This window comes from Cellulomonas sp. plas2 (assembly GCF_057221735.1).
On sequence record NZ_CM170155.1, the window covers coordinates 281,949 to 339,619 of the forward strand.

The following is a 57,671-nucleotide window of genomic DNA, read 5'->3' on the forward strand; positions in this document are numbered from 1 at the left end:
TGCCGATGACCGACCCGTCGATCCCGGGCGCGGTCGCGGCGGTGTGGGACTCGGACGGCCCGACGATCGCCGTCAGCGGCATCACGTTCCTCGACGGCGAGCAGTGGGGCGCCTACGACGGGTTGCTGCTGCTCGGCGTGCAGAAGGGCACGGGGGTGCTGGCGCTGCGGCTCGACGAGGCCGGCGCGCTCGTCGAGCAGTTCCGGCTGCCCGAGCTCGAGGACGTGCTGGGCCGGGTGCGCACGCCGCAGCTGGGCACCGACGGCGCGCTGTACCTGACGACGGACAACGGGGAGGGGCAGGACAGGCTGCTGCGGGTGACGCCTGCCGGGTGAGGTGTCACGGCCGTCACCGCGGGCGGCCGTCGGCATCGACCACCCGGCGCGCGCGCAGCACCTCGCGGAACGTCGGTCGGCGACGGTTGGCCTCGAGCAGGTCCGTGACGACCGCGGCGTACTCGTCGAGCCGCCCGGATGCCGCGGCGGCCTCGCGCATCGCGAGCAGACGCTTCGCCGCCTCGGCGTACGCGGCCCGTCCGGTGGTGGTGAGGGTCCGCTCGACGAGGGCGCGGTACGCCGGGAGCGTGTCCTCCGGGTGGGTGCGCGCCCGCCGGGCCAGCAGGCGGTCCCAGGCGTCGGCTGCCGTGACCGCGGAGGGGTGGGCGGTCCCGAAGGCCCACGCCTCGTCGTCGCGGTCCTCGCCCAGCAGCAGGTTCACGTACTCCCAGTCCCGGTTCTCGGCCAGCAGCGCCTCCGCCGCCGGGCGCTCCCGGTCCCAGACGCCCAGCGGCTCGGCCACCGCGCGCAGGGCGGCGAACGACGTGCTGCTCGGCTGCACCGCCAGGTGCTCCCGCCGCAGGCGCAGGGCGTCCTCGGGGTCGTCGCGCTCGAGGGCGTCGTGGACCAGCCGGTCGACGAACGCCGCGTGCCGGTGGCTCGGCCGCATCGCGGCGGCTCGTCGGGCCCACTCCAGCGCCCGGTCCGGGTGGCCGGCCTCGTCGAGCTGCCGCACCAGACCCTCCAGCAGCAGCGGGTTGTCCGTCCGGTCGCCCAGCAGGGCGACGAGCGCGTCGGCGTCCCCGTCGAGGACCGCCAGGCGCTCGCGGGCGTGCCCGACGGCGAACTCCTCGACCCCGGTGGCAGCGCTCTGCTCGACGAGCGCGCGGTACACGGCGACGCCGTCCGGGCCGAGGGCGTCGCGGTACGGCACGACGTCGGCCTCGAACACGTCCTGCGTGCCGTCGAACCGGAAGCGGTGCAGCCAGGTCGCCAGCCGGCGCCGCTCGGCGGGCGGCAGCGGCTCGAGCAGGTGCCGCGCGGCGCCGGCGTGCGCGGCGAGGAGGCGCTCGACGAGGTCGCCGTGGATGCCGGCCGAGTCGTCGCTACGCAGCGTCGCGCGCACGGTCAGTGTGATGGCGCGCTCCAGCAGGGACAGCACCGCGGCGGACGGGTGGTCCTGCGCCACGTCCTCGAGCTCGGCGACGAGCGGGTGCGCCTCCGTGGCCCAGCGTTTGGCCGCGCGGTAGTCGTAGGACCGCGCGCGCGGGGTAAGCACGGCGGTGACGTCGTCGCGCAGGGCCGCGAGGTCGTCGGCGGTGAGGGGTCCGGGCTGGTGCACCGCCGGCGCGCGGTCGTCCGGGGCCTCGACCGAGATCTCGCCCAGGGGCTGCGCGTCGGCGTGCAGGACGACGGCGACGACGTGCTTGCACAGCGTCCCGTCGTGGCCGACCGGGCACGTGCAGCGCCAGGAGGCCGCGGTCACGCCGACCTCGTAGGCCTGCGCGCCCTCAACGCGACCGACGAGCTCGTCGCCGCGCCACCGCAGGTCACCGACCCGCCCCTGCCGCAGGTATGCCCGCCCGCGGGAGAGGGTGACGGGGTCGGTCAGCTCGGTCAGCGCGTCGGCGGCGATGATCACGGGGGTGATCCTGGCAGGGCACCCTGCGAGGGACCTCCTCGTGCCGTCCCGGTGGTCAGCTGCTCGATCCGTAGAGCCGCGCGACGTCCTGCGAGCTGCCCCAGCCCGCGCCGGCGCCGCCGAGCCGCGGCCAGCCTTCGGGGGAGTCCTGTCAGTCCTCCTGCCGGCCCCAGGGCAGCAGGTCGACGAGCGCGAAGGTGTGCGTGAGCTGCTCGGTGCCGCGGCCGTCGGTGTGCCAGGTGCGGTAGACCGCGTCGCCGTCGCGCAGGAAGACGTTGACGGCGTAGCCCTCGCCGGGCCCGGCGCCCACGTCGGCGCCGAACGGGCTGTCTGCGGTCGAGTACCAGGTCATGCGGTTGCCCACCTTGTCGCGGTAGGCCAGCGCCTCGTCGATCGCGCCCTGCGTGACGACGACGAAGCGCGCGTCCACCGGCTCGAGGAACTCCAGCCGCGTGAACTGCGACGTGAAGCCCGTGCAGCCGCTGCACTGCCACTCCGCGCCGGGCGACCACATGTGGTGGTAGGTGATGAGCTGGTGCCAGCCCTCGAAGACGTCGACGAGCCGGACCGGCCCCTCCTCGCCGACGAGCGTGTACTCGGGCAGGCGGACCATCGGCAGGCGTCGGCGCTGCGCGGCGATGGCGTCGAGCTCGCGGGTGGCGGCCTTCTCGCGGCGCCGCAGGTCGGCGAGGGCGGCCGCCCAGGTGGCGGCGTCGACCACCGGGGGTAGGGCGGTGGGATGTGCGGCGGTGGTCATCGCGTCCTCCTGGCGACGGTCGTCGGCGCGCCGGTACGTCGGGGCGTCGGCGCGCGTCGTTCAGAGGGGCAGACCGGCGGGTGGTGCGGGACTCATCGCGACGCCCGCCAACCGACGCGGGCTCATGGTGCCGGCGCGACCTCGACAGGTCCCGTGGTGGCCACAGGGGTCGGGGTGAGGTCCTCGGTGATCTGCGACGTCATTGCGCCGGTGAACACCTTCACCACGCCGACGATGATGGCGACCGTCGCGATGGTCAGTCCGAGCTGGAGGACTCCGGCGAGCAGGCGCCTGCGACGGGACGGGCGAGGGCTCCTCCGCGGAACGCAAGACGCCGGCGCCGACGACGGCCGACGCCTCGGCGCACGACCAGCAGACGGCGGCGCCGCGGACGTCCCGGTCTGCGCCGCCCGGACCGGCCGGTCGAGCTGCCCGCCGAGGTGCCGCCCGATGTCGGCGACCTCGTAGGGGTCGAGCCGCGGCCCGAGCGTCGCGAGGTGCGCGACGAGGTGGGCCCGGCCCACGACCGTCACCCCGGAGGCGAGCACGACCGGTTCCAGACCCTGCCCCTGCCCGGCCAGGCAGAGCACGCCGCGCGCGGCCGTCCGGTGCTGCGGCGCAAGCATCGCGGTGACGGCCGCGGTGGCGGCGGCGACGCCCTCCACGGCCTCGTCGCGCCGGTAGCCGTTCTGCCGCAGCTCGCCGTCGCGGACGGTGACGGTCCCGTTCCAGTTCTTCGCGTCGACGACGACGACGCCGCCGGGACCGAGCGCGACGTGGTCGAGGTTCGCCTGCGGCCGGCCGGGCCAGCGCACGTCGTGCAGGGCGGTCCACCCGCGGTCCGCCAGCCCGAGCAGCGTGTCGGCGACCTGCCGCTCCCCGTCCGCACCCGTCGTCCAGGCGTGCACAAGACCCTCGGCGCTGCGCAGCGCCCGGGCGGACTCCTCCGTCGGCGCGAGCGCGTGCTCGGCGCGCAGCCGCTCGAGCCGCCGCTGGTGCCGCGCCGCCTGCTCGTCGGCGCCGTCGCCTGCCTGCATGTCCGCCCCCCGGTCCGTGGCGTGCGAGCCTCGGCGCGGTCGTCGTCGACCGGTCGCGTCGCAGCGTGCGCCGGACGATACGGACGATCCGCACTCCCGTGGGCCGGTCCGTACACCCGTCGGGGTGACAGCGGCGGGCTTTCACCCGGCGGCCGGTCACCGGGCGGCGTGACTCGTCGCCAGAGCCCGGGACGACGGGCCGCGCGGCGTCAGGGACACTGGAGGGTCGTTGACGTCCCCCCGTCCCGAGGAGCTGCAGTGCCGAACGGAACCGTCCGCTGGTTCGACGTCGATCGAGGCTTCGGCTTCCTCGCGCCCGACGACGAGGGCGAGGACCTGTTCGTGCACGTCACGGAGGTCCTCGACCACGACGGCCCGGTGCCGCTGCGCGAGGGCCAGACGGTGGAGTACGAGGTCGGCGAGGGCCCGCGCGGCCCGCAGGCGCGGCAGGTGCGCGTCACCGGCGACTCTGCCGCCGACGCGACCTTCGGTGTGCTCGGCACCGTGTCCTGGTACGAGCCGACGAAGGGCTACGGCTTCGTGGCGCCGGACGGCGGCGGGCCGGAGATCTTCGTGCACAGCTCCGGCATCGTGACCGGCGGCATCATCACCGAGGGCCAGCGGGTGGCGTACCTCGTCGGCGAGGGGGAGAAGGGGCCGCAGGCCGAGCACCTGCTGCCGCTGGGTCCGGACGCCGGGCGTGCGACGCCGGCCGACGGCGCGGACGGGACCGTGGCGTGGTTCGACCCCGACAAGGGCTTCGGATTCATCGCCGCGGACGCGGGCGGTGACGTGTTCGTGCACGTGCGGGCGCTGACCGGCGGGCTGACGGGGCTCGACGAGGGCGACCGGGTCGCGTTCGACGTCGTCGAGGTCGAGCGGGGGCCGCAGGCGCGCGAGGTGCGGCTGGTGCGGGGGTCGGGTCCGGCGCCCGCGCCGCGCGGCGGGTCCACACGGTCGGGCGGCGGCGCGCCCGAGCGCCGCGACCGACCCGGCCGGCCCACGTCGTCGGGTGCGCCGGTGCGCGGGGGCGAGGGCGTCGTCGCCCGCTTCGACGCCGACCGTGGCTTCGGCTTCATCTCCCCCGACGCTGGCGGGGCGGACCTGTTCGTGCACGTGTCGGTGGTCCGAGGCGGTGAGCCGCTGGAGGAGGGCGACCGCGTCCGCTACCAGGTGCGCCAGAGCGACCGCGGCCCGCAGGCGGACCGGGTGGAGTTGATCTAGGGGACCGCACGACCTACCCGGCCGCACGCCCGGACTTTGCCGTCGACGGCGGACGTCACCTTCCGACGAAGCGCTCCCACCGCCAAGCCAAGAGGTCACGCGAGGGCCGGTCCTTGACGGCCCTAGGCAGGACCACTTGCCGTCCGTGCATCTCCTGGATTCCGTGACGCAGCATCGGTCCGTCCACTTCGTCGAGAACGTCGAGCCGCACCTGAACGCGGTAGTCAGGGTCCACGCCGATGATGTTCTGGTCAAACGCAGCGTGATGGATTTTGCACAGGGCAAGGCCGTTCGATGTCGTGGGAACCCCGCGCTCGTCCGAGTCCGGGACGATGTGTGCGGCGTCCAGGAGTGCCCCGTGCTTTAACTCACAGATGGCGCACCGCGTCTCGTAGGCCAGCAGGACGCGCGTCCGGAACGCGGGCTGGTGTAGCCGCTGCTTGGCGAGGCGCCGTGCGTAAGCACGGCGATCCGCGCTCAGTTCCTCCTTCGCCGGCATGTACCGGAATGATTCGTCGAACGCCATGATGAATTGGCGATTCTCGGGTTCGTCGTCGATGACATACACCGGCATGATGGGCGTCAGGATGTTGCGCACTTCCTTGCGGAAGAGAACAAGTGGTTGGCCGGTCTCGTAGGCGCGGCGCAGCTTAACGTTGTCACCGCTGAACTCGTCGCCCTTGCGGTATGCATAGTGCAGAAAGCCGTCGTCGGACTCCACGTCGTCGTAGGGCCCGTCTGCGGAGGATACGATCGACAGAGTGGAGGAAAAGTCGGCGGGATTCCTGATGCCTCGCGAGAAATCGATGATGGGCAGTCGCCGGCCATCGACGGAGTATCCGAGCAGCTCGTCGCGGTAGACGAAGCCCCCGTTCTGCTCGGCGCGGTCTCGCACCCACGCCATGATGCGCTCGCGCAGTGCTCTCTCGACGACGCTGTCCATGGGAGTAGCTCATCATGCAGCAGTGACTCGCTGGCGTCACCTCGCGGGTGAACCTCACGAGGGCCGGAGCGGAGGTGCCAGGGCGCTGCCTGCCTTCACCCGATGGGGGCATTCGCCCAAGTTTCACCTCCTCCGCACGCGGATCGGCGCTTCCATCCCCGCGGCTGCTCGGTAGCCTCGGCGGCTGGTGTCCGCGTACCCACGCGCGCTCGAGGCCCACCGTGCCCTGCCCGGGCGGGCGACGGCACCTCGGTTTCCTCAGGGGGCAGCAGCATGGCCGACGACGCGGGCAACGCCCACTTCCTCACGCTCATCTGGCCGCAGTTCGGCAAGTTGGCCAATGGCGGCGTCGAGGCCGTCACGCCGATCCTCGTCGTCATCATCTGGCTGGTGGCCCTCGGCGTCATGGGCTTCTCCTGGTGGCAGGTGCGGGTGTCGAAGCGCTGGGTGCGCGAGACGCGCGACCTCGTCGCCGACCTCTCGAAGGCGGACGTGCCGACGCAGCGCACGCAGATCCTGCAGCGTGCCAAGGAGTCGTCTGAGCCGGTGGCGCATGCCTGGCAGGAGTTCGACGAGACGCTGGTCGCCGAGGGCGGGCAGCTCTACAACACCGTCGACGCGGCCGAGTTCTTCAACGAGCACCGCTTCGCGTCGCGGCTCGTCGACAACCGGTTCCTGCATGCTGCCCCGACGGCACTGACGACCCTGGGCCTCCTCGGCACCTTCCTCGGCCTGACCGTGGGTCTCCGAGGCCTCGATCTCGGCTCCACTAGCGACCAGCTCCGTACCGGCATCCAGACCCTGGTCTACGGCGCAGCGCTCGGCTTCACCGCCTCGCTGTGGGGTGTCTTCATGAGCCTCGTGGTCAACGTCGTCGGACGGTGGCAGGAGCGTCACGTCGTACGCCGCATCCGGGAGCTGCAGGCTCGGGTTGACAGTCTGTTCCGGCTCCGCTCGCCCGAGCAGTCCCTCTCGGACATCGCCTCGCATACCGGGGAGTCGAAGGAGGCGCTGCAGGTCCTGCACGAGAAGGTCGGCTCCGCGCTGCAGGAGGCCGTGGCGCACGTCGGCGAGAACACCAGCCGTGCCGTCAGCAACGCCATCTCCAACTCGCTGGCCCCCGTCATGGCCGATCTGGCGGAGAAGGCTGCGAACCAGTCGGCGGACGTGTTCCGCACGATTTCTGGTGAGCTCACGGCCTCGTTCAACGAGATCGGGATGTCGCTGGCCAAAGAGCTCAAGGACTCGTCCTCGGCGATGAAGGCAACTATCGACTACATGGGCGAGCAGCTCGCCCGTCACGCCGAACAGCACATGGCGCTTCTCGACGCCCATCGTGAGGCGATGGCGGCGCAGCTGCAGATCGTGACAGATGGCACGTCCCGGCAGCTGCTCCTGCTCGACGAGTCGCTGCCCAAGGTCATTGCTGGGCTTGACCAAGCGGCAGATGTGGTGAGCACCGCGACGACAGGCATGGATTCGGCTGCTGCCAATCTCACGGAGGTCGCGGACCGGCTGGGTAGTACGAGCACGTCGATCGCCGGGATGCTCGTGGGCGCCACCGAGGCGGTCGAGCAGCTCGCGTCTCGAACGGCCGACGCTGCCGGTGCCATGACGGAGCAGCAGCGCACGGTGATGCACCTGACGGAGAAGGCCCTTTCGGCCGCCGAGCTCCTAGAGGGGGCGTCAGAAACGCTCAGCGGCGGACTGGGCGGGATGCGCTCTGCGCAAGAGGCGTTCCTCGCAGATCTGCGGCGTCAGTTGCACAGCCACTCGGAGGAGATGTCCGGCTGGCTCGTCGCCTACTCCGACCAGGTCAGCAAGGACACCGGCCGTCGGATGGACGAGTGGAACGTGCAGACGCGCGAGTTCAGCACGCAGATGCTCAACGCGACGTCCGCTCTCTCCGATGCGATTGATGAGCTCGGTGATCGTCGTCCCGACCAGCCCACGCGCGTGGCATGAGCCGGCGGATCCTGCGTCGGGGGCGGTCGACCGTCACCGAGGAGGAGACGGTCTGGATCTCGTTCTCCGACCTGATGACCGCGCTGCTCACCGTTTTCCTCCTCGCCGCCGTAGCCCTCGTCTTCTCCCTGCGTGAGGAGCAGGACGCGTTGGCGGAGGCGCGCGCGGAGGCCGATGCGGCGACGGCCCGGGTTCTGCAGTTCGACACGATGCTGGCGAGCCTCGGCACCGGTGAGCAGACACGATCCGACATGGTCACCGAGATCCGTGACGAGCTGCAGGCGCGCGGCATCCAGGTCGAGGTCGACCCGGCAAGCTCCGTGATCCGGATCCCGGTGGAGCTGCTCGGCTTCGACAGCGGGTCGTCCGACATCCGCCCCGAGCACCAAGCCAGCGCGCTCGTCATCGGGCAGGTGATCTCCGACGTCCTGCTGAGGGGCGACCGATACCAGCAGCTGGACACGGTCTTCGTCGAGGGGCACACGGATAACGTCCCCATCGGTAGCACCTTCGGAGGCAACTGGGGGCTCTCCGCCAACCGTGCCATCGCGCTGTGGCGGCTGTGGGAGGACCAGCTGCCGACGAAGCCGGGCGGCCTCGTCGGCCACACGGGAGAGCGGCTGTTCTCCGTCTCCGGCTACGCCGAGACGCGACCGGTCGTGGTCGACCAGGCGTCCGACGAGGGACGTGCGGCGAACCGCCGCATCGACATCCGCTTCACCGAGCACCGGCTGTCGGAGGAGGAGATTGCCGCGATCAGCGCGGCCTCCGGGGTGGCGCCGTGACTCTCGTCCTTCCGCCGCCTCGACCGCAGGAGGTCCGGTCCTCCTGGACCTCGGCGGACCTTGCCGGTTGGACTGAGAACCTCGAGCGTGCCACCGCGCTGGTTCGCGGCCCGGCGCAGGGCCAGGTCTTCGAGCAGCTCGTCGACGAGGCGCGCGTCCTCCTGTCGGCCCACAATCTGCCTGCCCTGGCAGCGCGGGTCGTCGACCGCCGGTTCATCCGGGCCATGGCCGTGGCATGGGCAGGAGATGCGGCGCTTACGCGCGCCACCCTGACGCCGGACGTGCTCGCGATCCTGGCGGGAGCGCACATCTCCCGCCTGGGCACCATCGCCCTCGCGCGCGTCCTCTTCGAGCACTTCGACCGGCTCGACGAATGGCGCATGGGACTGTTCTCCGAGGTGCGCAACCTCGTCCGGAGCGCGGTAGCGCAGCAGCCCGAACGAGCCAGTCGCGACGTCGTCGAGACGTTGCGCAGCCAGGACGGATTCGTGCTCGAGATCGGCGGCCCCCTGCAGCTCGCGCGCGGCCTGGTGGAGTACGGCGCCGACCTCTTCGACTGGTTCCGGGACATGCAGATGGCGCCGTTCTCCGACACCCGCTTCGGCTGGATCGCGCGGGACTGCTTCTACCTCGAATGCATCGCCGCGGCCGATCCCCAGGCCGGCGACCACACGTTCCTTGCTGCCGTCCGCTCGGAGGTCGTCGCGCGGCAGCGCACCGCGACGACGGAGGAGAACGGGCGCTACTTCGGCCACCAGGTCCTGCTAGCCCTGACGTCGAAGCCGGCGCTGCACCCGAGCGACAGCTGGCTACGCGCGATGCTGGACATCGGTGGCGACCCGCGGCTCCGGCAGGGCCAGCAGTGGCGGGACTGGTGGTCGCCTCTGCCGGAGGAGCACGTGGCTCGGGCGACGAGGTGGATGCAGGGCGTCGACCTGCGCGCGTTCCTCGACGGCGTCGCTGCCTATGCGGCGCAGACCGAGAACCAGCCCATGAGCCGGCTGGTCGCTCCCCGGCGCCGTCTCCTCCTGGGTCTGTACGAGCAGGGCCGGGTCCGTGACCTTCGCCTGCTCCTGGGCAACGACATCCGGCAGTCCATCAGCCGGTCCTCGCCCTTCGGCCTCGGTGACGTGGCGCAGCTTGCCGGCGGCACCCGAGCGGACACGGCGGTCATCTACCTCGACTGCGGCGACTTCTGGCTCGTCGAGGGTTCGCACAACTTCCAGCTGTACCTGTACGTCGACGGCCCGCCGCCGAAGATCGCGGACCGGAAGGTGCGCTTCTTTGACAACGGCATGTTGACCCAGACGATCCCGGGGCTGCACGCGGAGCAGTACGGCGACCAGGCGCATGAGGCGGTCTGGCACCGCGGACGGGAGTGGATCCGTCAGGCATTGGACTTCCTGCGTGCCCACGATGTTCGTCTCGACGAGCAGGGCCTCCTCTCGCGCGAGGACTTCGTGAACCTGCAACGACGACGAGCGGGCTGGTACTGACCGTGGGACTCCTCGACCGTCTCCGGGGTCGCACACCCATGACCCCGGACGACCCCTTCTCGGCGCCGCCCGTGTTCCGGGTGGACTACGGGGACCTGACGCGTTTCGTCGTCGACGGAGAGACCCTCGCGCTCATGCGCGCCGGGATGGCGCCGCGTTCGGCGCAGGAGCAGTTCTACGTCCTGGACCTGCTAGCGGAGGAGGGACGGGCGAGCCTCAGCGAGGACGGCTTCATCGTTCCGGCCGAGGAGCTGAGCCGGCTGGACGACGAGGATGCCCGCGTCCTCGGCTTGGCCGAGCCGTTCCGCGGGCAGGTACACACGACCGTGCGGCGCTGGACGGCGTCGCAGGACTTCGCCATCGAGCTCGAGGTCCAGACCGGTGAGCACCCGGAGCTACCGGAACGGCGCGGCCCGGTCCTCCGCGTGGCGGGCCGCCTGTACCGGGTGAGCGTTCCCTTGCTGCGGGCCTTGCGCGCCGTCGAGGCGCATGCGGCTCTCGACCGCGCGGCGCGCACCGAGACCGAGAACGTGCGCCTCGTCGCGCAGCTGCAGGCCGCCCAGCGCACCGCTGCGTCGGCCGACGATGCCGGCGACCGCGACGCCGGTCTGCACTTCTCACTCGGCGCGCTCGACAAGTTCCGGACGGTCGAGCCGGAGGCCGTCGGGCTCCTCGTCGAGCCGCAGGCAGACGGCTCTCTCGCGGTCGAGCCGCACCTGGGGCCCGACGTCGATGCCGATGTCTTGAGGACGCGGTGGCACCAGGTGGACCAGGTGCCTGAGCGGCACGAGGGCGGCGCGGTCATCCGTGCCGACGACACCCTCGTGCTCCTCGGTCCGCAGCAGCTCGCTGGGGTGCGCGAGGTGCGGGACCGTCCACACATCCCTTTCAGTGAGGTGCCCACGTTCCACCGCGCGCCCGGGGCGTACTACGACCCGGCACTTGTGGACGTCGACATCCGCTTCAGCGTCCGCGTCGCCGGCCTCGGCGTCATCGCCCCGATCACGTTCGACGAGGCGTCGACGAGCGGGATCGAGTGGTTCGAGGCGGCCACGGCCGTGCGGGAGGCGGAGGCCCTCGTCGAGATCGTGACGACGCCGGTTCAGCAGGGCCAGGTCGAGACGAAGGTGGCGGAGGCGTGGGACCGTGGCGAATCCGTCGTCGCCGTGGGCGAGCAGCTCGTCGACATTGCGGACCGCAGCCGCGTCGAGGAGGTCCTTCAGGCGTCCCGACGCCGGCTGGCCGACCTCGCGGACGAGCACGTCGAGCCTGAGCCCGAGCCTGCCGTGGCTGACGAGGCACCTTTAGGGCGACAGGTCCAGGTCGGCCTCCACATTCGCGACGCGGCGAACGTGTCGGACGTGCTACGCGATCGTGCTCGGGATGCCCGCCCTCGAGTCGCCGTCGACTACGGCCGTCTCCGCCGCGACCCCTTCCCCCACCAGCGGGTCGGCATCGAGTGGATGACCGGACTCCTGCAGGCGGCACTGCTCAGCGACCCCAACGACCCGGCCCGCGTCCAGGGTGCGCTGCTTGCGGACGACATGGGGCTGGGCAAGACGTTCATGACGCTGGCAGCCCTCGGCGAGGCGCAACGCTGGCAGCACGACGCCGGCGAGGAGCCCCTGCCGGTTCTCGCCGTGATGCCGGTCGCCCTGCTGGAGAACTGGCTGGCCGAGATCGCCACCGCGTTCGGCTCCGACCACGGGCCGTTCGACGACGTGGTCGTCCTGCAAGGCGAAGGACTCGCGGACTACAAGCGGCGCGGTGCAGCCCGGGAGACGGCGGCCTCCGTCGACGACCTCGACGAGCACGGCATGGTGCGGGCAGACCGACTCCACACGTCGCTCCGGGTCGGACCTGCGTGGGGCGCCGCACGCCTCGACCGACCCGGTGTGCTCGTCCTCACCACCTACGAGGCACTTCGCAGGTACCAGGTCTCGCTGAGCCAGGTCGAGTGGGGAGTGGTCGTCCTCGACGAGGCCCAGGCAACCAAGAACCCGGAGATCCTGGCGGCGCGCGCCGCGAAGGGCCTGCAGGCGCGCTTCAAGCTGCTGGCCACGGGCACACCGGTGGAGAACTCGCTCCGCGACTTCTGGTCGCTCGTCGACACCGCGCAGCCCGGGCTGCTCGGCTCCTGGGCGGAGTTCCAGGAGGAGTGGGCGACGCCCATGGCAGCGGCGTCCGGCGCCGAGCACGAGCGCCTGGGCAAGGCGCTGCGTGGCGCGGTCGGTGAATTCATGCTGCGCCGCATCAAGGAGGACCACCTCCCGAACCTGCCGCCCAAGCACGTGCACGAGTACCCGCAGCCGATGCCTCCGGCGCAGGTGCAGGCGTACGACGCGGTCCTCAGCGACCACCGAGCGCGGGCGGGAGGCAAGGGTGCGGCGCTGAAGACCTTGCACGAGCTTTCGGCTGTGTCGCTGCACCCCGGGCTGCTGCGTGGCGACCTCGACGGCGGTGCACGCCGACTCGACGAGTCGGCGCGCACCCTCGTCGCGGTGCGCGTCGTGCTCGACGCCGTCCGCGCGCAAGGGGAGAAGGCGATCATCTTCGCGAAGACGAAGGAGCTGCAGCGCGCCCTGGCGCTCTGGCTGAGGGACCTCTACGGCTTCCCCGTCAGCATCGTCAACGGCGATACCGCCGCCACCGGCCGGGGAGAGACGCGGATGGCAAAGATCCGGGCGTTCGAGGCGCAGGAGGGATTTAACGTCATCATCCTGTCCCCGCTGGCCGTCGGCGTCGGGCTGACGGTGGTGGGCGCCAACCACGCCATCCATCTCGAGCGGCACTGGAACCCGGCGAAGGAGGCGCAGGCCACGGACCGGGTGTACCGCATCGGTCAGAAGCGGGACGTGCACGTGCACTACCCCGTGGCGCTGCACCCCGACGTGGACTCCTTCGATGTCAATCTTGACCGTTTGCTGCGGAGCAAGACGGCATTGAAGGACGCCGTCGTGGTGCCGCAGGAGGTCGGTCAGGACGAGCTGGAGCGTGCTCTGGGCTTGTGAGCACAAATGGATGCGACGCATTGCAAATCTCTGGTGGAGCGCGAGGTAGCGTGCGGTACCACTCATCTCAGACGTCAGGGGTTCGGAGGCATGGCAGCAGTGACTGAGGCGGGCGCGCCGCCGGAGGCAAGCGACTCAGCGACGATCGCGCCGGGGTCGGTCGTCGTGGTCCGCGACGAGGAGTGGCTGGTCCGCACGACCGAGCAGACCGCCGACGGTCTCCTCGTCCGAGTCCAGGGCCTCAGCGAGCTGGTCCGAGACACCGAGGCGGCGTTCTTCGAGAGCCTCGACGGCATCAGCCCGCTCGATCCCGCCGCGGCGAAGGTGCGCGCGGACAGCAGCCCTCACTACCGGACCGCGCGCCTCTGGCTCGAGTCGACAATCCGCAAGACGGCGGTGCCACTCGCGGAGCAGTCCCTGACCGTCTCGACGCGCGCGCTGGCCGACGCCCTGAGCTACCAGCGGTCCGCTGTCCGCCAAGCGCTGGACCCGGCGAACCTGCGCCCGCGCATCCTGCTCGCCGACGCTGTCGGCCTCGGCAAGACGCTCGAAATCGGGATGATCCTGTCCGAGCTCGTCCGGCGGGGACGCGGCGACCGGATCCTCATCGTGACGCCGCGGCACGTCCTCGAGCAGATGCAGCACGAGATGTGGTCCCGCTTCGCGCTGCCGTTCGTACGCCTGGACTCGGCCGGCATCCAGCGGGTCCGCCAAAAACTGCCGGCCACCCGCAACCCGTTCACCTACTACCGGCGCGTCATCATTTCGATCGACACCCTGAAGTCGGACCGCTACGTCGCCCACCTCTCCAAGCAGCGCTGGGATGCGGTGGTGATCGATGAGTCGCATAACCTCTCCAACTCGGCGACGCAGAACAACCGCCTCGCCCGGGTACTGGCACGGAACGCGGACGCGCTGATCCTCGCCTCTGCGACACCGCACAACGGCCGCCGCGACTCTTTCGCCGAGCTCGTAAGGCTGCTCGACCCTTCGGCGGTCCGCCCCAACGGCGAGCTCGTCGAGGCGGAGGTCAAGCGCCTCGTCATCCGCCGCCACCGGCACAGCCCCGAGGTCGCTCAGGTCGTCGGCGCCGACTGGGCTGAACGGCAGGAGCCGTCGAACCTTCTCATCCCGGCGACGCCGGCTGAGGACGCGATCGCGCATGAGCTCGACGACGTCTGGCTGCACCCGAGCAGCGGCACCAGCCCCTACTCGGGCCAGAACGCCGCGCTGTTCCCGTGGACGCTCGCGAAGGCGTTCCTTTCCTCGCCTGCCGCCCTTCGGGACAGCATCAACGAGCGTCGCCGCCGCATCTCCGCCGCGCCCGGCCCTGCGACGACCCGCGAGGACGACGCCCTTGCTCGGCTGCTAGCGCTCACTGAGACGGCCCTCACCCAGCCGTCCGCGAAGTACCAGGCGCTCCTGGCCCACCTACGCGAGATCGGTGTTGGCAAGGGCTCGCCGGCGCGTGCCGTCGTCTTCGCGGAGCGCATAGCGACGCTTCACTGGCTGCAGCGACAGCTTCGCCGCGACCTCGGCGTACCGGCCGGCGCGGTCGAGATCATGCACGGCGGCCTGCCCGACGACGAGCAGCAGCGCATCGTCGACGCCTTCAAGCAGGCGAACGCCGACATCCGCGTGCTGGTGACGGGTGATGTCGCGTCGGAGGGCGTGAACCTTCACGCCCAGTGCCACGAACTCATCCACTTCGACATCCCGTGGTCGCTCATCCGCATCGAGCAGCGCAATGGTCGCATCGACCGCTACGGACAGAAGCACCCCCCGCGCATCACCACCCTGCTGCTCGACCCGACGAGCGACGGCTTCGCGGGGGACGTGCGCGTGCTAGCGAAGCTGATGGAGAAAGAGCACGAGGCCCACGGCGCCCTCGGGGACGTCGCCTCCCTCATGGGTCAGTACGACGTCAAGGGCGAGGAGGAGGAGATCCGCAAGGTCCTCGCCGGCCAGAAGCACCTCGACGACGTCGTCAAGACGGTCCAGGACGTCGCAGCCGGCGACGACCTCGCGGGCATGTTCGCCCGCCTCTTCGACGCTCCGGCCGCCGGTGCTGAGGTCGCGCCGCCGCCGGTCGGCGCGACAACCGCGGCGCCCACGACCGGCCTCTACCACGATGACATCGCCTACCTCGACGACGCTCTCCACGCCGCCTTTGTCGACCCGGCAGGCCCCCCGTCGAACGCCGGAGTCGCGTGGCGCCACCACGAGGCGTTTGGTACCGCGGAGCTGGTGCCCCCGCGCGATCTCCTGCAGCGTCTGGAGGTCCTGCCGCAGTCCTACCTTGCTGACCGGCGCATCGGCGAGAAGCTCCAGCTTGCGACCAACCCCGAGCGGGGCAAGGCGCGGCTCGCGGCCGCACTGTCCGACGACAGCGACTCCAGCTGGCCCGACGCCCACTACCTCGCCCCACTGCACCCCGTCCTCGAGTGGGCCTCGGACCGGGCGCTCGCCCAGCTCGGCCGCAACGAGGTGTTCGCCGTCCGTGGGGGTGTGGACTCCCCGACGGTGCTGCTTCTGGGCACGCTGACGAACCGGCGCGGACAAGTCGTCGCGGCGTCCTGGCTGACTGCCGAGTTCCCGTCGCCCGACAACACAACCTTCGTCCTGATGGAGCCCTACGAGTCCGCTGCAGCGGCACTCGAGGCGCTTGACCTCGTCGCGCCGACGGCCAACCCCGGGCCGGTGGCGGGCGCCGACACCCTGGAGCGGCTGATCCCCGCAGCCGTGCAGAAGGCGCGGGCCCAGATGCGCTCCCTCTTCGCTGCGGCCGAGACCGACGTCGCGCGTCGGGTCGAGGAGTGGTCGAACCGACTGGACCGCTGGACCACCGAGGCCGACCGGGAAGCCCAGCGCGGCACGCTGAAGCTCAGCCGGGTCGGCGTGGAGCAGGAGAAGGAGCTGGTCGCCGCGATGGCACCTGACCGACAGCTGGTGCGGCCGCTACTGGTCGTCGTCCCCGCCTCGACACCGGTGGCGCAGCCGTGAACCCCTCGGACGCAATCGTTGTCGGCGAAGCGTGGATCTCCGAGCACTATTTCACCACCGACGCCAAGTCCCAATCGTTCCAGGCCAAGGTGCTCGAGCGCCGCAAGGCGTGGGACGCCGAGGAGGTCGAGGGTCGCCCCACGGTCCGATCCCGCTTCGCGTCCGCGCGGCAGCAGCTCGAGATCGACCTCGCTGCGCTCAGCGAGATCACCGATCCCGTCGCGGCCACCGCGGCCGCGGACGACGTCCACGAGCGACTGGTCACCCTCCTCGGGCTGTGCGACCACGGCCTCGAGGTCACACGTGACGGGCGCGTGCTTTCCGTCTCCGCCCCGGGCATCACCAAGGGTGCGCCGCTGGCGGTGGTCCTGGGCTCGGCAGTCGGCGCGGTCGAGGAGCTGCTCGCGAAGGACGGTCGAACCCTTCCCGTGCCGGTCGAGCTCAACGAGGTGGGGTACACCTCGACCGCCCGGCTCGTCTCGGCGCTGTTCGTGCAGGACGAGGCGCCCGACCTGGTGCTGGTCCTCGCCGGCCGCTGGGCCCTGCTCGCCGAGCGCGAGCGGTGGGCCGAAGGCCGCTACCTGGCAGTCGACATCCAGCTGGTGGCGGAGCGAAATGACGCCAAGCGCGGGGGAGAGATCGACCGCGCGCTCACATGCCTCGCGGCCGAGTCCATCGCCCCGGACGCCGACGGCGCGCTGTGGTGGCACAGCGTGCTCGAGGAGTCGGTCAAGCACACGGTCGGCGTCTCGCAGGACCTGCGTGACGGCGTCCGGCTCTCCATCGAGGTCATCGCCAACGAGGTCGTCGCTCGGCGCAGGGACAAGGGCCTGGATGCGCTCCCCACCGAGGAGGCGCAGCCGCTCGCCAAGCAGTCCCTACGGTTCCTCTACCGGATCCTCTTCCTCCTGTACGCCGAGGCGTCGCCCGAGCTCGATGTCCTCCCGATCGGTGACCCCGAGTACGCGCAGGGGTACAGCCTCGACCGGCTGCGCGAACTTGTGCAGGTCGTGCTCGCCTCGCCTAGGGCTCAGAGCGGGACGCATCTCTACGACTCGCTCGGTGTGCTGTTCCGCCTGGTCGACGGCGGGCACTCGCCCCGCGAGGGCGCCGGCGCGGACTCTGTCTCCGGCGATGGCCTTATCTTCAACCCGCTCCGTGCGGACCTCTTCAAGCCGGAGGCTACCGCGCACATCGACGCCGTCGGGCTCGGCAACGCGGCCGTGCAGCGGGTGCTCAACCGCTTGCTTCTGAGCAAGGAGTCCCGCGGCAGGGACCGTGGTTTCATCTCATACGCCGAGCTGGGCATCAATCAGCTGGGCGCGGTGTACGAGGGGCTGATGTCCTACACCGGATTCTTCGCCGAGACGGACCTGTACGAGGTGGCCAAGGGTGGCGATGCGAGCAAGGGCTCGTGGGTCATTCCCGTTGAGCGCGCGGCCGGCATCAGCCCGAATGACTTTGTGCGCGATCCGGACGCGGCGACGGATGAGGCGAAGCCCGTTGTGCACAAGCGCGGCTCGTTCGTGTTTCGGCTCGCCGGCCGGGAGCGCCAACAGTCGGCTTCCTACTACACGCCGGAAGTCCTCACGCGCTTCACAGTCGGGCAAGCACTCGAGGAGCTGCTCGACCAGGACGGCACGACGACGCCCGCCGCGGACATCCTCGAACTGACGGTCTGCGAACCGGCCCTGGGGTCCGGGGCGTTCGCAATCGAGGCCGTGCGCCAACTGGCCGAGCACTACTTGCAACGTCGGCAGAAGGAACTCGGCCAGCGGATTGATCCCGATGAGTACCCGCGCCGGCTGCAGGAGGTCAAGGCGTACTTGGCGCTCCACAACGTCTACGGGGTCGACCTTAACGCGACGGCGGTGGAGCTCGCCGAAATTTCCCTTTGGCTCGACACGATGGTGCAGGGTCTCGACGCACCGTGGTTTGGCCTCCACCTGCGGCGAGGGAACTCCCTCATCGGGGCCAGACGGGCGGTTTTCCGCCGGGACCAGGTGCTGAGTAAGGCCTACCTTAAGGACGTCCCGAGGGACGTGCCTCTGTCGTCCCTCGCCGAGGACATTCGGACGGGTGGACTGGCCAGCGGGATCGACGGTGGCATCCACCACTTCCTCCTTCCGGCGCCCGGGTGGGGGGCCGCGGTCGACGCCAAGGAGGCGAAGGAGCTCGCGCCCGAGGCATTGGCTCGCCTGAAGGCGTGGCGCTCCGCCGTGCAGGCGAAGCCGACAAGGGCCCAGGTTGACGCGTTGACCGACCTCTCGTACCGAGTGGAGGCGCTTTGGCAGATCGCGCTGCAGCGGCTCAAGCTTGCCGAGCGGGAGATTCGACGAGCGATCCCACTATGGGGGGCCGACGGGCTGCCCGCCGGTGGTGCGGTGCAGCGCGAGCAGATCGAGGTGGCGCTCGCCGACGCGAGCGGCGCCTACCGACGGCTACGCCGCGTGATGGACGCATGGTGCGCGATGTGGTTCTGGCCGCTCACTGACACGCTCACCGCCCGCCAGGTCGATGGACGGGTCGAGCGCATCCAGCCGCCGACGCTGCAACAGTGGATCGACGCGCTGCAGATGCTGCTGGGCAGGCACGCCGGCAAGGCCCGCACACAGGCGGGCGGCAACCAGACCCTCGGCGCCGGGACGGCCTGGGACCAACTCAACGACTTCGAGGACTTGGACCGCGGCTTCGCCAGCGCGATGACGATGGCGAAGTTGCTTGATGCTCATCCGTGGCTGCAGGTTTGTGAGGCGATCGCTTCGGAGCAAGGCTTCTTCCATTGGGAGCTCGACTTCGGAAAAGTCTTCGCCAACGGTGGATTCGATGTTCAGGTGGGGAATCCGCCGTGGGTGCGCCCTCGTGCCGATGTAGACGCCCTGCTTGCGGAAGGCGACCCATGGTGGCAACTCAAGGCCCGGGTCACTCAGGGCGAGATTGCCAAGCGTCGAGTTTCCACTCTGGCTGAGCCCGGAGTGGCCGACCTTGTAGTGGACGGCACTTCTGAAGTCGCTTCAATCGCCGCATTCACGGGCTCGGTGCAACATTTCCCTCACCTAGCCGGGCTGCAGCCGGACCTGTATCGCTGCTTCATGGAGCGCACGTGGCGATCCCGCGGCGGCCGCGGGATCGTCGCGCTTATCCACCCCGAGTCACACTTCACCGACGAGAAGGCGGGCGGGCTCCGGTCAGCCGCCTACTCGCGGCTTAGGAGGCATTGGCAGTTCATTAATGCGCTCATGCTGTTTGAGATCAAAGACAACAAGCGCTACGGTGTCCACGTCTACGGCGCCTCCCGAGGCGCGGTTGAATTCATGAATGCCGTTTCTCTGTATCACCCGTCAACCGCTGAGAAGTCACTAATACATGACGGTTCGGGACCTGAGCCTGGCCTCCGGGACGCAGATGGGGGATGGGACACTCGTCCGCACGCGAGCCGCGTAACGACCGTCACGGATCAGGCGCTCGTTGCCTGGAGTGACGTTCTGGGCGAGTCGTCTCATCCTGCGCGTGAGACCCGCATGCTTTTTCTCTCTGGTCGAAGTTCGGCTGCCGTCCTCGAAGCGGCCTTGTCATCAGAACGCATAAGTGACTCAGGAGCGCGGTACTCCTCGGGTTGGGTTGAAGGCCAGGACACGGCTGCGGGCGGGGCGATCGACGTCCGCTGGGGTTCGGTCGGAAGTTGGGCCGATGCAGTTCTGCAGGGGCCATTCTTTTTCGTAGCGACGCCGTTCTACAAGCGCCCCAACGAGACGATGCGCCACAATCAGGACACCACGGAGTACGACCTCGAAGCCGTCTCTGCGGCCGAACTGCCAATTGTTTCATTTCGGCCGATCGTCGCTCCGGTCGATTACCGCAGACGCTATACAAGTTGGGAAGGCGCTTCTGCGCTCGACTTCTTTCGGCTCGCGTGGCGGACAATGGCTGACAACGTTGGACAGCGGACCCTCATGCCGGCAATCATTCCTCCGGGGGCTGCCCACGTCGATGGGGTGCACTCTCTGGCGTTTCCGAGCGAAGGGCTCGAAGCGCTAATCAGCGCCGCTGGCGCGCTCGCGTCATTGATCTCCGATTTCTGTGTGCGTGTAGCTCCAAAGTCCACTATCAGATCCAATGTAATGAACCGGCTGCCTCTGCCGTCGTTCGGGCCGCTGTATGCAGATGTCGCTATCCGCGTGCTCCGCTTGAACGCCATGTCCGACGCCTATGCGCCTCTGTGGCGGGATGCGTACCTTCCAGAGTTCCAGGAGGCAACTTGGACGCGCGCGGAACTTCCTGGTGCCGGTCCGCTACGGCTAATGTCGCCAGAATGGTCCATGGACGTGCCCCTTCGTAGGGCGATCGAGAGGCGGCAGGCGCTGCTTGAGCTTGACGCTATTGTGGCGCTATCAGTGGGGGTCTCGGCAGAGGACCTGAAGGCGCTCTACCGCACGCAGTTTCCCGTTCTTGCCAAATTCGACCGGGCGAAGTACTGGTTTGACTCGGCAGGCAGGGTTGTGCCAACATCCGTTTTGAGCGTGTGGCGCAAAAAGGGCGATCGAATCACCGATGATGAACTCACCGCTATTCACCCGGGCAGTGGCATTGCCTATGCGTACGAGTTGCCCTTTGTGACGCTTGATCGCGAGGCTGACATGGGGCAGGCTTATGTCGAGTTCGAGCGGCGGCTGGCGAAGCGGTCGTGAGTGAGCTCTTACCGACGACTCAGGCAGAGCGTGTACAGCGAGGACTGCTTGACTACCTGGTTACGACGTTCGCACTCACGGACGCGGACGCCAGTGATGCCCTCGACCAGTTCTTGGCGGACCCCGAATCAGGAATGTTCAAGGGGCCGTACGTCCGCCTGCGCCTCCCGTTTCGGCCGGCCGCCGAGGGGTGGCGAGAGAGCCTCGAGTGGTACGAGGGCTTTACGCCCTACGGGCACCAAGCCGCCGCGTTCGCGCGGCTCTCATCCTTCGTCACCGGCGAACGGCGTCGGCCCCAGCCCACACTTGTCACCACCGGCACGGGGTCGGGAAAGACCGAGGCCTTTCTCTACCCCATCCTCGACCACGTCCTCCGCGCGCGGAGGGATGGTGTTATGGGCACTAAGGCGCTGATTCTTTATCCGATGAACGCCCTGGCCAACGACCAGGCGCTGCGACTGACGAAGTTGCTGACGACCCATTCGGCCCTGCGAAGCGTCACGGCGGCGCTCTACACCGGTCAGGACGGGCCGCCGCGAACGTCCGTCACGGCCGACGGACTCATCACCGACCGCGGCGTCATTCGCGACTCCGCGCCCGACATCCTGCTCACCAACTACAAGATGCTCGACCAGCTCCTGCTCCGCCGCGACGACCAGGAGATCTGGCGGCAGAGCGCGACGAGCCTGCAGTACCTCGTGCTTGACGAGTTCCACACCTACGACGGCGCGCAGGGCACCGACGTGGCGATGCTGCTCCGGCGGCTCGGCTTGACGCTCAAGAGTCACTGGGCGGACGGCGACCCGCGTGTCACCGAGGACGACCGTCGGCGACCCTTGGGCCGCATCACGCCCGTCGCGACGTCAGCGACGCTCGGCGACAAGGGGGACCCCGCCGTGATGGTCGAGTTCGCTCGCACCGTATTCGGTGAGGTCTTCGAGGCCGACGCCGTCGTGACCGAGTCGCGGCTGAGTCGCGAAGAGTGGGTGGGCGATGCCGCTGAGCGCGTCGCCGCGGCAGGCTTGGTCGCGCAGACGGCCAGTGGCATCGACGTCGCCGGTGCGCTCCGCGAGATCGACGACCTGAGCGAGGACCACGACCCGTCGCCCGCGGCGCTCAGCGGGGTGGTCCTGCAGCACCTCTACGGCGGCGCTGACGCCCCGTTAGGCGCGCTCACATCACCTGAGGTCGACGCGGACCATCTACTCGATGCTGTCCGGGCGCACCCGCTCGTGCAGGCCCTCGCCGCGGCTGCCGCGGACGCGGTGGCGCTCGAGGACTTGCCGCGCGCGGTGCTCGGCGAGACCGGCACCGCGGCGCTGGCGTCGTCGGGTACGGATAGCGCCTGGGAGGCCTTCTTCACCCACGTCGTCGCGCTCCTCGGTCATGTCCGCGCGCTCGCCGGGCGTGACGCCCTGTCGGTCGACGTCCACCTCTGGGTACGGGAGTTGACCCGGATCGACCGCGCCGCCGACGCCACGACGCGCTTCCGCTGGTCCGACGACGGCCCGCCCCTCGCCGAGACGGGCGACCTCCGACCGTCCTTCCCCGCCCTGTACTGCCGTCACTGCGGCCGCTCCGGCTGGGGCGTCGGCCTTGCGCCGGTCGGCACGGACCTCGCGGGCGAGGACGAGGGCATCCGTCGCAATCACGCCATGAAGGAGGGCCGCTTCCGCGCGCTGATCTACGCGCCCGGCGAGGCGGACGACGTCCACGTCCGCGGTGGTGAGCCCGTCGAAGGCCTGGTGTGGTTCGCGGTCAACGGTCGCGCCCTCCTCCCGGCCGCACCGCCGGACGACGACCCCGACCTCCTCGACGGCTGGGTGCTCCCGGTCCTGACGACCGTCGGCAAGGACGACGACAAGGCCGCCCGCGACGACACCTGCCCGTCCTGCGGGCAGGAGGACGGCATCCGGTTCCTCGGGTCCGCGATCGCGACACTGCTCTCCGTCTCGCTGTCCACGCTGTTCGGCTCCGGAGAGCTCGACGCCCGCGAGAAGAAGGCTCTCGTCTTCACCGATTCCGTGCAGGACGCCGCCCACCGCGCGGGCTTCGTCCAAGCCCGGTCGCACACGCTGACCCTGCGCGCGGCACTGCGTGAAGCCGTCAGCGACGGGCCGCTCACGCTTGACGCCCTGGTGGACGAGGTCATCCGCCGGGCCGGCGACGACCCGTTCGCGAGGTACCGCGTCGTTGCGCCCGACTGTTCCGACCGTGACTCATTCCGGTCCTTCTGGCAGGCACCCACCCTGCGCGCGGTCTCCGCCACCGTCCGCTCGCGCGTCAAGCGCCGGCTCGCCTTCGACGCAGCGATGGAACTTGGCCTGAACTCGCGCACCGGCCGCACGCTCGAGCTCACCGGGGCTGTCGCCGCAGAGGTTGACGCGCACCCGGATCGCATGCTCCGGGCTGCGCGCGCGGCGCTGCAGGGGTTCGCCCTCCACGGGACTCTCGACGGGCCAAGCCAGGACCCGGACGACCGGGTTCTTGTCCAGTGGGTCCGCGGCGTGCTGGACCGCATGCGCGCCCAGGGCGCGATCGACCACGACTGGTTCGCGAAGTACCGCACCGAGGACGGTGCCCGGTGGTCAATCTGGGGTGGCCGGCCCCGCGGGGAGGGGATGCCGGCGTTCCCGCGAGGTCGACCGGCCCCTGCCTACCCGCGCATCGGCGGCGCCACCGACAAGGGGCGGGAGTCCGGCCTGGACCCCGTCACGTCGCCGCAGTCCTGGTACTCGCGGTGGACGTCACGCGTCCTGCCCGTGAGCCCGCCCGACGGCGGAAAGCTCGTCCGGCTCCTGCTCGAGCGGCTGGCTAAGGACGGCGTCCTGCTCGAGACCCCGAGCCAGTCCGGCGGCAGCGTCTACGCCATCCCTGCCTCCGGCGTCGTCGTCGTGCCCACGGACGACGACGACCTCGCCACGGGGCGACACATGCTCGCCTGCACCCTGTGCCGCGCTGTCACCCCCGGCACGGCCAATGCGGTCGCCCAACTCGACGGTGCCCCATGCCTGGCCGTCCGGTGTCACGGGAGGCTCCGGCCCGTCCCGGTCAGCGATGGGTTCTACCGGCGGCTGTACTCCTCGCCCGACATGCGCCGCGTCGTCGCGCGAGAGCACACGAGCCTGCTCGACGACGAGACGCGGCTCGCGTACGAGGACGGTTTCAAGAGCGCACAGGTCGACCCGCAGGCGCCCAACGTCCTCGTCGCGACGCCCACCCTCGAGATGGGCATCGACATTGGCGACCTGTCGACGGTGTTCCTCGCGTCGCTGCCCCGAACGGTGGCCTCTTACCTGCAGCGCGTCGGCCGCGCAGGCCGACTGACAGGCAACGCCCTGAACCTGGCCTATGTCACCGGCCGCGGCGACCACCTGCCGAAGCTCGGCGACCCGCTGTCGGTCATCAACGGCGAGGTCCGCCCACCCGCCACCTACATCGAAGCCGAGGAGATCCTGCGTCGCCAGTACACGGCACACCTCGTGGATGCCATGGCGCGTGACAAAGGCCGGCCGCACCCGCGCAAGGCCACCGCCGCTATCGGGTCCACCGAGCCCGGGACGTTCCTCGGCGAGCTCATCGAGCTGGCCGAGAGCGGCGTCGAGGACCACCTCATCCGCTTCAGCGCCACGCTCGACGGCGTGGGGGAGGGGGCGCTCGACGCCCTAAAGGAGTGGGTCCTGCCTCAGGACGGACCCGGCACCAGCGCCCTCGCCGCGCACCTGCACGCAGCGAGCCAGCGGTGGCAGGGGACGGTGGAGACTCTCAAGCACCGGCTGGACGCGATCGAGGCCGTGCTCCCTGAGCTCGAGAAGCTCGCGCAATCGCCCGCCGCCACCGACGACGACAAGCGGACACTGAAGTCCGCGAAGACGGCCCGCAAGATGACGACGCGGCAGCTCGCGCATCTGCGCAGCGAGCACTGGATCGCGGTCCTTGAGGAGTATGGCGTCCTGCCTAACTACACCCTCCTCGACGACTCGGTGACGCTCGACGTCGGCCTGAGCTGGACCGACCCGGACAGCGGCACGTTCCAGAGCGAGCACGTCGCCTTCCAGCGGGGGGCCGCCCAGGCGATCCGCGAGTTCGCGCCTGGGGGCACGTTTTACGCACGCGGCTGGGAGATCGAAATCGACGCCGTCGACCTCGGCATGGACGGCGAGGCCATCCGACCGTGGGCGTTCTGCCCCGCGTGCGGTTTCGGCACCGACACGGAGCTGGGCGCCACGCCGCTCCAGCTGAGCCAGTGCCCCCGATGCGGCTCGCCAGGGATCGCGGACACCGGTCAGCGGATCGAGGTCGTCGAGCTGACGCACGTGACCGCCGAGGTTCGGCGCGACGAGGCGATGATCTCCGACCGGCGCGATGAGCGGGACGCCAAGCGGTTCCAGATCTTCCTCGCGGCCGACGTCGACCGCGCGCACATGGGCGACCAGTGGTTCGTCGAGGAGACCGAACTCGGCTGCACGTACCTGCGCTCGATGGACCTGCGCTGGATCAACGCCGGGATCCCCGGGCAGGGAGGCACGCGCCTCATCGCCGGCGACGAGCGGCCTGCCGGTCTTTTCCGGCTCTGCGCGGGCTGCGGAAAGCTCGATACGGATACCGGTCGCAACAAGCGGCACGAGCACCGGCCCTGGTGCGCCTACCGTGACGCCGTCACCGAGAACACCCGGTCGGTCGCCCTTTCGCGCACCCTGCGGACGCAAGGGCTGCTCCTGCGACTCCCGTACACGGTGACGGTCGGCGACACGTTCGCCGTCCCGAGCCTGTCCGCCGCCGTTCTCCTGGGATTGCGTGAGCAGCTCGGCGGTCACCCCGACCACATCCAGGTGGCCGCGGTCGTCGACCCGACGCACACCGACGGCACCGACAACCACGAGGGATTGCTGCTGCACGACATCGTCCCCGGCGGCACCGGCTACCTTGCCGAGCTCGCCGACCACGAGCAGATGCGCGCCGTCCTGACCACGGCATGGGAGCGGGTGCGCGACTGCGAGTGCCGAGAGGAGCAGCGCCAGGCGTGCCATCGCTGCCTGTTGCCATTCGTCGCGCCGGGGGCCGTCGGCCATGTCTCGCGCGCCTCTGCGGAGCGTCATCTTCAGGCGCTCCTGGGGTTGGGCGGCGACGCGGCCACGGCGGACGACGTGACGTGGACGATCACCAGGATCCCACCCGACAAGGTGAACCCGGAGTCTTACCTCGAGCAGTGGTTCCGCAAGGTGCTCATCGACCGTCTTAAGGCGGTCGGGGCGAGCCTCACCGAGGTCCCCGGCGCGTGGGGGAACACGTTGCGCTTCGTGCTGCCGGGCTCGCCGCGCCAGTGGGTCCTCAAGCCACAGCTTCACCTCGAGAACTCACGCCCGGACTTCGTCCTGCAGTCCAACGACACGTCCGTGCCGTGGGTGGCGATTTTCACCGACGGGCGGATGTTCCATGCCGTGCCGGGGTGCAACCGCCTGGAGGACGACGCCGAGAAGCGTGCCGTGCTGCGCGACGTCGGGCACTTCGTCCTCGGGGTCACCGCCGACGACTTGCGAGACGCCGAGGCGGCGACGGTCCAGCCGCCGGCTTGGCTGGCGACGGGAGCGATCGGCCAGCTGATCAGCCGGCCGGAGTTCATGGCCTCGCCGAGTGCCTACGACACCTTGGCCCTCGGCCCGGTGGACTTCCTCCTGCGCTGGATCGCCGCGCCGGCGCCCGGTGATCGCGCGACGGTGGCGCGTGCCGTGCCCTATCTGCTGGCGGCACACGCGGCCGCCTCGCTGGGGGGGCAGGCGGTGGCCCCCGGAGGCGTGAGCCTTGCCGCCTTGGCCGACGCGCGTCTGCGTGGCGCTTCGATCACCGGTACCGGTCCGGGGCGAGGAGTCGCGGTCTGGCAGCACGGTGCCTTGGCGGTCGCGGTGGAGCCACGGGACAACGTGCTCGACGTCGCCGTCGTGCTGGACGACCGCGACGAGGTACTCACGGACGCGCACGCGACTGCGTGGCGGGAGTGGCTGCGGGTCTCGAACGCGCTGGCTCTGCGCGACTGGCCGACCACCATCACGACGACGCGACTGCTCGCAGCCGAGCCGGCAGCCGTGCCGGCCCCCGTAGGACCGGTCACCGCGAGCGGGCCGGACGGAAGTGCGACGGACGGCCTCCCGCCCGGATGGGGTCCGGTCTACGAGGCCGCCGAGCCTGGCCTCGAGCGAGAACTCGTGCTCGTCATGGCGAGCCACCACGACGTCCGGCCGCCCGCGGTGGGAGAGGAGGGCCCGGACGGAATCCCGATCGACATCTCGTGGCCGGATGCTCGCATCGCAGTCCGGACCACGGGGATGTCGGAGGACGACCGGGCGGATCTGACCAAGGCCGGATGGATGGTGGTCGAGCCCCAGGTGGAGCTCATCGCCGCAGCACTGGCCGGCGTCGGCGCGACCGAGCGAGGGAGTGGAACCTGATGCCCACGATCATCATGACGAAGATGGCCGGAAAGCTCGACGGCTCGGTCAAGGCCAAAGCCATGACGTTCCTGGAGAAGCTGACCGCGGACGACGCAATGCCTGGCTTGCACGTGGAGCCGATCCATCAGTCGGCTGACCCGCGGGTGCGGACCGGCCGGGTCGACCAGTTCTACCGCGCCGTGATGTTCCGCCTCGACAGTGACGGCGAAGCGCACTACGTCATCCACGGTGTGTGGCCCCACGACGACGCGATCGCGGTGGCGAAGCGGGTGCGGCTCAAGGTCAACCCCATCAATGGGCTGCCGCTGATCGAGGAAGTGGCGGTCGGCCCGGACGCTGCGCCGGCCGGCCTCGTGGCTCCCGAGCCGAGCGTCGGAGGAGTTGCACTGTCGACCGGCGAGGGCACCGCCGCCGCCGGGGCGGCGGACGAGGGCACGTCCGGCGGTAACGACGAACCGCTCCTGCTCCGGCTGGGACGCACCCGCGAGGACCTGGTCGACCGGCTCGGCATCCCGGGAGAGGTGGCGGACGCTGCTCTGTCGGTTCCCGACGAGGACGCGATGCTCGCCTTGGCGCAGCCACACGAGGGCTCGTGGATCGGGATGATCCTCGTCGACCTCGCCACCGGAGACGCGGTCGACGACATCGTCGACCGGCTCGAGCTTCAGCGCGTCGAACCCACCGGGGACGAGGACGCCGACCTTCTCGACGCACTCAAGCGGCCCGGCGCCCAGGCGCAGTTCGCCTTCATCGGCGATCAGGACGAGCTTCGACGCGTGATCGAGGCAGGGGACTTCGGTGCATGGCGAGTCTTCCTGCACCCCGAGCAGCGTCGTTACGTCGACCGGCAGTACAACGGCCCATTCCGGCTCTCCGGCGGCGCGGGGACGGGCAAGACAGTCGTGCTGATCCACCGTGCTCGCGCCTTGGCTTTGCGCAACCCCGGTGCGCGCATAGTCCTGACCACCTTCACGACCAATCTCGCCGATCACCTCCGCGACAGCCTCGTACAGCTCGACGCTCACATCTCGATCGCGCCCTCTCTCGGCGCGCCCGGTGTGCACATCACCAGCGTCGACGCGCTGGCGGCTGCCGTGCTGCGACGGGCGGGCGTCGGACTGGCGGACGCCGCAGAGGCGGTGCTCGGGGATAGACGGAGCGAGGTCACGGGACGCACGCCCGCCGCGAGATGGCGGGCCGTTGTCGAGGCGGCCGCAACAGCGTTGCCGCCGGCTATAGCAAATGAGACCTTCCTCGCGGCCGAGTACGGGCTTGTCGTCCTCCCCAACCGGGTCGCCGGCGCTGAGCAGTATCTGCGCGTGCGTCGCCCTGGGCGCGGCGTGGCCCTCGCCCGTGCGCAGCGGCTCGCCGTCTGGGAAATCCTCGAGTCCTACCGGGCGCGGAACCGCGTCGACGGCACGCTCGACTTTGCCGAAGCCGCCGCGGTCGCGGCTGCTCACCTCGAGCAGCGTGCCGCAGCGGGGGAGCGTCAGGCGGATCACGTGCTCGTCGACGAGGGGCAGGACCTGTCGCCGACGCACTGGCAGCTGCTGCGCGCGCTCGCGGCTCCTGGTCCCGACGACCTGTTCATCGCGGAGGATTCGCACCAACGGATATACGGGCCCCGTATGGTCCTGGGCCGCTACGGAATCAGCGTGGTGGGGCGGTCGCGGCGGCTCACGCTGAACTACCGGACGACGGCTCAGAACCTGAAGTACGCCATGGATGTGCTTTCCGGTGCGGAATACGTCGACATCGAGGAAGGCCAGGCGGAGGTCACGGGCTACCGCTCCGCCCGTACCGGCCCCGCGCCGCGGGTCATCGAGACGAGCAGCATCACCGAGGAGCTCGAGGTGCTGGCCGGCGTCGTCCGGGGATGGCTCGACACGGCGGCCGCGCCCGAGACCATCGCCGTGCTCGTGCCCGACCGGTTGGGGCGGGAAAGGGTGGTGAACGGACTCGGTGAGCGGGGTGTGGCCGTGCGCGCTGTCGACCGTGAGCGGCCGGCCGCGGGTCGACCGCTCGTCATGACGATGCACCGTGCCAAGGGCACGGAGTTCTCCAGGGTGGCCCTGGCGCTCGGGCAGCGATCATCGGCGCAGGCAGCGATGCGCGCTGAGCTTGACCGGGCAGACAGGGCGGACATCGAACTACGTGACCGATCTTTGGAGTACGTTGCAGCGACCCGAGCGCGGGACGAACTGGTCGTTTTTCGTCGGTGACGAGCGCCTCCTAGAGGCGACCCGTCGGGTGGCTCGATTCAACCCCGGATCCGGCGTGTACAGGAGCGTTCCTGTGCGAAGCCTCAGATGAGGGCGTGTTGGTGTTACATCTGCCATGGGTGTTCGCGCGGCCGTACCTTCCAATAGCCGTGCGCCACCTCCACGACTGCTTCCACGGCAGCGCCGACGGCGAAACGTGGACGGGGCGCACTTCGAGACGCTCGGCTGCGCCTGGGACGAGCCATCGCGGATAGACCGCATCGCCGCCGAGGACGTCGTCGCTGTCTCGACCGTCAGCGTCGACGTGCCGTCGGCCACGTCGATCAACCTGCTCGGGCCGCGAGCTGCGGAGGTCTCGGAACTGCTGGCGGCGATCCCGCCCGGACTCGAGCTGGCTGCCGCAGACGACGAGCACACGCCAGTTAGGTATCGCTCCGCCTGACGTCGCTTCCTGAAGTGGCGAGCTCCTAGGCGCCCCCCGCGCTGGTCAAGCAGGGCCCGGCTCGATTGCGAGGACACCTCCCTCGTCGTCGACGACGTACACCGTGATGCTGAGGAGCCGGCGCACGTCGTCGCTGACTCGGAGCGCCGCGCCGCGGCCCTCGGTCGGGACGACGACGCCGAGACGGGTGGTGGCGCCGCGGGAGGCGGGGATGCGGCGGAGGAGCTGTCCGTAGAGGGTGTCGACGTCGAGCCCTGGCGCGCTGGTCCGGCCCTTCGCCTCTGCGTACAGGACGTCGTCACCGCGTCGAGCCACGACGTCGCAGAAGTCGACCTCGCGGTCGACCTCCCATCCCTCGGTCGTCAGCCATCGCACGAACTGTTCGACCACCCGGGCCTCGTCGCCACGCACGGCGCAACGCTACGGCGTGCTGCCGCGTCGGGACGAGCCCCCCACGACTCGAAGAGCGGCTTGCGCTGCGAGCGTTTCGTCGGCGTAGCAGCCGGGAGCGCGACCTCCGTCGGCGGCGCGCTCGCCGTCTGGTGACGTCGAGCGATGACGACCGACCGTGCGCGCACATCGGCGCGATAGCGTGACCGGCGGTCATGCTGAGGACGGAATGCGGAGGCGTGCGTGGTCAAGGCGGCAGAGACGAACCTGGCCGGCGTCCTCGAGGGCAAGAAGCAATACCAGGTGCCCCTGTACCAGCGGGTCTACTCCTGGGGGCAGAAGCAGCTCGACCAGCTCTGGAACGACGTGGCCGAGCTCGCCGCAGCGCGGCGAGCGGACCCGACCGCCACCCACTTCATCGGCTCGCTGGTCCTGGCGCAGAGTCCCGACTACTCCGTGGTCGGCGTCTCCAAGCTGCTCGTCGTGGACGGACAGCAGCGGCTGACCACGCTCACGCTCCTGCTCGCGGCACTGCGTGACCATCTCATCGAAGTCGGCGACGAAGAGCGAGCCGAGGGGATCCACGCGCAGTACCTGATCAACGTGTACGACAAGGGCAAGCCATCGAAGGTGCTGCCGACGCAGGCCGACCGGGCCGCCTACCTGTCGGTCGTGCGCGCCGCCCCGGACGCCGGAGGCAGTGACAAGGTCGGCGAGGCGTACAACCACTTCCGCGCGAAGATCGCCGCAGCCGACGATCCGGACGACCCGCACGACCTCGAGGAGATCGAAAACGCCGTCGTCAGCGGTCTCGCGCTCGTCGTCGTGACGGCGGAGCCCGGTGACAACGCGCACCGGATCTTCGAGTCGCTCAACAACACAGGCCTGCAGCTGGCCCAGTCGGACCTGCTCAAGAACTACCTCTTCATGCGGCTCGGCGAGCGCGGCGACGACGTCTACGACAGCGTCTGGTTGCCGCTCGAACGCAAGCTGGCGGCGGACAACCTCGAGCTGTTGTTCTGGCTCGACCTGGTCCAAACCGACGAGCGGGTCAAGCAGTCCGACACGTACGTCGGCCAGCAGAAGCGGCTCGAGCGGCTGACCACGTCAGCCGAGATCGAGGCCGAGATCCTCCGGGTCGCGAAGCTCGGCGACGTGCTCGCGACGATCCTCGAGCCCTCTCACGAGCCGGATGAAGAGATCCGTCGTCGCCTGACGCGCATCAGGGCCTGGGGCTCGACCACCGCGTACCCCGTGGTGATGCGGATCCTCGACCGGCGCGCGTCGGGAACAGCAACTGCGGAGGAGGTCGCTCGAGCGCTGACGTACCTCGAGTCGTACTTCGTGCGGCGCATCGTGATCGGGCGCGCCACCGCGAACCTGAACCGGACGTTGCTACAGGCGGTGGGCGCCATCGCGGATGCCGAGGCCGTCGACGTCGCGCTGCGTGACTACCTCTCTCGTGGGCGCAAGTACTTCGCCACCGACCGGCAGTTGCGGGAGGCCGTCGGGACGGTGCCCTTCTACTGGCAGGGCCGGGCGACGCAGAAGAAGCTCATCCTGCAGTGGCTCGAGGAGTCCTACGGCTCGAAGGAGGCGGTGGACCCGACGAACCTCACCATCGAGCACGTCCTCCCGCAGACGCTGACGCAGGCGGTGCGGGAGGCGTTCGCGACAGGTCTACCGGAGGGGTCGGACGTCACCTACGAGCACGACAGGCTCGTCCATACGCTCGGCAACCTCACGCTCACCGGGTACAACAGCGAGCTGAGCAACCGGGGGTTCGACGAGAAGCGCGTGATGCTCGGTGAGAGCGGGCTACGTCTCAATCAAGAAATCGCCGCCCATGAGGCCTGGGGCGCCGCGGAGATCCGCAAGCGCGGCGAGGAGCTGGCGGAGAAGATCATCGCGCTCTGGCCAGGGCCGGATGAGACCGTGGCCGATGGTGACTTCGAGGCACCGTCCGCACTGCGTCGGCAGGTCGCCGCGATCGTCGCCGAGATCCCGGCGGGTCGATGGACCTCGTACGGCGAGGTCGCGCTCGTCGCCGCATCCTACCCGCAGCCGGTCGCCGCCGTCCTCGCCAGCAACCCGATCCCGAACGCCTGGCGGGTGCTGCAGGCCGGCGGAACCATCTCGCCGGGCTTTCGCTGGGTCGACGCGCGACGCACCGAGGACCCGCGCGACTACCTGGTGTCAGAGGGTCTCCGGTTCGACGACGAGGGGCGGGCGGCGCCGGAACAGTTCCTGCCGGCCGAGGAGCTCGCCGAGTTGACGGGCCTGGAGTTGGGTGAGGGCCGCCGCGGAGCGCACGAGTCGAGGCCATTGCTCGCTCAGCGCTGGGACTTCTTCCAGGCCGTCCGAGACCTGGGCGAGGCGACATCGAGGAAAATCTCGTCGTGGCCCGGGTCCACGACAAAGTACGCGCTCGACGTCGGCCTGGGTCTGAACGGGAGCTTCATCGTGCTCTCACTCGCGTCGCGCGAGCCAGCTGGCGTCGCCTGCGCGTTCTATATCCGCCAGGACAAGGACCTCTTCGCTCGCCTGCTCGAGCATCGGGACGAGATCGAGGCTGCCGTCGGCGCGACTCTCGAGTGGCGTGACGAGCCCGGGAACAAGTCGAGCTCGGTCGTGCTGCGCGAGGAGGGCGATTGGCGCGATGGCGCCCGCGCGCCGGAGCTCGCGCACTGGCTGGTCAGCACCACTGACCGATTCGCCGAGGTCTTTCCGACCTTCGTGTGAGGCGTCGCGGATATAGCCGAGGCTGTTCGCTCACGTGGTCTTCAGGGCCAGTAGCGCACGGGGTTCTGGCCCGTGTCCAGGAACTCGGCTCCGACCAGATCGCTGACCGGTCCTCCCAGCCGGAACTCGACGCGTCCCGGCAGCGTGCTCTGGTACGCCTCCTCGAACTTCCAGGCGCCGACGACACGCTGCTTCACCACGGCCGCGACGGCCGCCGGTGGAGCGTTGCGGACGCGGTCCAAGGAGATTCGCCACGCCTTGCGGGCGCGCTCCTTCAACTCGGCGTCGTTGAGGCCAGAGGCTTCGGCATTGAGCTTCACGAGGATGAGGCGGCGGTCGGTGGGGAGCGCGCGCGTCGAGGTCGGCACTGCTTGCGTCGATGGGCGGTGTGCGTCGGAGGCGGCGTAGACCTCGGGAGGCTCGGCGAGCGCGATCAGCGCGACGAGCTGGTCGTCCACCGCGTCAGCGCCTCCTGATAGCTCGACGTACGCCTTGGCGGCCTCCACGACGGCCGGGCCGACGAGGACCTCGCCGTCCTCCACGAGCGGCTGCTTGGCTTCGTCGACGACGCGGACACGGCTATTGCCGTCGCGGAGCTGCAACGCGAGTTGCCCCAGGACCTCGGCCGAGCAGGTCGAGCGGACGTCCTCACGAAGGATGGCCACGGCTTCGCGCGCATCGGACTCCGATACCGACTTGGCCTGCACGGCTTCGACGACCATCGCCCGCCCCAGCGCCCGTTGCCGAGAATGCTCGGAGGTGAGCAGTTCGAGCGCACTGTCGAACTTGCGCCGACGCCGGTCGGTACGGCTGACGACGAGCGCGAGCACGCCGGCCATCAACGCACCGACGAGTGCAAACACTGCCGTCATCACATCAGCAGACGTCACGAGTCCTCCTTCGTTGGGTCGACGGCCTACCGCAAGGCTTGACGGCCCGCCGACGAGTGTTCCATAGGGGCCGGAGGCTGAGGTCCCCGAGGACCCGGAGCGGATGACCGAGGGACCCGGCCGCAGAAGGGCTGCAACGATCTCCGGCGCGAGTCAGCCCAGCGATCGTTCTTCACCCGCTGACGACACCGTGCACGGCAGGGGGCTGCGTACAGTCGCCAGCGTGAGGATGACCGACGCAGAGGTCGACGCCGCCGCGGTACGCGTACGCGACCTGTCCATCGAGGTGCTCGGTGATCCTGCCAGTTGGAGGTATCCAGAGGGATATCCGGACAGCGTGGCGCTATGCACAGTCGACGCAATTTGGTCTCTCGCTGCGCGCTACGACTCCCATGTTGTGCCCGTCATCAGCGCGTACCGGCAGCTCTCGCGCGCTCGTGGCGGCGACCCCCCAACCGACGGTGCCGCCGAGCTGGCCTCGCTAGCGGCTTCATACGATGCGCCAAGTCTCTTCGCCGACGCGTTGGGCAACCGCCAGCGCACCTCGACACGCAACGGGATTCTCAAGGCCGAGGCAGTACATCGTGCCGCGGACGTACTGCTCACAGCCGGGGTGGACTCCATGCGCGACTTCCGTGCAGCCATGGAGCGAGATCGGACGTCGGTGCACCGCGTGTGGCGCAGCATCCCCGGGCAACGATCATCTGACGTGGGATGGCGCTACTTCTTGTTGCTCAGCGGCGAGGACGCGGTGAAGCCCGATCGTATGGTGCTGCGGTTCTTGGAGCGGGCCGGTACTCGAGTGACTCATACGGCGCAAGCTGCTCGCATCGTCACCAGGGCGGCGGAATGCCTCGACGTCCCGGCCCGCGTGCTCGATCACGCAATCTGGCGGTACGAGAGCGGCCATAAGCGGACGAGAGGGGTCTCAGACTCAGCCGCGTCTGGCGCTACATCGGCAGCGTCATCTCGCGATGAGACGCCACGCCAGGACCGATTGAACTGAGGGTGGAGAGAGGTGCAGCCACTGCTTGGATTCATACTGGGCGTCGTCAAGAACCCAAGGACTATCGCGGTCTTAAAGTAAAGACTAGCCTGGGCGGTCGGTAATGCGCAGATCCGAAGCGAATTGGAGCGGCGTTTCGGCTACCTGCTCGAGAAGATTAGGGGCGCGGAGCGCAGCAAGAGTCCGACCGAGCGGGTGCAGCGGACACTCGATGCCATCGACGAGAACATCGGCATGCTCAGCATCCCGCCATAGATGAGGAGACCCGAATTGATTGGCGTCAGCGAAGCCGCGCGCTGCGGGATGCTCTGCGGGTCGCGGATTCTGTAGAAGGGCGAGGTCGTCGCCGTGCTTTGAAGGAAGTCGAGACGCGTACCGATGCACTGCGGGATGACGTCTTGCTTGCGCTACTTGCTCCTTTCGCCCAGGAGTTGCAGGCGAAGGGTGCGCCGAAGCAAGAAGCCGAGGGCGATCGTCTCACTCGGATCGTCCGATTGCGTCGTCGTCAAGATTGACAGCGCGCTGGTGCATGCTCAAAATGAGCCGTTAGGGTGATTGCGCGAGTTATTGAGGGACCGACGATTCTCCTTTGCTTAAACGCGCGGTAGGCGACGTCTTACCAAGGCGGATGTCGAGTGATCAAGGACGAACTGCGATGGTGTCATGGCGCGCTTGATCCCGCCTGAGCCGGACAACGCAGCGACCGACGGCGGTGCCGAGCGTGCCGTGTGGGAGGCGTTGCGCGACCAGCTCCCTGATGACGTCGTCGTGTTCGTCAACCTCCTGCTGCTCGACGGGCCTGACGAGCGGGAGGTTGACGCGCTCGTCGCCTGGCCCGACGTGGGGCTGTGCGTCGTCGAGGTCAAGGGCGGGCATGTGGCGCGTCGCGACGGGCAGTGGGTGCAGGGCACCGGCGCCCGGGCGCACGACATCGACCCGGTCTATCAGGCGCGACGGGCGCGGCACACGGTGCGGGACCTGCTGCGGCGGCACGGGCTCGGGGCGTGGCGTGCGCGGGCGGCGGACCTCGTCGTGCTGCCGCACACGCAGGTGCCGGCCGGGTGGGAGTCGGCGTCGTCCCCGGCCGGCACGGTCGCCGGGCGGGCCGACCTGCCGCACCTGGCCGGGCTGGTGAAGCGGGCGATCGACGTGCACGGCACGGGGAACGCGCCGCTGGCGGTGGAGGACGTGGGGCCGCTGGTCGACTTCCTGGCGGGGGCGTTCCCGTCTCAGGTGGAGGTGCTGGCGACGGCGGCGCAGTTCGAGGACCGCGTCGAGCAGATGACGCAGGACCAGGCGCGGATGCTGGACACGCTGCGCAGCTTCGAGCGGCTGCGCATCATCGGCGGGGCCGGCAGCGGCAAGACGTGGTTGGCGCTGGAGCAGGCGCGGCGGCGGGCGGCGGCGGGGGAGCGGGTGGCGCTGGTCTGCTACTCCCGGGGGCTGGGGCGGTACCTGGAGCGCATCACCGCGACGTGGCCGGTGAAGCAGCGACCGGCGTTCGTCGGCCTGTTCCACGACCTGCCGCTGCAGTGGGGCGCGGCGCCCGGCAGCGACGACGACGCCGACTACTACGAGCGCCGTCTGCCGCTGGAGCTGGCGGAGCTGGCTGATGCCCTTGACGAGCGCGAGCGGTTCGACTGCGTCGTCGTCGACGAGGCACAGGACTTCTCTGACCTGTGGTGGCCCTCGCTGGTGCGGTGCCTGCGCGACCGTGAGGCGGGCGGCCTGTGGGTGTTCATGGACGAGGACCAGCGCATCTTCGACCGGGACGGGTCCGCGCCCATCACGCTGCCGCCCGTGCGGCTCGACGAGAACCTCCGCTCGACCAAGCAGATCGCGCAGTGCTTCGGGTCGTTCGGGACGTCGACGGTCAAGCCGCGCGGGGCGGCGGGGGCGCCGGTGCGGCTGGTGGACGTGCCCGCCGACGAGGCGGTGTCCGCGGCGGACGACGTCGTCGACGCGTTGCTCGACGAGGGGTGGCAACCGGGGCAGATCGCGCTGCTGACCACCGGGCGGCGGCATCCGGAGCAGATCAACGCGGTCGAGGTCGGCGGGCACGCGGCGTACTGGGACGCGTGCTTCGCCGGCGAGGACGTGTTCTACGGGCACGTGCTGGGGTTCAAGGGGCTCGAGCGGACGGTGGTGGTGCTCGTCGCCAACGGGTTCCGGGACGCCGAGCGGGCGCGGTCGATGCTCTACACGGGGCTGTCGCGGGCGCGGGTGCTGCTGGTGCTCGTCGGGCCGCGGGGTGAGGTGGAGCGGATCGGCGGTGATGGTGTGCGGTCACGGCTGCGGCATGCGTCGTCGTGGTCCCTCGTGGGGGACGACGACTGACGGCGCCCGGTGTCGCGAGCGGCCACCCCGGCTCGCCTCACCCGGCAGCGGCGGCCCCTTCGTCAGCTGTCCTCCGGGCCGAGTGGCGTGACGGCACCGGACTCGCCGACGACGTAGACGGTGATGCCGAGCAGGCGGCGTACCTCCCCCGCGACGCGGAGCGCTGCCGTCCGTCCCTCCGTGGGAACCACGACCCCGAGCCGGACGCCGGCTCCGGCGACGGTGGGGACACGCCGCAGGAGCTGTCCGTACAGCGTGTCGACGTCGAGCCCGATCGAGGCGGTCCGGCCTTTCGCCTCGGCGAAGAGCCGCTCTTCGCCCCGATGAGCGACGACGTCGCAGTAGTCGACCTCGCGGTGCACCTGCCACCCCTCGGCAACCAGCCACCGCTCGAACTGCCTGACCACCCGGGCCTCGTCGCCTCGCACTCGCCCACGCTACGACCCGGGCGTGAGCAGGCGGGAGCCCTCGACCATCACAGGATCGCCGGCGCAGGCACGGGCTCGTCGGTGTAGCAGTACCAGCCTGGTGTGGGAGCACCGTCGCCCTGGAACGTCACCTTGTTGACCTTCCCCTTGTTGACCTTCCCCTTGGCGTTGGCCACGACGCGCCAGACGAGCGTCCCCGCCGCCGACTCCGCAAGCAGGGCCTCGACTGCGGATCGTGACGTGTCGGCGTTCACGTGCACGGGGACACCGCCGATCGCGGCGTGGAGGGCCGCCGCACCACCGAAGGTGCCGACGTCCGCGAGCGTGGGCGAGCTCGACGTCGTGACCCAGTGGTGCAGGTGGGCGACCAGCTCGTTCCCGGTGAGGGGCTGCCCCGTCGGAGGAGCGGGAGTGGCCGGGACGACGCCGACTGCGGACCGGAGCAGCGGCGATGCACCACTGCGAGAGGTGGCTCTGATCCACGTGCTGAGCTGCTCGATGAAGTGCGCCCCGACGCCGGCGAACGGTGCTTGGAGGTTGGTGGACCACCCGAGCGCCCGGACGCCGCCGATCTCGCCCACGTACAGCTTCGTCGGGGCTCCCTCCGGCTTGATCTGCTTCGACTCGGCGAGGTCGAGCTGCGCCAACCCGGCGTGCTGCACCTGCTCGACGACCTGCTTGCCGTTGAGCAGCACGAGGTCCAGCGACGTCGCCTCGAGCACGGAGGCCAGGACGGGAGCGCCGGCATCGAGCAGCGCCTTCCTGGTCGTCGCGTCGGTGATCTGGCCCCAGACCGGCGTGGTCGCCCAGGGCACGACGTCGAGGTGGCACGCTGAGCCGTCGGAGAAGGACGTTCCCGTTCCCGCCTGCAGCACCTTCTCCAGCGGAGCGAAGTACTTCCAGTAGGGATGGTGCTGGAAGTAGCCGGAGCACACGGCGAGGAGTCGCTCGGCGTGTTCGACGGTGGCAGGGGTGCCCGTCGACGTCCCGAGCGCCGAGGCCGTGAGCGCGATCGGCGGGTTCGTGCCGGCGAACTCGGCGTCGCTGGGGTTGATCCCCACCGTCGCCACGCGTGCGCGCTGGGCGTCACCGAAGGCGACGACGGGCACGGAGTCCGGGACGCCGTACGCGCCGACGGGCGGCTCGACGTCGAGCAGGGCCCGGACGTGGGCGACGAGGAGGTCCGTGGACGAGGTGGCGGGCACGCGCCGGTCCTGGCACTGCGACCGAGCGCGCGGAACGGTACGCGCCAGCGGACGGGGGGCTGCCGATCAGTCGGAGTAGGCCAGGACGTGGCTAGGCACGCAGCTCCGATGGCCCGAACCAGAGCTGGGGGTCGACCTGCCCCAGGTAGACCATCGGGCTCGACATGCCTGCTCGCGTGGTGACGTGACCGTCGTCGTGCACGCGGATCCGCCCGCCCTCGGGCCGGTGCTCCAGGAGAGCGGCCGCGACGGCTCGGGCCGCGGCGGCCCCGACGACGGAGGAGAGCCACACCTTGCTCGTCGGGTCCTGCACGTCCGCGTGCCGAGCGGACAGCTTGTAGGCGCGGCCGCCGTGCTCGTACGGCCAGCGCTCGCCGGGTGCCGGGACCGGTCGCTCGACGAGGACCAGCGGTCCCACGGCCTCGACCGCGTGCGAGGTGGGAGCCTCGATGGCCGGCGTGTGCACCGGCGTCGGTGGAGCGGGGACGGGCTGGGTCGCTGCCGCACGTGTCGAAGCCGCGGCCACGTCCCCGAGCCCGAAGGGCAGCGGTCGCCGGTGCACGAGGGTGAGGGACCGCGTCGCACGGGTCGTCGCCACGTACAGCGCGCGAGCGGCGGCGGCCTCGTCGGGAGCGCCGTCCGGGTCCTCCGTCGCGTCGAGGAACGCGGCGGGCTCGAGGAGGACGACGTGGTCGAACTCCAGCCCCTTGGCGTCCTCGGCGGTCGTCAGCACCACACCCGCCGCGAGGCACCGCGCCCGCTCCTCGTCGCCGAGCCGGTCCATCAGCCGCGCCGGTGCGAGCAGGGCGGTGAGCGCGCTGCCCGCGAGCGCGACGGCGAGGTCGGCGCCGGTGCGCAGCACGTCGGCACCCGCTGCGACAGGGATGTCCGTGAGGCTGTCGGGCAGGTCACGCACGGCTCGCGCTGCCCCCACCTCCGCGCCCGTGTGCGGCAGAACCGCATTGGCCAGCGCGAGGACGGCGCCCGGCACCCGGTAGCCCTGGGTCAGGTGCGCCTCGACGTGCGTCGCAGGGTGGCCGAGGTGCTCGACGAGCTCCACCCACGACCGGTGCATCCACGGACCCGTCGTCTGCGCGAGGTCGCCCAGCAGCGTCACGCCGCCGGTCGCCGGCACGCGTCGGCCGATGCTGCGCAGCTGCATGGGGGTGAGGTCCTGCGCCTCGTCGACGGCGACGTGCCCGACGCGCTGGGAGGCGCCGTCGACGAGCACGTCGAGCTCGTCGAGGAGGGGAAGATCGGCGTCGCTCCAGCGGTGCTGCTGGGCACTGCGGCGGGAGCGCGGCGCCTCGGGGCGCGGGCGCGCGTCCCAGGACCGCCAGAGCAGGCTCGTCTCGTCGTCGTCGAGCAGGCCCCGGCCGACGTCGAGCAGCAGCGTCGAGCTCGACCAGAGGCGGGCGAGCAGGTCGTCCGGGCCGACCGGCGGGCACATCTCCTCGGCGTAGGCCTGCAGGGCCCGGTCGCGCTGCAGCTCGCCATAGGGGTCACGGACGCCGCTGCGCCGCAACGACCCGCCCTCGAGCCCGTCGACGAAGCGCTGCCCGAGCGTCGCGACGAGGCGCGAGACGAGCAGCCCGTGGCGGGAGCGGTGCGGAGCGGGGTCGGCGAGGACGGCCCGGAGCGCCGCGAGGGCGTCGGCGCGGGAGAACGTGAGCACGGTGGCGTCGAGCGTGACCTCGAGGGGATGGTCGGGCACGACGAGGCTGCGGTCCACGGCGCGGCGCAGCAGCTCGGCCAGCCGCGGGTCGCCCTTGAGCCGCTGCACGCGCCGGTCCTGCTCCGTCCACGCGGCGGTGCGCGTGGTCAGCCCCGTGACGGTCGTGTGGCGGACCTGGTCGTCGCCCAGCGCCGGCAGCACCCGGGAGACGTACTCCAGGAAGCGCTCCGAGGGTCCGACCAGCACCAGTCCCGACGAGCGCAGCGTCGGCTCGCGGAAGGCCAGCAGCGACAGCCGGTGCAGCGCGACGGCCGTCTTGCCCGTGCCGGGGGCGCCCTGGACGGTGAGGAGCGTGCGGTTGTCGGACTCCATGAGCTCGTACTGCTCGGCCTGGATCGTGGCGACGATGTCGCGCATGTAGGCGTCGCGCTCGCGTCCGAGCTCGTCGAGGAGGACGTCGATGCCGCCGCCGATGGGCTCCGGGGCGCCTGCCGCCCTCTCCGGCGCTGCACCCGGGCCCGCCTCGCCGGCGGACGTCGCCGCGACGGGTCCCACTGCCGGCTCCAGGACCGGCTCGACCCCATCCGCGCCGGGTCCTGGCGCACGGGCCGGGACGTCCGCGGGCGGGGACGGGACGGTGCGGCGGGGCAGCAGCTCCTCGTCGCTGTAGCCGACGAGCTGCCCGTCGACGAAGCGGAAGCGACGCCGGCGGTGAACGTCGTGTGCTGCGCCCGGCCGCGCGCGGTAGAAGGCGGCGGCCGCCGGCGCCTGCCAGTTCGTGACGACGTCGTCGACGACGTGCGCGTGGCTGGCGGGTCGCTCGTCGAGCAGGTCGCGCACGCGCGTGCGGCCGAGGTAGAGCGCGTGCCCCTCGACGTGGTCGATGCGGCCGAAGTAGCGCTCGTCCTCGCCGACGAGCGCCTCGAGCTCGCCGTCGTCGGCCAGGAGCTCCGCCAGTACGCGGCGGGCGTAGCGGTCGGCGCCGGCGTGCGTGGCGCGGGGGTCGCGCGCTCGCAGCTGCGCCACCCGCGCGTCGACGTTCCGCTCGACGTACCCGTGCCAGCGGCGCTCCGCCTCCAGCTCCTGCATCCTCGGCCCCGCCCTGCTCCTCGTGCTCGCACGCGTCTGCTCGCGCCCGACGTCCGACCCGATCGGCGTCGCCCGCCCGACGATGAGGGGCGCCGACGTCAGTAGGGGCGCTGGGGCCGGAGGTCGTCGGCCATGTGGGGGAACGCCTCCCGGATCCGTCGCCGGGCGCGGTTGACGATCGTCGAGACGACGGCCGCGCTCGCGTAGCCCTGCTGCTCGGCGATCTCCGCGTTCGGGACGCCCTCCAGCCAGAGGAGCAGGACGACGCGCTCGCGCTCCGACAGGACGGCGAGCACGTCGCGCAGCTGCTCGCGTGCGACCACCTGCGCGCTGGCGCCGACGGCGTGGTCCTCGTGAGCGGCGATCTCCTCCTCGTCGAGGACCTCCGGCGCCTTCTTGTTCGCATGGTCGACGAGGCGGTGCCGCACCGCCTGGGCCACCCAGCCGCGCCAGTGCTCCGGCTCCTCGTCGCGGCGCGCGTACTGGAGCGCGACGTCCTGCGCGATGTCGCTGGCGGACAGGTCGGGCCGGCGGGCGAACAGGCCGTCACCGGCGGCCTTCCTGCGGGCGAAGGCGCGGACCTCGTCGAGGTCGGGGCCGTCGTCGTCGCTCGTCTCGGTCACACCGCGATCGATCGGCGGAGGACCGCACGTCGTGAGGCGCCGCACCAGCAGGTGTTGATGGACGGGTCCTTGGCACCGCTCAGGCCCTCGGAGGAGCAATCCGGCTCTTTGGACGACGAGACCAAGGGACGACGATGGCCAACATCAGTCGCATCACCGACTTCCTCTTCACCGGCGGGGACCTCCCCGTGCACCTCGGGACGGTCGCGATGCTCGCCGACCTCGACGACTACCGGGGCGAGGGCATCTCGCACGTCGTCGACAACCGGATGGAGTGCTCCGACGACAGCTTCTTCGCCGAGTACGCGCCGGACCTCGTGTACGTGCACAACGGTCAGGACGACCGAGGGCAGCGGATGCCGGACTCCTGGTTCGACCGCGGCGTGGGGGCTGCAGTGGAGGCTCTCGCCCGCTCGACCGAGGCCGTCGTCCTGGTCCACTGCCACATGGGGGTCGACCGCGGCCCCTCCTTGGCCTACGCGATCCTCCTGGCGCTCGGCTGGGACACCCTCGACGCGATGCGTGCCCTGCGGGCGGCCCGGCCGATCGCCGCCGCGCACTACAGCGCGGACGCCCTCGACTGGTGGTTGCGCTTCGACGGTGCCGCTGCGGCAGTCCGGCGCCGTGAGCACCGCCGGCTCGCAGAGTGGCACGAGCGGCACCCCCTTGACGGGCGGCACGTCGTCCGACGACAGCGCGAGCTCGAGGCGGCCGGCCTGCCGCTCGGGGCGTGAGCGCCATGGGGAACGGCCGGCTCCAGCTGGACGTCGTGGCGCTCGATCAGGGGGACGAGGTGGCGGTCCTGGTCGACGTGACGGCTCCCGTCCCCGACGGCACGGTCGAACGGGCGCCCGTGATGGTCGTCGTGGCGCTGGACCGGAGCGCCTCCATGTCGGGGCGGCGCATGCGGGCTGCCCGGGACGCGCTGGTCGACCTCGTCGGGCGGCTCCGGCCCGGCGACCGGTTCGGCCTCGTGACCTTCGACGACGAGGCACTCCTCGTCGTGCCGGCAGAGCCGGTGACCGACCCCGCCTCCGTCGTGGAGGTGATCGAGGACATCGTCGTGGGCGGGGGGACGGACGTGTCTGCCGGGCTGCTCCGGGGGCTGCAGGAGGTGCGGCGCGTCTCGTCGGGCGGCCCTGCGCACCTCGTCGTGCTCAGCGACGGGCACGCCACCCGCGGGCTGACGTCGCCGGCGCTCCTCGGCGGCCTCGTCGGCCGGCACGCGCAGCACGGCGTCACCACCTCGACGCTGGGGCTCGGCCTGGGCTACGACGAAGGGTTGCTCGGTGCCGTCGCCCGGGCGGGCGGAGGGCAGGAGCTGTTCGCGGAGCACGCCGCCGAGGCGGGTCCGCTCCTCGCCCGGGTGCTGGACCGGGCCACGGAGCAGGTCGTCGTCGGAGCCGTCCTGCGCGTCCGGCGTGCGCAGGGCGTGGTCGATCTAGTCGTCGCCGACGAGCTGCCCGTGCACACGGTCGACGACGGGCTCCTCGTCGAGCTCGGCGGTCTGACCGCGGGGGAGACCCGCTCCGTCGTCCTCACGGCAACGCGCGGGCGCCGGGGGACAGGCCCGGGCACGGAGGTCGCCCACCTCGAGCTGCGTGGCGCTGTGCTGCCCGGTCTCGAGGAGGACGAGCAGACGCGAACGGTGCGGCTCGGGGAGGTCGCCACCGACCCGTCCGTCGCCGCCCGGGTCCGCCGCGAGCTCCTCCACCGCGACACGCAGTCGGCCTAGCGGCGCGCCGCAGCGCACCTCGCCGACGGCGACGTCGATGCCGCGACGGCGGTCCTCGGGTCAGCGCTCACGGAGCTGCGGACCGTCGTCGGAGCGCCGGACCCGGGGCGCGAGCTCGACGACCTGCGGTCGGAGGGTGAGCGGCTCGCCCGCTTCATCGACGAGGCCGTGCAGGGATCGACGAGCCGTGCGGCCAAGGGGCTGCGGGCGGACGCGGCCGAGGGAGCACGGGGTGCGACGGGCTCGTCGAGCCCGACGGCCCGGGGCAGGACCACCGGACGGAGCGGGTGAGTTGCCTCGCTCGGACGAGGGAGCCGACGCCGCTCCGCGAGCGCGACCCGTACCGCTGACGATCACCACGACGAGGCACGACGAGAGGACGAGACGATGAGGACCTTCCTGCTGACCTACAACCCGCGGCGCTGGCAGGTGCCGGCGGACGAGTGGGACGCCCTGAGGTCGGGCACCGGGCGCGGCGAAACCGTGCCCGGTGACTGGTCCACAGGGCAGCGCCGCGATGTGGATCCGGGCGACCGGCTGTTCCTGCTCCGCCAGGGCAGCGAGCCGCGCGGCATCGTGGCCGCGGGCTGGGCGACGTCGGTGCCCGAGCGGGCGGTGCTCTTCGACGGCACGGGGTCGACGCACTACGTCGACCTCGAGTGGGAGGTGGTGCTCGACCTCGACGACCCGCTCCCGACGGAGGTGCTGCTGCGCGAGGTGCCGCGGGTGCCGTGGAACGGGCTGCGGGGGAGCGGCGTGGAGGTCGCCCCCGAGGAGCTGTGGCTCCGGCACCTCAACGACGGTCGCACGGTCCGCTGACGGCCCGACGGGGTGCCGCTCCACGGTGCGGCGCCCCGTCGGCACATAGCGCTGCCCTGACGCGGCCGCGCGCACCGCCGAGTGTGCATCCTTCGGGCATGACCAGAAGTTGGACTAGTATCTTCGCCATGGTCCATGTCCGGTCGGTGCCGCTCCACGACGCCAAGACGAAGCTCTCGGCGTACGTGGCCGAGGTGCGCGAGACGCACGAGCGCATCACGATCACCCGCCACGGTGAGGCGGAGGCGGTCCTCATCTCCGCCGACGAGCTCGACGTGCTCGAGGAGACGCTCGAGCTCCTGGCCGGCGGTGCGCTCTCCGACGCCGAGGCGGCGCGTCGTGCCTACGACGAGGGCAGGACCACGTCGCTCGACGACCTGAAGGCCGAGCTGCGTGCGGCCGGCAAGCTGCCTCCGGGGTGAGCTACCGGGTCGAGCTCGCGCCTCGCGCGCGACGCGAGATCACCCGCCTGCCGAATCGCGTCGTGCCCGCGGTCGTCGAGTTCCTGGACGTCATCGCGGAGAACCCGTTCCGGGTGAGCAAGGCGCTGCACCCACCGCTGGACCACCTCCTGTCCGCGCGCCGAGGCGCCTACCGCATCCTGTTCGAGGTGGACGACGAGGAGAAGGTGGTCGTCGTGGCTCGTGTCGACCACCGCGCGGACGTCTACCGGCCCTGACGGAGACGGGTGGGCCTTGGTCGGACCTGGTGAGCCGCGACGGCGATGACGGAGAGGGCCCGGCTGTCGGTGGCGTGACCTACCGTCGCTGCCGTGACCGCGCTGCACCGCACGCTGGAGGCGTCGCGCCTGGCCGAAGGGCCGGCGTGGACGCTGCTGCGCGCCGACCACCGGGCCGTCGCGGTCGGGGTGCTCGGCGAGCACCTCGGCGGTGAGGTGCGCCGCCTGGCGGCCCCGGTGCTCGCCGAGCGCCTGGAGGAGGACCTGGTCGTTCTCCGGGACCACGGGTTCGCCCTGCCTCAGACCGCGCAGGCCTACCTCAAGGAGTGGACCGACCAGGGCTGGCTCGTGCGGCGGCCCGCCGAGGGGCGCGAGGAGACGCTCGAGCTGTCCGACGGCGCCCTGGCGGCGCTGCGCTTCGTCGCCGGGCTGGCCGAGGCGCGGCGGACGGTGACCGAGTCGCGGCTCGTCACCATCGTCGAGCGCCTGCGGGCGCTGGCGATGGCCACGGATCCCGACGCCTCGTCGCGTCTGGCCGCCCTCATGGCCGAGCGGGACCGGCTCGAGGCCCGCATCGCACAGGTCGAGGCCGGTGAGGTGGACGTGCTCGCGCCGGAGCGTGCGCTCGAGCAGGCGCGGGACCTGCTGGCGCTCGCGGCGGAGCTGCCCGCGGACTTCGCCCGGGTGCGCGCCGAGCTCGAGCGCATCAACGTCGAGCTGCGGCATCGGCTGGTCGAGGACCCCGACGAGCGCGGCGCGGTCCTCGACGACGTCTTCCGCGGCGTGGACCACCTCGCCGACTCCGACGCCGGGCGGAGCTTCGACGGGTTCCACGCGCTCATGCTGGACCCGGAGCTGTCGGCCGAGGTCGAGGGGACGGTCGCGGCGGTGCTGGACCGGCCGTTCGCCACGGCGTTGGGCGAGGGGCGCCGGTCGCTGCGGCGGCTCATGCCGACTCTGCAGGACTCGAGCACCGAGGTGCACGACGTCATGACGTCCTTCAGCCGGAGCCTGCGGCGCTTCGTGCAGAGCCGCGAGCTCGGCGAGGAGCGGCACCTGCACCGCCTCCTGCAGGACGCCCAGCGGGACGCGCTCGCGGTCGCCGAGCGGGTGCCGCCGTTCCGTCGGCTCGACCTGACGCTCGACCTGTCCTCGGTGCCGGTGGGGTCGGTCGCCGCCCTGGTGCTGCACGACCCCGCCGATGCCCGTGTCGCGGCCGACGTGCGGCCGGCGTCGGTGCCGCCGGTCGACGTGGCGGCGCTGCGGGAGCTGGCGCGGGCGTCCGAGATCGACCTGCGCGAGCTGCAGACGCACGTCGACGACGTCCTGGCCACGCAGGGGACCGCGACGATCGCGGAGGTGCTCGCCGCACGTCCCGCCACGCAGGGGGTGGCGAGCGTGGTCGGGCTGCTCGTGCTGGCGGAGGAGCAGGGGACGCGGCTGGAGGGCGAGGAGGAGACGGTGGCGTGGACGTCGACGACCGGGGTCGAGCGGTGCGGCACGGTGCCGCGGTACCTCTTCGTGCGGCGGACCGCCGAGGTGGTCCGGTGAGCGCGGCGGTCGAGGAGACCACAAGCCCTCGTGATGACGGTGGGGCCGGCGCCGGGCTCGACGACGCGCCCCGCGGGGACGGGCTCTGGGCGGACGACACGGGCACGCTGCGCGAGGCGTCGCGGCGGGCGCTGGTCGCCCTGGTGCGCGGGCCCTACCTCTCCGCCGAACGCCAGGCCCAGCTGTGGTCGGCGCTCCTCGTCGACGAGCCCGCCATCCGCTCCCGGCTGGCCGACCTCTTCCTCGAGCTCGTGGTCGACCACGAGGCCGGCGTCGCGTTCGTGCGCAACGTCGACGACGACGCCCTCGCCGCGCCCACCGTGGTGCGCAGCGTCGGCCTGACGTTCATGGACACCGCGATGCTCCTGCACCTGCGGGGGCTGCTCGTCCGCGCCGCGGGCGGCGAGCGGGTGATCGTCGGCGAGGACGAGGTCGTCGAGCAGCTCGCCGTCTACCGTGCGGCGACCAGCACGGACGCCGCCGGCTTCGCGAAGCGCGTGCGGGCCTCCTGGCGCAAGCTCGACGACTACGGCCTGCTGCAGCGCACGTCCTCCGAGGGGCGCTGGGAGGTCTCGCCCGTCCTGCGGCTGGTCTTCGGGGCGGAGCAGGTGGCGGCCGTGCAGGGGGAGTACCGGCGCCTGCTCGAAGGGCCGGGAGGTGCGTCCGTCGGCGACAGGGTGCCGGGCGACGAGCGATCGGGCGACGAGGTGCAGGGCCACGCGGAGGCGGCGTCGGCCGGAGCCGGCGGAGCCGCCGATGTCGGCGACGACGCCGACGGGTGGGACGTCATCGGCGAGGAGGGCGTGCGGTGACGGCGCTGCCGACGCGCGGCCGGCAGGACGTCCTCGCCCTCGACGGCGAGCCCGACGACGACCCGGGCCGGGAGGTAGGCCCGCCGAGGCCCGAAAACCCCGGCCAGTGGCGGCTCGACCGCGTCGAGGTGGTCAACTGGGGCACGTTCGACGGGCACCACGTCGTGGACGTCGCGCGCTCCGGCTTCCTGCTGACGGGGCACTCCGGCTCCGGGAAGTCCTCGCTGCTCGACGCGGTCGCGGCCGTGCTGACGCCGCGCGGGCGGTTACGCTTCAACGCCGCCGCCGCGGACGTCGGGCAACGAGGCCAGGACCGCACCGTCGCCTCCTACGTCCGCGGGGCGTGGAGCCGCCAGGCCGACGAGCTCACCGGCGAGGTGGTGAGCCAGCACCTCCGCACCGGCGCGACGTGGAGCGGCATCCTGCTGCGGTACGCCGACGGCACCGCCCGGCCGCCCGTGCACCTGGTCAAGCTCCTGCACATGCGGCGCAGCGCGGCCACCGCCTCCGAGGTGTCGGAGCAGCACCTGCTGACGACGACACCGCTCGGCCTGCTCGACCTCGCGCCCTATGCGGCGAACGGGCTCGAGGCGCGCCGGCTGAAGCAGGCGTACCCCGACGCGACCGTGACCGATCGCCACAGCGTCTTCGCCGCCCGCTTCACGCGGCTGCTCGGCATGCGGGGGGACAACGCGCTCGAGCTGCTCCACCGCACGCAGGCGGCGAAGAACCTCGGCAGCCTCGACGAGCTCTTCCGCGGCTACATGCTCGACGAGCCCGCGACGTTCCGGCTCGCCGAGACCGCGGTGGAGCAGTTCGCCGAGCTCTCGCAGGCGCACGCCGCGGTCGTCGAGGCGCGCGACCAGGTGGCGCACCTCGCCCCGCTCGAGGCCCTGTCCGCCGGGTACGACGAGGCCGAGCATGCGCTCCGGCACGCCGAGACGCTGCGAGACGTGCTGCCCGTCGTGACGGACGCCTGGCGCCGCCGCCTGGTGGAGGAGGAGTCCGAGCGCACCCGCTCGGCCCTGGAGATCGCCGACGCCGACCGCGTGCGTGCCGAGGTGGAGCGGGCCCTCGCCGACCGGGCCGTCCTCGGCGCGGAGGCGGCGCTCGACGATCGCGGGGGCCGTGCAGTGCGGGAAGCCGCGGACGCGGTGGCGACGGCGGAGGGCTCGCTGCGGCAGGTCGCGGCGTCCCGCCTCGAGGTCGCCGCCGCCCTGGAGGCGGTGGGGGTCGCCATGCCCGGCACCGCCGCGGAGTGGGCGGAGCTGCGCGCCCAGGCGGCCCGCGAGCGGGCGGAGCTGGCCACGGGGGCCACGGCCCGGCGCGAGCGGCTCCGGGACGCCTACGGCGCCGACTCGACGGCGGCCGGCGAGGTGCGCCGGCTGGAGCGGGAGCTCGACGTCCTGCGGCGGGTGCGATCCAATCTCGACGCCGGCCTGATCGACGCCCGTCGTCGGGTCGCCGCCGCGGCGGGGATCGGGGAGCGCGAGCTGCCGTTCGCGGGCGAGCTGCTGCAGGTGCGCCCCGAGCACGCCGCGTGGGCGGGGGCGATCGAGCGCGCGCTGCGGCCGCTGGCCGTCGTGCTGCTCGTGCCGGCCGTGCACCGGCACGCCGTGGTGGCCGCGGTGGACGCCACCCACCTGGGCGCCCGCCTCCGGCTGGAGGTCGTGGCGCCCGACGTCGACGGGCCGCCGCGCAGCGTGGGGGAGCGCTCGCTCGTCCGTCGGGTCGAGGTCAGGCCCGGGGCGTTCGCCCCCTGGCTGGGGAGCACGCTGTCGCGCACCTACGACCTGGAGTGCGTCGAGCAGGTCGCGGACCTGCACCTCGTCGACCGCGGTCTCACCCGTGCCGGGCAGGTCAAGCGGGGACCCCGCAGCTTCGACAAGGACGACCGGCGGCGCGTCGACGACCGCGAGGGCTGGGTCCTCGGGTGGGACAACGCGGACAAGGTCGAGCACCTGCTCGGTCTGCTCCGGACGGCTCAGGGGGTGGCCGCGCGGGCGGCGGAGGCCGCGCGCCGCGCCCAGGGGGACGACGAGGCGGCGGTCCGGCGGGAGCAGACGCTGTCGGTCGTCGAGCAGCGTCCGTGGGACGAGCTCGACGTCCCGGCCGCCGAGAGCCGGCTCGAGGCGGCCCGCCGCGCCCACGCGCGGCTGCTCGCCGCGAGCGAGGACCTCCGTGCGGCCCAGCACGCGCTCGCCCAGGCGCAGGACGAGGCCCGCCGCGCCCGCAAGGTCCAGGACGAGACCCAGCAGCGGGTGTCCGACCTGCGGGGCGAGCTGAGGACCCTGTCCCGCCGGCACGAGGGGCTCGCCGACGCGGACGACGCGCACGTCGCCCCGGAGGTCCGCGACGAGCTGCACCGCCGCTACCGCGAACGGCGCCGCGCCCTGACGTCGGAGAACCTGTCGGACGTCGGCATGCAGGTCCAGCGAGCGCTGGAGAACGAGCGCGCCGCGGCCCTCGAGCGGCGGGCGCAGGCGGAGCAGCAGATCGTCGCGCTGCAGGGGTCGTTCCGCGACCGCTGGCGCGGGCTGGCCGGTGACCTGACGGGGCACGTCGACGATCGCCCGGGCTACCTCGACGTCCTGCGGCGGCTGCGCGCCGACCGGCTGCCGGAGTTCGAGACCCGGTTCTTCGAGCTCCTCGGGCGGCAGTCGCAACGCAACGTCGGCGTCCTGCGCCAGACGGTGCTGCGGGCCCTCGGCGAGATCCGCGACCGCATCGACCCCGTCAACAGGTCGCTGCGGCGCTCGGCCTTCGACCGCGGGCGGTACCTGCAGATCCGCCCGCAGGAGAGCCGGACGCCTGCCGTCGTCGACTTCCTGGCGGACCTGCGGACGATCTCGGAGGGCTCCTGGGCGCCGGAGGACCGTGTCGCCGCCGAGGCGCGGTTCGCGGTCATGGCACGGCTCATGCGCCGCCTGCAGTCCTCCGACGCCGCGGACCGCGCCTGGCGCGCGCAGTGCCTCGACACCCGACGCCACGTCACCTTCGTCGGCCTCGAGGTCGACGAGGAGGGCACCGTCCTCAACGTCCACGACTCCGCGGCTGGGCTGTCCGGCGGGCAGCGGCAGAAGCTCGTCGTCTTCTGCCTCGCGGCGGCGTTGCGCTACCAGCTCGCCGGGGACGACGAGGCCGTGCCGGGGTACGGCACCGTGGTCCTGGACGAGGCGTTCGACAAGGCCGACAGCCGCTTCACCGCCATGGCCATGGATGTCTTCCTCGAGTTCGGGTTCCACATGGTGCTCGCGACGCCGCTGAAGCTGCTGCAGACCCTCGAGGAGTACGTCGGCGGCATCGGGCTGGTCACCTGCACGGACTTCCGCGCCTCGCACGTCGGGCTGGTCGGCGTGCGGGACGGCCGGCTGGTGGACGCGGGGTGAGGCTCCGACGGTCGTCCGCCGCTGCCGCCGGGACGGGCGGAGGCGCTCCTCGTCGTCCTCCCGTCACTCCCGACGAGGTGCGGGACCGCGCCCGGGCCGCCCTCCGCCGGCACGGGGCGCGGTGGGCGGTGGCGCAGGCGGTCCCGGCGGCGGTCGGCGACGCGGACGGGGACGGGGTGGGCGGCCGGTCGGAGGCCGTGCTCGACGTGCCGCTGCACCCGCCGACGGAGCGGGCGGCGCTCGCGGACCCCGGCGCTGCCGTCGCCTGGGTTGCCGCGTGGCGGGACCCGGGTATGACCGGCGACGTGACGATCCGCTGGGAGGTCCGGGCGTGGTCGGGCCTCGGGCGGCAGGAGGTCCCGGTCCGGGTCCGGTTCGGCGACGCAGCCACGGTGGCGGCCGCGGCGGGGACGACCGAGGAGTGGCACCGTCTGGTGACGCGGTGCGAGGGGCTTGTCCAGCGCTGGGGCCGCTCGTCGCTGCTCGCCGAGGCGATGCGTCGGCACGCCCCGGTGCTCGGCGACCTGCCCGACGAGGAGCTGGCGCGGCTCGTCGCCGTGGTGGACTGGTTCGTCGACCATCCCCGCTCGGGTCTGCTCGTGCGACAGGTGCCCGTCCCCGGCGTGCACAGCAAGTGGGTGGAGTCGCACCGCGGGGTCGTCACGGGTCTCGTCGCGGCGTGCACCGGGTCGTCTGACCTCGGCCTCGTCGAGCCCGCCCCGCTGGTGCGGGTGCGGATCCTCGACCCGACCCTGCGCCCGGGTGGCCTGCACGACCTCGCGACGGACGTCGCCGGGCTCGCGCGGCTGGCGCTGCCGGTGCGGCGGGTGGTCGTCGTCGAGAACCTGGCCTGCCTGCAGCCGCTGCCGGACGCGCCCGGCGTCGTGGCCGTGCACGGCTCGGGGTACGCCGTCGACCGGCTCCGCGACGTGCCGTGGCTGGCCGACGCGCCCGTCACCTACTGGGGAGACCTCGACAGCCACGGCTTCTCGATCCTCGACCGGGTGCGGGCGCACCTGCCGCACGTCGACAGCGTCCTCATGGACCTGTCCACGCTGCGCGCCCACCGGGACCTGTGCGTGCCCGAGCCGATCCCCGCTACCGGGGAGCTGACCCGGCTGACACCCGCCGAGGCTGCCGCCCGCGACGAGCTGGCCGTCCTGGGGCACGTGCGCCTCGAGCAGGAGCGACTCCCGTGGCCCGACTGCCTGCGAGCGCTGCGTCTCGATCCGGGGCGCTGAGCAGCCGCTGCCGGCGGCTCGGTCCCGCGTGCCTTGTGGTCACCTGCACCGGACAGCGGGGGCGCCACAGGCGACACGTCCGAGCGCGACGGGTGCAGCACGTGCGTGCATTCGGGTGCGATCCGGCGTCCGCGTCATGCGCCCGAGCGCCGGTCGCCCGGATGCGCGGGTGCGGCGCCGGCCGTTTCTCCAGGTCGGTGACTCAGGAGGAGGAGCGCGCGGCGGAACGGTGCTGGCGCGGCTTCGTCAGTGGGAGCCGCGATGCCAGAACGCACGCGTTCCTGAGTACAGGAGGGAGGGGTGTGAAACGCGGCCCTCCTCGAACCGACCCGCTTCAGGAGGAACCATGACCACCGCCCATGACGCCCTGCACCGCGTCCTCGACGCCTTCGCCTACGTCACCCTCGCGGCCGGCGAGCTGTCGCACGAGGACCGGCTCGCCGACGTCCTGCCCGCTCTCGACCTGCTCGACCGCACGATGCGCCGCGTCCGGACGATCGTCGCCATGCACCCCGAGACACGGGTCGGCGGACCGGTCCAGGACACCCTCTTCGCGCTCGAGGACCTCCAGGACGCCCGGCACGTCGAGGACACCATCGCTGCGCTCGCGGCACTGCCGTCCGCGCCGGTGCGGCTCACGCTGCGTTCGGACGGCCTGTCGGGACCGGTAGGAGCGATGCTCGGGTCCGCGACGGACGGGCAGGTCCTCACGGCGGTCCCCGACGGCGAGGGGTACCTCGTCGACCTCGCGCCGCTCCTGCAGCGGGTCGCGGACGGACCCGTGGAGGACATGTACCAGGACCAGGACGACTACCGGCACGACTGCGGACGGCAGCACGTCGACGACGACCCCGAGGACTGGGAGCCCGAGGTGCCGGACCGCGTGCTCGCCTTCCGCGACGCGCTGCGGAGCCGACGTCCGGCCTGACGAAGAGGGTCCGGCATCTCGTCGCACTGGAACGATCCGGGGCGGCTCGGACGCTCGGGCGTCGGGCCCAGGACGTAGATGACGGACCACTCTTCCGCCACGGTGACGGCCTGCAGCACGAGCTGGCGTCCGGCCCGCCGGAGGGTCTGCCCGTCGAGACGATCGTCCACCCCGTCCCGCCGGCCTCGGTGGTGAGCTGGCGCCCATCGACATCACTGGCCGTCGGAGGCCCTCGACAGGCAATCGCCTGCTTGCCTATGGTGGGTGAGTGCCCGATCCGCTCCGGGCGTTCGCGGACCCGACGCGGCGCGCGCTCCTCACCGAGCTGCGCGCCCGTGACGGTCAGACGCTGTTCGAGCTGTGCACGCGACTCGCGCAGCACCACGGCCTGACGCCGACCCGGCAGGCCGTGTCTCAGCACCTCGACGTCCTGGCCGAGGCCGGTCTTGTCGACCGCCACAAGGTGGGCCGCACGCTCGTGCACCACCTCGACCTCACCCCGCTGCGGCAGGCGCTCGCGCCGTGGGCGGACCTCCTGCAGCCCGACGACGCACACCCTGAGGAGCACCGTGAAGATCCACCTGACGAGCATCCATGTCGATGACCAGGCGAAGGCGCTGGCGTTCTACACCGACGTGCTGGGCTTCCTGCCGAAGAACGACGTGCCGCTGGGGCAGCACCGCTGGCTGACCGTCGTCTCGCCCGAAGCGTCGGACGGTGTCGAGCTCGTCCTCGAGCCCGACGACCACCCGGCCGCCAAGGCGTACACGGCGGCCCTCGTCGCCGACGGCATCCCCATCACGAGCTTCGCCGTCGACGACGTCGTCGCCGAGCACGCCCGGCTCGAGGCACTGGGCGTGCGCTTCACTCAGCCGCCGGTGGAGATGGGGCCGGTCGTCACCGCGGTGCTCGACGACACGTGCGGCAACCTCGTCCAGATCGCCCAGATGCGCTGACGCCGCTCAGGACTGGTAGTCGACCCCGATGAGCCGGGCGGACGCCTCCCAGAGACCCGCGGCCGCGTGCTCGTCGGTCGCGATCGCGGCGAAGGGCACCCGAGGACGTCCGGCTCCGAGCGCAAGCCGGCGGGGCCCCAGAAGAGTCCGGGGTGCACCGACGGCGACGTGGCGGCGGCCAGGACCGCCACTGCCGCCGGCCCGGCCTCCCGGCCGATGACGGCGGCCGTCGCCCTCGTCTCCGCGCGCACGAGGGGCGACGGCTGCGTCGCGTGCATCGGGTCCGTGCCGGCGAACGGGTACCGGGACTACCCCGAGAGCGCCGTCGCGACTGCGGAGGGCATCCGCTCCCTGCTGGAGATCGGGATGCCGACCGCTGATGAAGGACATGCTGCCCTGCACGCTCGGCGGCCGCACGGAGTCGGGCTGCCCGCCGATCCTCGAGCGCATCGCCCAGCTGCGCGACGAGGTGCAGGCCCGCGCGGACCGGCTCGCCTCGCTGAGCACCTCCCTCACCGCCTACCTCAGGGCCGGCGCCTGACCGACGCCTGACCGAGCCAGAGTGCCGCCTCCTCTCCTGGCGGCACCCGCTGCGCCGGTCCGCCGCACGAGCCCCGATCATGACGGCTGTCCTCGACGACACTCGAGGCCACCTCGATCGGGATCGCGCCGATCCGCTGAGGACGGTGGCCAGCGCGCTCGCAAGACCGACCATGCGGTGCTCCGTCACCGAGCAGCGGCTGGTGCCTTACCGGCCCGTCGTCGGGTCGACCGTCCGCAGGCCCGGGACGGCACGGATGGCCGCGTCCGACGAGACGAGCGGCACCCCTTCGACGAGGGCCTGCGCGACGAGGAGCCGGTCGAAGGGGTCACGGTGCTCCCACGGCATCGAGCCGGCGAGCAGGGCGTGCTCGCCCGAGATCGCCAGCTCCTCGGCCGCGGTCTCGCGGAGCCATGCCGTCCACGTGGGCACCAGGGAGCGCCCGATCTCCAGCTTCCCGAGCCGGGTCTTCGTCGCCACCTCCATCGCGCTCGCCGCCGAGACCAGCAGGCGGTTGCGCGGGTCCCCGAGCACGTCACGCAGCTCCGGATGGACGCGGGTGGGGTCGCCGCGCAGCCACAGGACGACGTGCGTGTCCAGCAGGAAGGTCACTCCCATGCCGCGAGCTCGCCCTCGGGCAGGGGCTCGTCGAACGACGCCGGCACCTCGAACCGCATCGTCCCGAACGGCCGGCGCCACGACAGGTCCACCGGCACGAGGCGTGCGATGGGGGTGCCGGCGCGTGCGACCACCACCTCCTCCCCGCGTTCCACCCGGCTGAGGAGCTCGGAGAGGCGCGTCTTGGCCTCCTGCACGTTCACGGTCACCACCCGTCGAACCAACCAGACCAGGCTGGCGTGGTCAACCGCATGCGGGCCGCCGCGTCACTCCAGGTGCGCGTGCCGCTGTGCGCCTCGCGCGACGAGCCCCGACTCGTACGCCACCACCACCGCCTGCGACCGGCTCGTGAGGTCGAGCTTGGTGAGCACGTGCGCGACGTGGCTCTTCACGGTGCTCTCGCCCAGGTGCAGCGCCCGCGCGATGTCCGCGTTGGAGGCGCCCGTGGCCATCGCGCGCAGCACGTCCCGCTCGCGCGCGGTCAGCCGGTCGAGCGCCGGCGACCGACCGGTTGCAGGGGCGGGCCCGGCGAAGCGCTCGACCATCCGCGCGACGACCGTCGGCGCCACCGTCGGCACCCCCGCCGCGGCGGCGCGGACGGCCAGGACGAGGTGCGCCTGCGGCGCGTCCTTGAGCAGGAAGCCGCACGCCCCCGCCCGCAGCGCGCGGTAGACGAGCTCGTCGGCGTCGAAGGTCGTGAGCACCAGGACCTGCGGCGCGTGCGGCAGCCGCCGGATGCGCGCGGTCGCCTCGATGCCGTCCAGGCGCGGCATGCGCACGTCCATGAGCACCACCTCGGGCGGCGGGACGGACTGCGCCGCCGCCACCGCCTCGACCCCGTCGGCCGCCTCGCCGACGACCTCCAGCCCCGGCTCCAGGTCCAGCAGCAGCCGCAGGCCGGCGCGCACGAGCCGCTGGTCGTCGGCGAGCAGCACCCGCACGGTCCGCGCGGGCTCCGACGCCGAAAGGGCGCTCATGCGGGGGCCAGCGGCAGCTCGGCGCGCACCCGGAAGCCGTGCGGCGCTCGCGGCCCGCTCTCGAACCGGCCGCCGTACAGGCCGACGCGCTCGGCCATCCCGACGAGGCCGTGCCCACCCGCCGCGGCACCCACCGCCCCCGCCCCGGACGCCGGCGGACCTGCGCCGTCGTCCTCCACCTCCAGCTCGACCGCTTCCGCGCCGACGCTGACCGCCACGCGCACGCGCGCGTCCGGCCCGGCGTGCTTCACCACGTTCGTCAGCGCCTCCTGCACCAGCCGGTACGCCGCCGCGTCGACGCCGGGCGGCAGGCGGGTCAGGTCGCCGGCGACGCCGACCTCGACCGGCAGCCCGGCACCCCGCACGCGCGCGACGAGGGTGTCCAGCTGGGACAGGCCGGGCGCGGCGGTCTCGTCGGCGGGCGTCTGCTCGAGGGCGACGAGGCGTCGCACGTCCGCCAGCGCGTCGCGGCCCATGGTCTCCACGACGGTCAGTGCCTCGGCGGCGGCGGTCTCGTCGCCCTGCCGCAGCGCCGCGGAGCCCGCCCGGGAGTGCAGGACGACGACGGCGAGCGTGTGCCCGACGACGTCGTGCAGCTCGCGCGCGATGCGTTCCCGCTCGGCGCGCAGCACGGCCGCGGCCGCGCGGCTCTCCTTCTCGGCTGCACGCGTCCGTGACGCCTGCCGGCGCATGACGCCCCCGACGAGGAGCGGGACCGCGATCCAGGCGCTCGAGACGGCGTCGCTGCCCAGGTCGGGGGTGTCATCGAGCAGGAAGCCGCCCGTCCACGCGACGACGGCCAGCCCGACGACGGCCGTCACCGCGCTGCGCCGGCGGGCGTGCACGACGCCCGAGCCGGCCGCCACGAGCAGCGCGAGGTTCGTCGCGAGCAGCGGCGGCCCCGACGTCAGCAGCGCGACGACCGCGGTTCCGACCACCGCGACGACGGCGACGGGGTGCGACCGGCGCAGCGCGAGGGCCAGGACGGCGGTGGCGGCGAGCACGGCCTCGAGCGGCCGCAGCGGCGCTCGCTCAGCGTTTCGACGACGAGCGCCGCACCGAGCACGAGCACCGGCCCGGCGTCGGCGGCCACCGACGCCG

The 57,671-nt window shown here is 71.6% G+C and carries 40 protein-coding genes and 1 pseudogene (1 of these 41 only partly in view); 27 read left to right on the forward strand and 14 right to left on the reverse strand.

Features of this window, described 5'->3' with window-relative positions; translation table 11 throughout:
• Positions 1-335, forward strand: partial view of a PQQ-dependent sugar dehydrogenase gene (locus AC2TDM_RS01310; RefSeq protein WP_484635583.1) — the 3' end only. The gene continues 781 nt to the left of window position 1, outside the view; the window shows 335 of its 1,116 coding nt (coding positions 782-1,116); its start codon lies beyond the left edge, outside the window; the stop codon is at positions 333-335.
• Positions 336-348: 13 nt separating this feature from the next.
• Here the strand turns inward: AC2TDM_RS01310 and AC2TDM_RS01315 are convergent, their stop codons facing one another.
• From AC2TDM_RS01315 to AC2TDM_RS01325, 3 genes and pseudogenes are all read right to left on the reverse strand, one after another.
• Positions 349-1,917, reverse strand: a complete 1,569-nt coding sequence (locus AC2TDM_RS01315; protein WP_484635584.1) for an SWIM zinc finger family protein — start codon at positions 1,915-1,917, stop codon at positions 349-351.
• 55 nt (positions 1,918-1,972) lie between these two features.
• A pseudogene (locus AC2TDM_RS01320) lies at positions 1,973-2,674 on the reverse strand (DUF899 family protein).
• 122 nt (positions 2,675-2,796) lie between these two features.
• On the reverse strand, positions 2,797-3,711 hold the full coding sequence (locus AC2TDM_RS01325) for a nuclease-related domain-containing protein (protein ID WP_484635585.1): 915 nt from the start codon (positions 3,709-3,711) through the stop codon (positions 2,797-2,799).
• A 258-nt stretch (positions 3,712-3,969) separates the two neighbouring features.
• On the opposite strand from AC2TDM_RS01325, the gene AC2TDM_RS01330 reads away from it, so the two are divergent.
• On the forward strand, positions 3,970-4,935 hold the full coding sequence (locus AC2TDM_RS01330) for a cold-shock protein (RefSeq protein WP_484635586.1): 966 nt from the start codon (positions 3,970-3,972) through the stop codon (positions 4,933-4,935).
• Positions 4,936-4,990: 55 nt separating this feature from the next.
• On the opposite strand, the gene AC2TDM_RS01335 is transcribed toward AC2TDM_RS01330, so the two are convergent.
• The gene (locus AC2TDM_RS01335) at positions 4,991-5,878 is read right to left on the reverse strand and encodes an HNH endonuclease (RefSeq protein ID WP_484635587.1); all 888 of its coding nucleotides are present in this window, start codon (positions 5,876-5,878) and stop codon (positions 4,991-4,993) included.
• Between the two features lie 273 nt (positions 5,879-6,151).
• Between AC2TDM_RS01335 and zorA the strand changes: the two genes are divergently transcribed.
• The 9 genes from zorA (at position 6,152) to AC2TDM_RS01380 (ending at position 29,939) form a co-directional block, all read left to right on the forward strand.
• On the forward strand, positions 6,152-7,843 hold the full coding sequence (gene zorA, locus AC2TDM_RS01340) for an anti-phage ZorAB system protein ZorA (RefSeq protein ID WP_484635588.1): 1,692 nt from the start codon (positions 6,152-6,154) through the stop codon (positions 7,841-7,843).
• Positions 7,840-8,628 carry an OmpA/MotB family protein gene (locus AC2TDM_RS01345; protein ID WP_484635589.1) on the forward strand — a complete coding sequence of 263 codons (789 nt, stop codon included), beginning with the start codon at positions 7,840-7,842 and terminating at the stop codon, positions 8,626-8,628. The genes zorA and AC2TDM_RS01345 overlap by 4 nt, the downstream gene beginning before the upstream one ends.
• Positions 8,625-10,124: an EH signature domain-containing protein gene (locus tag AC2TDM_RS01350; RefSeq protein WP_484635590.1), complete on the forward strand. Its 1,500-nt coding sequence runs from the start codon at positions 8,625-8,627 to the stop codon at positions 10,122-10,124. Before AC2TDM_RS01345 ends, AC2TDM_RS01350 begins: the two co-directional genes overlap by 4 nt.
• Positions 10,125-10,162: 38 nt before the next feature.
• Positions 10,163-13,135 (forward strand): DEAD/DEAH box helicase, encoded by a 2,973-nt coding sequence (locus AC2TDM_RS01355; RefSeq protein ID WP_484635591.1) that lies wholly within the window; start codon positions 10,163-10,165, stop codon positions 13,133-13,135.
• A gap of 90 nt (positions 13,136-13,225) precedes the next feature.
• Entirely contained in the window at positions 13,226-16,138 is a 2,913-nt protein-coding gene (locus AC2TDM_RS01360) for a helicase-related protein (protein WP_484635592.1), read from the forward strand.
• The gene (locus AC2TDM_RS01365) at positions 16,135-20,826 is read left to right on the forward strand and encodes an Eco57I restriction-modification methylase domain-containing protein (RefSeq protein ID WP_484635593.1); all 4,692 of its coding nucleotides are present in this window, start codon (positions 16,135-16,137) and stop codon (positions 20,824-20,826) included. Before AC2TDM_RS01360 ends, AC2TDM_RS01365 begins: the two co-directional genes overlap by 4 nt.
• Positions 20,823-27,272, forward strand: coding sequence for a DEAD/DEAH box helicase (locus AC2TDM_RS01370; protein ID WP_484635594.1), 6,450 nt, complete (start codon positions 20,823-20,825; stop codon positions 27,270-27,272). The genes AC2TDM_RS01365 and AC2TDM_RS01370 overlap by 4 nt, the downstream gene beginning before the upstream one ends.
• Positions 27,272-29,497, forward strand: coding sequence for a UvrD-helicase domain-containing protein (locus tag AC2TDM_RS01375; RefSeq protein WP_484635595.1), 2,226 nt, complete (start codon positions 27,272-27,274; stop codon positions 29,495-29,497). The genes AC2TDM_RS01370 and AC2TDM_RS01375 overlap by 1 nt, the downstream gene beginning before the upstream one ends.
• A gap of 196 nt (positions 29,498-29,693) precedes the next feature.
• Positions 29,694-29,939, forward strand: a complete 246-nt coding sequence (locus tag AC2TDM_RS01380; protein ID WP_484635596.1) for a DUF6308 family protein — start codon at positions 29,694-29,696, stop codon at positions 29,937-29,939.
• A gap of 45 nt (positions 29,940-29,984) precedes the next feature.
• On the opposite strand, the gene AC2TDM_RS01385 is transcribed toward AC2TDM_RS01380, so the two are convergent.
• Positions 29,985-30,350 (reverse strand): hypothetical protein, encoded by a 366-nt coding sequence (locus AC2TDM_RS01385; protein ID WP_484635597.1) that lies wholly within the window; start codon positions 30,348-30,350, stop codon positions 29,985-29,987.
• A gap of 222 nt (positions 30,351-30,572) precedes the next feature.
• Here AC2TDM_RS01385 and AC2TDM_RS01390 point away from each other — a divergent pair, with 222 nt between their 5' ends.
• A complete protein-coding gene (locus AC2TDM_RS01390) occupies positions 30,573-33,071 on the forward strand; it encodes a DUF4268 domain-containing protein (RefSeq protein ID WP_484635598.1) in 2,499 nt (832 codons plus the stop codon).
• Positions 33,072-33,112: 41 nt separating this feature from the next.
• Here the strand turns inward: AC2TDM_RS01390 and AC2TDM_RS01395 are convergent, their stop codons facing one another.
• Positions 33,113-33,961, reverse strand: a complete 849-nt coding sequence (locus AC2TDM_RS01395) for a hypothetical protein (RefSeq protein ID WP_484635599.1) — start codon at positions 33,959-33,961, stop codon at positions 33,113-33,115.
• A gap of 223 nt (positions 33,962-34,184) precedes the next feature.
• Here AC2TDM_RS01395 and AC2TDM_RS01400 point away from each other — a divergent pair, with 223 nt between their 5' ends.
• Complete coding sequence (locus tag AC2TDM_RS01400) at positions 34,185-34,967, forward strand: hypothetical protein (protein ID WP_484635600.1); 783 nt, start codon at positions 34,185-34,187, stop codon at positions 34,965-34,967.
• 663 nt (positions 34,968-35,630) lie between these two features.
• Positions 35,631-37,304 carry a nuclease-related domain-containing DEAD/DEAH box helicase gene (locus AC2TDM_RS01405; protein ID WP_484635601.1) on the forward strand — a complete coding sequence of 558 codons (1,674 nt, stop codon included), beginning with the start codon at positions 35,631-35,633 and terminating at the stop codon, positions 37,302-37,304.
• A 62-nt stretch (positions 37,305-37,366) separates the two neighbouring features.
• On the opposite strand, the gene AC2TDM_RS01410 is transcribed toward AC2TDM_RS01405, so the two are convergent.
• The 4 genes from AC2TDM_RS01410 to AC2TDM_RS01425 all read right to left on the reverse strand — a co-directional run bounded on the left by AC2TDM_RS01410 (position 37,367) and on the right by AC2TDM_RS01425 (position 42,324).
• Positions 37,367-37,711: a hypothetical protein gene (locus tag AC2TDM_RS01410; protein ID WP_484635602.1), complete on the reverse strand. Its 345-nt coding sequence runs from the start codon at positions 37,709-37,711 to the stop codon at positions 37,367-37,369.
• 68 nt (positions 37,712-37,779) lie between these two features.
• Complete coding sequence (locus AC2TDM_RS01415; protein WP_484635603.1) at positions 37,780-38,937, reverse strand: hypothetical protein; 1,158 nt, start codon at positions 38,935-38,937, stop codon at positions 37,780-37,782.
• Positions 38,938-39,028: 91 nt separating this feature from the next.
• Positions 39,029-41,701 (reverse strand): HelD family protein, encoded by a 2,673-nt coding sequence (locus tag AC2TDM_RS01420; protein WP_484635604.1) that lies wholly within the window; start codon positions 41,699-41,701, stop codon positions 39,029-39,031.
• Between the two features lie 98 nt (positions 41,702-41,799).
• Positions 41,800-42,324 carry an RNA polymerase sigma factor gene (locus tag AC2TDM_RS01425; protein WP_484635605.1) on the reverse strand — a complete coding sequence of 175 codons (525 nt, stop codon included), beginning with the start codon at positions 42,322-42,324 and terminating at the stop codon, positions 41,800-41,802.
• Positions 42,325-42,458: 134 nt separating this feature from the next.
• Here AC2TDM_RS01425 and AC2TDM_RS01430 point away from each other — a divergent pair, with 134 nt between their 5' ends.
• From AC2TDM_RS01430 to AC2TDM_RS01490, 13 genes are all read left to right on the forward strand, one after another.
• Positions 42,459-43,058 carry a dual specificity protein phosphatase family protein gene (locus AC2TDM_RS01430; protein ID WP_484635606.1) on the forward strand — a complete coding sequence of 200 codons (600 nt, stop codon included), beginning with the start codon at positions 42,459-42,461 and terminating at the stop codon, positions 43,056-43,058.
• Between the two features lie 5 nt (positions 43,059-43,063).
• Positions 43,064-44,059, forward strand: coding sequence for a vWA domain-containing protein (locus tag AC2TDM_RS01435; RefSeq protein WP_484636371.1), 996 nt, complete (start codon positions 43,064-43,066; stop codon positions 44,057-44,059).
• 387 nt (positions 44,060-44,446) lie between these two features.
• The gene (locus tag AC2TDM_RS01440; RefSeq protein ID WP_090034466.1) at positions 44,447-44,878 is read left to right on the forward strand and encodes a hypothetical protein; all 432 of its coding nucleotides are present in this window, start codon (positions 44,447-44,449) and stop codon (positions 44,876-44,878) included.
• Between the two features lie 98 nt (positions 44,879-44,976).
• A complete protein-coding gene (locus tag AC2TDM_RS01445) occupies positions 44,977-45,300 on the forward strand; it encodes a type II toxin-antitoxin system Phd/YefM family antitoxin (RefSeq protein WP_484635607.1) in 324 nt (107 codons plus the stop codon).
• Positions 45,297-45,557, forward strand: coding sequence for a type II toxin-antitoxin system RelE family toxin (locus AC2TDM_RS01450; RefSeq protein ID WP_484635608.1), 261 nt, complete (start codon positions 45,297-45,299; stop codon positions 45,555-45,557). Before AC2TDM_RS01445 ends, AC2TDM_RS01450 begins: the two co-directional genes overlap by 4 nt.
• Positions 45,558-45,650: 93 nt before the next feature.
• Positions 45,651-47,108 (forward strand): DUF3375 domain-containing protein, encoded by a 1,458-nt coding sequence (locus tag AC2TDM_RS01455; protein WP_484635609.1) that lies wholly within the window; start codon positions 45,651-45,653, stop codon positions 47,106-47,108.
• The gene (locus AC2TDM_RS01460) at positions 47,105-47,920 is read left to right on the forward strand and encodes a DUF4194 domain-containing protein (protein ID WP_484635610.1); all 816 of its coding nucleotides are present in this window, start codon (positions 47,105-47,107) and stop codon (positions 47,918-47,920) included. The genes AC2TDM_RS01455 and AC2TDM_RS01460 overlap by 4 nt, the downstream gene beginning before the upstream one ends.
• Positions 47,917-51,309: an ATP-binding protein gene (locus AC2TDM_RS01465; RefSeq protein ID WP_484635611.1), complete on the forward strand. Its 3,393-nt coding sequence runs from the start codon at positions 47,917-47,919 to the stop codon at positions 51,307-51,309. The genes AC2TDM_RS01460 and AC2TDM_RS01465 overlap by 4 nt, the downstream gene beginning before the upstream one ends.
• Positions 51,310-51,437: 128 nt before the next feature.
• Positions 51,438-52,550: a Wadjet anti-phage system protein JetD domain-containing protein gene (locus AC2TDM_RS01470; protein WP_484635612.1), complete on the forward strand. Its 1,113-nt coding sequence runs from the start codon at positions 51,438-51,440 to the stop codon at positions 52,548-52,550.
• Between the two features lie 346 nt (positions 52,551-52,896).
• Positions 52,897-53,478: a hypothetical protein gene (locus AC2TDM_RS01475; RefSeq protein ID WP_484635613.1), complete on the forward strand. Its 582-nt coding sequence runs from the start codon at positions 52,897-52,899 to the stop codon at positions 53,476-53,478.
• A 268-nt stretch (positions 53,479-53,746) separates the two neighbouring features.
• Positions 53,747-54,082, forward strand: coding sequence for an ArsR/SmtB family transcription factor (locus AC2TDM_RS01480; RefSeq protein WP_484635614.1), 336 nt, complete (start codon positions 53,747-53,749; stop codon positions 54,080-54,082).
• Positions 54,048-54,434: a VOC family protein gene (locus AC2TDM_RS01485; RefSeq protein ID WP_090034475.1), complete on the forward strand. Its 387-nt coding sequence runs from the start codon at positions 54,048-54,050 to the stop codon at positions 54,432-54,434. Before AC2TDM_RS01480 ends, AC2TDM_RS01485 begins: the two co-directional genes overlap by 35 nt.
• 379 nt (positions 54,435-54,813) lie before the next feature.
• Positions 54,814-54,975, forward strand: coding sequence for a hypothetical protein (locus AC2TDM_RS01490; RefSeq protein ID WP_484635615.1), 162 nt, complete (start codon positions 54,814-54,816; stop codon positions 54,973-54,975).
• Between the two features lie 207 nt (positions 54,976-55,182).
• On the opposite strand, the gene AC2TDM_RS01495 is transcribed toward AC2TDM_RS01490, so the two are convergent.
• Genes AC2TDM_RS01495 through AC2TDM_RS01510 form a run of 4 tightly spaced genes read right to left on the reverse strand, consistent with a single transcriptional unit; the run spans position 55,183 to position 57,574 of the window.
• Entirely contained in the window at positions 55,183-55,593 is a 411-nt protein-coding gene (locus tag AC2TDM_RS01495; protein ID WP_484635616.1) for a type II toxin-antitoxin system VapC family toxin, read from the reverse strand.
• The gene (locus AC2TDM_RS01500; protein ID WP_090034477.1) at positions 55,584-55,805 is read right to left on the reverse strand and encodes a type II toxin-antitoxin system Phd/YefM family antitoxin; all 222 of its coding nucleotides are present in this window, start codon (positions 55,803-55,805) and stop codon (positions 55,584-55,586) included. The genes AC2TDM_RS01495 and AC2TDM_RS01500 overlap by 10 nt, the downstream gene beginning before the upstream one ends.
• Positions 55,806-55,859: 54 nt before the next feature.
• Positions 55,860-56,570 carry a response regulator gene (locus AC2TDM_RS01505; protein ID WP_484635617.1) on the reverse strand — a complete coding sequence of 237 codons (711 nt, stop codon included), beginning with the start codon at positions 56,568-56,570 and terminating at the stop codon, positions 55,860-55,862.
• On the reverse strand, positions 56,567-57,574 hold the full coding sequence (locus AC2TDM_RS01510) for a sensor histidine kinase (protein WP_484635618.1): 1,008 nt from the start codon (positions 57,572-57,574) through the stop codon (positions 56,567-56,569). Before AC2TDM_RS01510 ends, AC2TDM_RS01505 begins: the two co-directional genes overlap by 4 nt.
• Positions 57,575-57,671: the final 97 nt, after the last annotated feature.

What these genes read in the sequence shown, in the direction of transcription:
- AC2TDM_RS01325 (WP_484635585.1), bottom strand. Translation starts at nt 3,711, where the DNA reads ATGCAGGCAGGCGACGGCGCCGACGAGCAGGCGGCGCGGCACCAGCGG.
- AC2TDM_RS01335 (WP_484635587.1), bottom strand. Translation starts at nt 5,878, where the DNA reads ATGGACAGCGTCGTCGAGAGAGCACTGCGCGAGCGCATCATGGCGTGG.
- zorA (WP_484635588.1), top strand. Translation starts at nt 6,152, where the DNA reads ATGGCCGACGACGCGGGCAACGCCCACTTCCTCACGCTCATCTGGCCG.
- AC2TDM_RS01345 (WP_484635589.1), top strand. Translation starts at nt 7,840, where the DNA reads ATGAGCCGGCGGATCCTGCGTCGGGGGCGGTCGACCGTCACCGAGGAG.
- AC2TDM_RS01355 (WP_484635591.1), top strand. Translation starts at nt 10,163, where the DNA reads ATGACCCCGGACGACCCCTTCTCGGCGCCGCCCGTGTTCCGGGTGGAC.
- AC2TDM_RS01360 (WP_484635592.1), top strand. Translation starts at nt 13,226, where the DNA reads ATGGCAGCAGTGACTGAGGCGGGCGCGCCGCCGGAGGCAAGCGACTCA.
- AC2TDM_RS01375 (WP_484635595.1), top strand. Translation starts at nt 27,272, where the DNA reads ATGCCCACGATCATCATGACGAAGATGGCCGGAAAGCTCGACGGCTCG.
- AC2TDM_RS01405 (WP_484635601.1), top strand. Translation starts at nt 35,631, where the DNA reads ATGGCGCGCTTGATCCCGCCTGAGCCGGACAACGCAGCGACCGACGGC.
- AC2TDM_RS01420 (WP_484635604.1), bottom strand. Translation starts at nt 41,701, where the DNA reads ATGCAGGAGCTGGAGGCGGAGCGCCGCTGGCACGGGTACGTCGAGCGG.
- AC2TDM_RS01430 (WP_484635606.1), top strand. Translation starts at nt 42,459, where the DNA reads ATGGCCAACATCAGTCGCATCACCGACTTCCTCTTCACCGGCGGGGAC.
- AC2TDM_RS01435 (WP_484636371.1), top strand. Translation starts at nt 43,064, where the DNA reads ATGGGGAACGGCCGGCTCCAGCTGGACGTCGTGGCGCTCGATCAGGGG.
- AC2TDM_RS01440 (WP_090034466.1), top strand. Translation starts at nt 44,447, where the DNA reads ATGAGGACCTTCCTGCTGACCTACAACCCGCGGCGCTGGCAGGTGCCG.
- AC2TDM_RS01445 (WP_484635607.1), top strand. Translation starts at nt 44,977, where the DNA reads ATGACCAGAAGTTGGACTAGTATCTTCGCCATGGTCCATGTCCGGTCG.
- AC2TDM_RS01475 (WP_484635613.1), top strand. Translation starts at nt 52,897, where the DNA reads ATGACCACCGCCCATGACGCCCTGCACCGCGTCCTCGACGCCTTCGCC.
- AC2TDM_RS01490 (WP_484635615.1), top strand. Translation starts at nt 54,814, where the DNA reads ATGAAGGACATGCTGCCCTGCACGCTCGGCGGCCGCACGGAGTCGGGC.
- AC2TDM_RS01495 (WP_484635616.1), bottom strand. Translation starts at nt 55,593, where the DNA reads ATGGGAGTGACCTTCCTGCTGGACACGCACGTCGTCCTGTGGCTGCGC.
- AC2TDM_RS01505 (WP_484635617.1), bottom strand. Translation starts at nt 56,570, where the DNA reads ATGAGCGCCCTTTCGGCGTCGGAGCCCGCGCGGACCGTGCGGGTGCTG.